29 protein-coding genes and 3 pseudogenes are annotated in these 40,953 nt (G+C 58.7%); 17 read left to right on the forward strand and 15 right to left on the reverse strand.

Going from position 1 to position 40,953, the window contains the following annotated elements:
* Positions 1-35: 35 nt before the first annotated feature.
* Both HMPREF2581_RS32025 and HMPREF2581_RS12590 read left to right on the forward strand, forming a co-directional pair.
* Positions 36-209, forward strand: a pseudogene (locus HMPREF2581_RS32025) (DUF2790 domain-containing protein); the annotation flags it as partial.
* Positions 210-366: 157 nt separating this feature from the next.
* Positions 367-1,110, forward strand: a pseudogene (locus HMPREF2581_RS12590) (OprD family outer membrane porin); the annotation flags it as partial.
* Between the two features lie 5 nt (positions 1,111-1,115).
* Here HMPREF2581_RS12590 and HMPREF2581_RS33545 read toward each other — a convergent pair.
* From HMPREF2581_RS33545 to HMPREF2581_RS12605, 4 genes and pseudogenes are all read right to left on the reverse strand, one after another.
* A pseudogene (locus tag HMPREF2581_RS33545) lies at positions 1,116-1,253 on the reverse strand (co-regulatory protein PtrA N-terminal domain-containing protein); the annotation flags it as partial.
* A gap of 145 nt (positions 1,254-1,398) precedes the next feature.
* The gene (locus HMPREF2581_RS12595) at positions 1,399-4,548 is read right to left on the reverse strand and encodes an efflux RND transporter permease subunit (RefSeq protein WP_003117283.1); all 3,150 of its coding nucleotides are present in this window, start codon (positions 4,546-4,548) and stop codon (positions 1,399-1,401) included.
* On the reverse strand, positions 4,545-6,005 hold the full coding sequence (locus HMPREF2581_RS12600; RefSeq protein ID WP_003117282.1) for an efflux RND transporter periplasmic adaptor subunit: 1,461 nt from the start codon (positions 6,003-6,005) through the stop codon (positions 4,545-4,547). Before HMPREF2581_RS12600 ends, HMPREF2581_RS12595 begins: the two co-directional genes overlap by 4 nt.
* Entirely contained in the window at positions 6,002-7,264 is a 1,263-nt protein-coding gene (locus tag HMPREF2581_RS12605) for a TolC family protein (RefSeq protein ID WP_003139513.1), read from the reverse strand. The genes HMPREF2581_RS12600 and HMPREF2581_RS12605 overlap by 4 nt, the downstream gene beginning before the upstream one ends.
* 706 nt (positions 7,265-7,970) lie before the next feature.
* On the opposite strand from HMPREF2581_RS12605, the gene HMPREF2581_RS12615 reads away from it, so the two are divergent.
* Both HMPREF2581_RS12615 and HMPREF2581_RS12620 read left to right on the forward strand, forming a co-directional pair.
* Complete coding sequence (locus HMPREF2581_RS12615; protein WP_003117280.1) at positions 7,971-8,705, forward strand: helix-turn-helix domain-containing protein; 735 nt, start codon at positions 7,971-7,973, stop codon at positions 8,703-8,705.
* A 73-nt stretch (positions 8,706-8,778) separates the two neighbouring features.
* Positions 8,779-9,633 (forward strand): sterol desaturase family protein, encoded by an 855-nt coding sequence (locus HMPREF2581_RS12620; protein ID WP_023095634.1) that lies wholly within the window; start codon positions 8,779-8,781, stop codon positions 9,631-9,633.
* A gap of 29 nt (positions 9,634-9,662) precedes the next feature.
* Here the strand turns inward: HMPREF2581_RS12620 and tnpC are convergent, their stop codons facing one another.
* The 6 genes from tnpC to HMPREF2581_RS12650 form a co-directional block, all read right to left on the reverse strand.
* Entirely contained in the window at positions 9,663-10,025 is a 363-nt protein-coding gene (gene tnpC / locus HMPREF2581_RS12625) for a Tn3 family transposase post-transcriptional regulator TnpC (RefSeq protein ID WP_003117279.1), read from the reverse strand.
* Positions 10,025-13,042 (reverse strand): Tn3-like element ISPa42 family transposase, encoded by a 3,018-nt coding sequence (locus HMPREF2581_RS12630; RefSeq protein ID WP_003117278.1) that lies wholly within the window; start codon positions 13,040-13,042, stop codon positions 10,025-10,027. The genes tnpC and HMPREF2581_RS12630 overlap by 1 nt, the downstream gene beginning before the upstream one ends.
* A gap of 127 nt (positions 13,043-13,169) precedes the next feature.
* Entirely contained in the window at positions 13,170-14,330 is a 1,161-nt protein-coding gene (locus HMPREF2581_RS12635) for an iron-containing alcohol dehydrogenase (protein ID WP_023111227.1), read from the reverse strand.
* A 234-nt stretch (positions 14,331-14,564) separates the two neighbouring features.
* The gene (locus tag HMPREF2581_RS12640) at positions 14,565-15,440 is read right to left on the reverse strand and encodes an alpha/beta fold hydrolase (RefSeq protein WP_003089172.1); all 876 of its coding nucleotides are present in this window, start codon (positions 15,438-15,440) and stop codon (positions 14,565-14,567) included.
* Complete coding sequence (locus HMPREF2581_RS12645; protein ID WP_016253449.1) at positions 15,437-16,963, reverse strand: flavin-containing monooxygenase; 1,527 nt, start codon at positions 16,961-16,963, stop codon at positions 15,437-15,439. Before HMPREF2581_RS12645 ends, HMPREF2581_RS12640 begins: the two co-directional genes overlap by 4 nt.
* A 367-nt stretch (positions 16,964-17,330) precedes the next feature.
* On the reverse strand, positions 17,331-17,912 hold the full coding sequence (locus tag HMPREF2581_RS12650) for a TetR/AcrR family transcriptional regulator (protein WP_003089176.1): 582 nt from the start codon (positions 17,910-17,912) through the stop codon (positions 17,331-17,333).
* A gap of 448 nt (positions 17,913-18,360) precedes the next feature.
* On the opposite strand from HMPREF2581_RS12650, the gene HMPREF2581_RS12655 reads away from it, so the two are divergent.
* The 7 genes from HMPREF2581_RS12655 to HMPREF2581_RS12685 all read left to right on the forward strand — a co-directional run bounded on the left by HMPREF2581_RS12655 (position 18,361) and on the right by HMPREF2581_RS12685 (position 28,468).
* Entirely contained in the window at positions 18,361-19,248 is an 888-nt protein-coding gene (locus tag HMPREF2581_RS12655; RefSeq protein WP_023089827.1) for a phytanoyl-CoA dioxygenase family protein, read from the forward strand.
* A gap of 61 nt (positions 19,249-19,309) precedes the next feature.
* Entirely contained in the window at positions 19,310-20,677 is a 1,368-nt protein-coding gene (locus HMPREF2581_RS12660) for an NAD(P)/FAD-dependent oxidoreductase (protein WP_023111226.1), read from the forward strand.
* 110 nt (positions 20,678-20,787) lie between these two features.
* Complete coding sequence (locus HMPREF2581_RS12665) at positions 20,788-21,435, forward strand: hypothetical protein (protein WP_015648784.1); 648 nt, start codon at positions 20,788-20,790, stop codon at positions 21,433-21,435.
* A 554-nt stretch (positions 21,436-21,989) separates the two neighbouring features.
* Positions 21,990-23,414, forward strand: coding sequence for a DUF1329 domain-containing protein (locus HMPREF2581_RS12670; RefSeq protein ID WP_003089182.1), 1,425 nt, complete (start codon positions 21,990-21,992; stop codon positions 23,412-23,414).
* 23 nt (positions 23,415-23,437) lie between these two features.
* Positions 23,438-25,084: a DUF1302 domain-containing protein gene (locus HMPREF2581_RS12675; protein ID WP_023111225.1), complete on the forward strand. Its 1,647-nt coding sequence runs from the start codon at positions 23,438-23,440 to the stop codon at positions 25,082-25,084.
* An 8-nt stretch (positions 25,085-25,092) separates the two neighbouring features.
* Entirely contained in the window at positions 25,093-27,495 is a 2,403-nt protein-coding gene (locus HMPREF2581_RS12680; protein WP_023111224.1) for an efflux RND transporter permease subunit, read from the forward strand.
* A gap of 10 nt (positions 27,496-27,505) precedes the next feature.
* Positions 27,506-28,468: a WD40/YVTN/BNR-like repeat-containing protein gene (locus HMPREF2581_RS12685; protein ID WP_003139502.1), complete on the forward strand. Its 963-nt coding sequence runs from the start codon at positions 27,506-27,508 to the stop codon at positions 28,466-28,468.
* A gap of 84 nt (positions 28,469-28,552) precedes the next feature.
* Here the strand turns inward: HMPREF2581_RS12685 and HMPREF2581_RS12690 are convergent, their stop codons facing one another.
* Positions 28,553-29,419 (reverse strand): phytanoyl-CoA dioxygenase family protein, encoded by an 867-nt coding sequence (locus HMPREF2581_RS12690; RefSeq protein WP_003089190.1) that lies wholly within the window; start codon positions 29,417-29,419, stop codon positions 28,553-28,555.
* Positions 29,420-29,712: 293 nt separating this feature from the next.
* Between HMPREF2581_RS12690 and HMPREF2581_RS12695 the strand changes: the two genes are divergently transcribed.
* Positions 29,713-30,912 carry a PucR family transcriptional regulator gene (locus tag HMPREF2581_RS12695; protein WP_003139500.1) on the forward strand — a complete coding sequence of 400 codons (1,200 nt, stop codon included), beginning with the start codon at positions 29,713-29,715 and terminating at the stop codon, positions 30,910-30,912.
* A gap of 22 nt (positions 30,913-30,934) precedes the next feature.
* On the opposite strand, the gene HMPREF2581_RS12700 is transcribed toward HMPREF2581_RS12695, so the two are convergent.
* The 4 genes from HMPREF2581_RS12700 to HMPREF2581_RS12715 form a co-directional block, all read right to left on the reverse strand.
* On the reverse strand, positions 30,935-31,477 hold the full coding sequence (locus HMPREF2581_RS12700; protein WP_003122765.1) for a hypothetical protein: 543 nt from the start codon (positions 31,475-31,477) through the stop codon (positions 30,935-30,937).
* Between the two features lie 1,077 nt (positions 31,478-32,554).
* Complete coding sequence (locus HMPREF2581_RS33325; RefSeq protein WP_170868728.1) at positions 32,555-33,478, reverse strand: hypothetical protein; 924 nt, start codon at positions 33,476-33,478, stop codon at positions 32,555-32,557.
* 249 nt (positions 33,479-33,727) lie between these two features.
* Positions 33,728-35,254 (reverse strand): phosphorylase family protein, encoded by a 1,527-nt coding sequence (locus tag HMPREF2581_RS12710; protein WP_003139496.1) that lies wholly within the window; start codon positions 35,252-35,254, stop codon positions 33,728-33,730.
* Positions 35,255-35,300: 46 nt separating this feature from the next.
* Entirely contained in the window at positions 35,301-36,119 is an 819-nt protein-coding gene (locus tag HMPREF2581_RS12715) for a BrxR family helix-turn-helix transcriptional regulator (RefSeq protein WP_003139494.1), read from the reverse strand.
* 354 nt (positions 36,120-36,473) lie between these two features.
* On the opposite strand from HMPREF2581_RS12715, the gene HMPREF2581_RS12720 reads away from it, so the two are divergent.
* The 5 genes from HMPREF2581_RS12720 (at position 36,474) to HMPREF2581_RS32035 (ending at position 40,531) form a co-directional block, all read left to right on the forward strand.
* On the forward strand, positions 36,474-37,418 hold the full coding sequence (locus HMPREF2581_RS12720) for a CBASS oligonucleotide cyclase (protein WP_003139492.1): 945 nt from the start codon (positions 36,474-36,476) through the stop codon (positions 37,416-37,418).
* Entirely contained in the window at positions 37,415-37,906 is a 492-nt protein-coding gene (locus tag HMPREF2581_RS12725) for an HORMA-1 domain-containing protein (RefSeq protein ID WP_023098968.1), read from the forward strand. Before HMPREF2581_RS12720 ends, HMPREF2581_RS12725 begins: the two co-directional genes overlap by 4 nt.
* Positions 37,903-38,799: an AAA family ATPase gene (locus tag HMPREF2581_RS12730; protein WP_003139489.1), complete on the forward strand. Its 897-nt coding sequence runs from the start codon at positions 37,903-37,905 to the stop codon at positions 38,797-38,799. Before HMPREF2581_RS12725 ends, HMPREF2581_RS12730 begins: the two co-directional genes overlap by 4 nt.
* Before the next feature lie 141 nt (positions 38,800-38,940).
* On the forward strand, positions 38,941-39,498 hold the full coding sequence (locus tag HMPREF2581_RS12735; protein WP_023098967.1) for a 3'-5' exonuclease: 558 nt from the start codon (positions 38,941-38,943) through the stop codon (positions 39,496-39,498).
* Between the two features lie 28 nt (positions 39,499-39,526).
* Complete coding sequence (locus HMPREF2581_RS32035; RefSeq protein WP_023098966.1) at positions 39,527-40,531, forward strand: hypothetical protein; 1,005 nt, start codon at positions 39,527-39,529, stop codon at positions 40,529-40,531.
* Positions 40,532-40,953 lie beyond the last annotated feature (422 nt).

Raw genomic sequence — 40,953 nt, forward strand, 5'->3', positions numbered from 1 at the left:
TGGTGCCCGCGTAATATTGATTCCAGGCATCCTTAGTTATTCATTACCGCTACGGCATGAAACTCGATATCGCCAGGGTCGTGGCCACTACCCCGACGGACTCTAGCTGCGGTGTGATGCCGGCCCAGATGACCTACGAGGACTCCAATGGCGATCTGAATATTCTTGAATACCGGGCAGCCGGGACAGGTTGCCGTAATCAAAACTAGATAAATGACATCGCGCTGACTGAAATGTAATTTCCAAGTCACCCTGACGTTATTTGGCATGTGGAAATATGACCAAGGCGTGCCTGGCTATGCCCGGCGCGCTTGGCACATATATGCGACCACACAATGACAACTGCCAATAACATCAGGAGCATTTATGAATAACAGAACCCTGTTAGGACTTTCTCTGCTCACTCTGAGCGTCAGTACCGGGCAAGCTGCAATGGCCGCCGACGAGAAAGGCGAGGGATTTATCGAAGGCAGCAGCCTGACCATCCTCAATCGAAATCTCTACTTCAACCGTGACTTCCGCAAAGGCCAGTCCAGCAGCTCGGGTAATGGCTATTCGGAAGAGTGGGCGCATGGCGTGATAGGCCGATTCGAGTCTGGCTTCACCGAGGGCACCATAGGCTTCGGTGTCGATGCCTTTGCCATGCTAGGACTTAAACTTGACACTGGCGACGGCCGTTCAGGAGCCGGTGGCTCAGTCGATGTGCTGCCTTACAACAGCCTCGGGCAGGCTGAGGATAACTACTCCAAACTGGGTGGCGCGGTGAAAGCTCGGTTCATGGATACCGAGATCAAGGCAGGCGACGTCTTTCCCGTCAGCCCGGTCGTCCAATACGGTGATGCACGGCTTTTACCGGAGAGTTTTCGAGGTGTCACCGTGGTCAACAGCAGCGTGGAAGGACTGTCGCTTCAGGGCGGTCGCCTCCACTCGATGAGCCAACCCAATACCAGCAGCATGCGCGACGGCTTCGCTACCTTCTACGCGGGCGAAGTGGACTCGCCATGGATCGCCTATTTCGGTGGTGATTACACGCTTAATGACAACGTCGGCTTTAGTCTCTACACCAGCCGCCTCAAGGATGCCTGGAATCAATATTACGCGGGCACCACGCTGATAGCGGCAGCATACTCTTGCATGGCCTGCTCATTGGCCTGAATCATCCGACCATAAACACGATCAGCGCCGCCTTCTGCCAGAGTGGCAGAGGAAACAACCATAGCGGCAAGGGCTGCAATAACTTTGAGGCTTTTCATGTTTAATCACTCCTTCAAGGTGGTGATTAAAATATATCCGCTCAACCTGTCATAAAAATGAAGTCAAAGTTACATCGCCGTAATGCTTCCTGCCGCGTTACCCGGGCGAGTCAGCTTGGCGCGTGGCTTGCCCGGGTTTGTAAAGCTATAGCTCCTGCGGTGCGCGAACCTTCTGTGTACGCTGCCTTCGCATCAGCCAGTACGCGGCCGGCAAAACCAACATGGACATCAGCGGCGCGGTAATCATGCCGCCGACCATGGGCGCGGCGATGCGCTTCATCACCTCAGATCCGGCACCTCCGCCCCAGAGGATTGGCAACAGGCCGGCGATGATCACGGCCACCGTCATCACCTTGGGCCGCACACGCAGCACCGCGCCTTCACGAATTGCCTCCAGTAGGGCCGGATCACCGCTGCGCCCGGTATCCACACGCGCATGCCAGGCGTTCTTCAGGTACAGCAGCATGATCACCCCGAACTCGGCCGAGACGCCGGCCAGGGCGATGAAGCCCACGCCGGTGGCCACCGACAGGTTGAAGCCGAACCAGTAGAGCAGCCAGATGCCGCCCGACAGGGCAAAGGGCAGGGTGGCCATGATCAGCAGGGCCTCGCCGAAGCGGCTGAAAGTCAGGTAGAGCAGCACGAAGATAATCAACAGAGTCGCCGGCACCACCCAGGCCAGCCGCGCATTGGCGCGCTCGAGGAATTCGAACTGACCGGAGTAGGAGACGGTCATGCCGGCGTCGAGTTGTACCCGCTCGGCGACGCGTTGCTGCAACTCGCGCACGGTCGATGCCAGGTCGCGCCCACGTACATCGACATACACCCAACCGGACAGACGCCCGTTCTCGCTGCGCAGCATTGGTGGCCCTTCGGTCAGACTAACCTGGGCGACGGTGCCCAAGGTGATCTGCTGGCCGGCTTGCGTGAGGATCGGCATACGCCGTAGTGCCTGCGGACTATCTCGCCACTCCTTGGGATAGCGCAGGTTGATCGGGAAGCGGGCCAGTCCTTCAACCGTCTCACCAATATTGCTGCCGCCGATGGCGCCCGATACCACCGCCTGCACATCGGCGATGCTCAGGCCATAGCGCGCCGCGGCCAGTCGATCGATCTGGATGTCCACGTAACGGCCGCCAGTAAGGCGTTCTGCCAAGGCCGAACTCACCCCAGGCACCTCTTTGGCCACGGCCTCGATATCGCGCGTTATGCGCTCGATGTCGACCAAGGAGGTTCCGGACACTTTCACCCCAATGGGGCTCTTGATCCCCGTCGCCAGCATGTCGATGCGGTTGCGGATGGGCGGCACCCAGATATTGGACAGCCCCGGAACTTTTACCGCGCGATCCAGTTCCTCGATCAGCTTTTCGGGTGTCATCCCCGCGCGCCATTGATCGCGTGGTTTGAACTGCACCGTGGTCTCGAACATTTCCAGCGGTGCTGGATCGGTGGCGGTCTCTGCTCGCCCGGCCTTGCCGAATACCCGTGCCACTTCGGGCACCGTGAGGATCATCCGGTTGGTTTGCTGCAGCAGCTGGGTGGCCTTGCTGGCCGGCAAGCCGGGCAGGGCTGATGGCATGTACAACAAGTCGCCCTCGTCCATCGGCGGCAGAAACTCTCCTCCGAGTCTGCTGAGGGGCCAGAGACTGGACAAAAACACTAGCAAGGCCAGCGCTAGGGTCACCTTAGGCCAAGCCAGCACCCACTCCAGCACCGGCCGGTATGCACCGATCAGCCAACGATTCAAGGGGTTCTGTTGTTCGCTGGGGATATGCCCACGAATCCAGTAGCCCATCAGCACCGGTACCAAGGTGATCGAGAGGCCAGCAGCGGCAGCCATGGCATAGGTCTTGGTGAATGCCAGCGGGCCAAACAGGCGACCCTCCTGGGCCTCCAGGGTGAAGACCGGGAGGAAAGACAGGGTGATGATCAAAAGGCTGAAGAACAGCGCCGGCCCGACCTCGGCCGCAGCTTCGCCGATCACCCGCCAGTGCGCCTCGCCCTGAAGCGGTTCACCGGGGTGTCGAGCCTTCCAGGCCTCGATGTGCTTGTGCGCGTTCTCGATCATCACCACGGCGGCATCGACCATGGCGCCGATGGCGATTGCGATCCCGCCCAGCGACATGATGTTGGCATTGACGCCCTGGTAGCGCATGACGATGAAGGCCATCAGGATGCCCAGGGGCAGGGTGATGATCGCGACCAGCGACGAGCGCAGGTGCCAGAGGAAGATCAGGCAAACCAGGGCAACCACCGCGAACTCTTCCAGCAGCTTGTAGCTGAGGTTATCGATGGCGCGGTCGATCAATTGCGAACGGTCATAGGTGGTGACCACCTCGACGCCGGCCGGCAAGCTGCCCTTCAGGCTGTCCAGCTTGGTCTTCACCGCGGCGATGGCATCGCGGGCATTCTTTCCGGAGCGCAAGATGACCACGCCGCCTACCACTTCACCCTGGCCATCCAGCTCGGCAATGCCACGACGCATCTCTGGCCCCAGCTGAATGGTGGCCACCTGACCCAGCAGCACCGGAACTCCGCTGGCCGAAGCCCGCAGCGGCACATTGCGGAAATCCGCCAGGCTCTCTAGATAGCCTGAAGCCCGCACCATGTACTCGCGCTCTGCCAGCTCCAGGATGGCGCCGCCGGTTTCCTGATTGGCGCTCTTCAGCGCCGCTTCGACCTCCTGCTGAGTTACCCCATAAGCCACCAGCTTCTGCGGATCGAGCAGCACTTGGTATTGCTTGACCATGCCGCCGAGGGTGGCCACTTCGGCTACGTTGGGCAGGCTCTTGAGTTCGTACTTGAGGAACCAGTCCTGCAGTGCCCGCAGCTGGGCAAGATCATGCTGGCCGCTGCGGTCGACCAAGGCGTACTGGTAGATCCAGCCCACGCCGGTGGCATCCGGCCCAAGGGTGGTGGTAACACCCTCGGGCAGGCGTTCCTGCGCCTGGTTGAGGTACTCCAGCACCCGCGAGCGCGCCCAGTAGAGGTCGGTGTCGTCCTCGAACAGCACGTAGACGAAGGAGTCGCCGAAGAACGAGTAGCCGCGCACCGTCTTCGCCCCCGGTACCGAGAGCATGGTTGTGGCCAGTGGGTAGGTCACCTGGTTCTCGACGATCTGCGGTGCCTGTCCGGGAAAGCTGGTTCTGATGATGACCTGGGTGTCAGATAGGTCCGGCAGTGCATCCAACGGCGTGTTGCGCAGCGACCAGATGCCCAGGGCGGTGATGAACAGGGTCGCCAGCAGCACCAGAAAGCGATTGCCGATAGACCAGTGGATCAGGCGTGCGATCATGGCTGGTCTCCTTCCTTGCTGAGCTGCTCGATCATCAGGCCGGAGTTTTTCTGGCGGGCGCCGATACGTACGTGATCTCCTGGCTTAAGTCCCACAGCTACTTCTGAGCTGACCAATGGAAAAGCCATGGTCATACCTGGCATATTCAGGCTCTCGAAGGGCCCGTGCTCCAGGGTGACTGACTCCGCGTCCAGAGCACGAATCACACCGTGAGACACATGCAGCCCCTCCGTGCTGTCCTGTTCTGCATTGCCGGCCAGGATGCCCTGCAGGCTGGCTTCCGAATCGATGAGGAACTGGCCGGAGGTAACGACCGCCTGACCTTCCTCGAGACCGGACAACACCTCCAGACGCCCATCGGCCTCGCGGCCCAAGGTGATTTCCTGGGGGCGGTAGCGTCCGTCGCCTTCGGCCAGCATCACCAATGCACGCTTGCCGGTGCGAATCACGGCTTCACTCGGCACAAGAAGCGTGGATTGTTCGACGGCACTGTTCAGGCGTACGGCGGCGAACATGCCGGGGCGCAACTTACCGGCAGGGTTGGGTAGCTCGCTGCGTACCGTGAGCGTGCGCGTTTGCGGATCGGCACTCGGCAGCAAGGCTATGACGCGGCCCAGCAGCGGTCGATCAGGAAAGGCCGTCAGGTTGGCGCGGATCTCGTCCCCGACCTGGATACTTCCGGCCATGGCCTCGGGTATCGCCGCATCGAGCCAGACACTGGACAGCCCGTTGATCAACGCCAGATCCTGCCCGGCTTCAACGGTCATCCCGGCGCGTACCTGCAAGGCTTGGAGCTCGCCGCTGATAGGTGTGGTGAGGGTTTGCACTGCCCGCGGTTTGCCGCTGCGGCGAACCTGCTCTATCAACGCTTGTGGCATGCCGAGCAGGCGGAGGCGCTCTTGGGCCGCAGTGATCAAGCGGGCGTCACCGGTACGCAGTACCGCGAGGAACTCCAACTGCGCGGCGGACCACTCGGGAATCAGCAGGTCGACCAGGGGTGTTCCAGCTGGCAGTACATCGCCAGGGGCACGCCCGTAAACCCGCTCGACGAATCCGCCAGCGCGGGCCTGGAGGTTCGCTACCTCTCGCTGGTTATAGGCCAGGGAGCCGACCACCTCGATATCCGAGGGCAGTACACCGCGGATCACCGTCGAGGTTCGCATTCCGAGGTTCTGCACGGCTTGAGCGGGGACGCTCAGGACAGACGGATCTTGCTCGGATCCTGCGTATTTAGGGACAAGCTCCATATCCATGAAAGGTGACTTGCCCGGTTTATCGAAGCGCTGCTCAGGCTGCATCGGGTCGTACCAATAGAGCACCTTGCGCTCGTCCGTCGGTGCGGAGCTAGGCAGTAGCTCGTGTTTGGCTTGCCGCTGGGCCAGCCAGTAGCCACCGCCCGCCGCGCCAATGCCCACGGTCAGCACGGCGACCGCAAAACCAAATGTCGATATCTTCATTTCAGGCCCTCCACATAGGCGTAGTACAGGCTTGCGGAGAGCTGGCTCAACTTGCGCTGCTGTTCAATCTGCCGCAGTTGCGCATCAATCAGGTCGCGCTGGGCAGTAATAACGGATGTGAGCTGGCTGTTACCGGCTTGGTAGGCGGCCAGTTCGAGATCGGCACGTTTGCTTGCAAGCGGGATCAAGGTTTTTTCGGTGCGTGACAAGGTCCTGCGCAGTTGCTCAAGCTCGGCAATACCGCCTTCCAGCTCAGCCTGATGGGCGCGCAGTAATGCTTCCTGCTCGGCTTCCATCTGCGACACGCTTTGTTGTCTGGCGTTGATCTTGGGCCCCTGACGTGTGCCTACGAACAACGGCAGGTCGAAGGTAAATTGCACCATCACCATATCGCCGAACTGGTTGTCGCGATTGTTGTAGGCAAACTCAACACCCCAGTCGGGGGTCTTCTCGGCGATGGCCTCGTTCAGCTCGGCGCTAGCCTCGCCGACTCGGGCGGAGGCAGCGCGCAACTCAGGGTGTGAGGCAATGCGTTGCTGCAGGTGCGGTGCCACCAGGTTCAGACTGGGAACACCTCCTTGCAAAGGCTGGTCAGCCTCGTTGCCTATCCAGCGGCGCAGCTTGGCACGAGCTACTGCCACATCGCGATTCAGTTCATCTCGCCGATCTTGTAACGCCAAAGCTTCCTGGTCGGCCTGCAACAGCTCGCCAGGCTGAGCACTACCGCCGGCAATCAGCGATTGCACGGTCGAGCGGAGCATCTCGATCTGACGGTCCAGTTGATCGAAGAGGCCAACACTGCGTTCGGCGTAGTACACATCCAGCCAGCTCACTGCCGTCTGGCGCTTGATCTCCAACTGCATGGCACGCTGCTCGGCCTCGGCTCGGCCTACTGAAGCCTCGGCCAACTGGCGCCGAGCCTGACGCTTGTCACTGTTGGGGACTTCCTGCATGAACCCAATGCGGCGCATGGTCATGGAGTCACGATTAAGCGTGTAACGGTCAGGGCCTTCGATCGGCAGGTTGTCGATGCCTAGAATCAGCTTGGGATCGGGCAGGGCGTCTGCGGGCTCGACAGCCTGCTGTGCCGATGCCACCTGCGCCTGGCGCGCGAGGTTCTCAGGGGCACTCTGCTCGGCCAGAGCTTGGGCTCGTTCGAAAGTTAGGGGCTGCGCCTGCGCGGCAAGCCAGGGAGCTGCCCAGAATGCGGCAGCCAACACACCGAGAAAGCCACGGCGTGGAAAAAGGAAAGCGGACATGCTTTCGCCTCCAATGCGATTGATCGAAGTCGCGACTACGAAACGTGACCGCGACGATGCGCCTGACTGTAAGGCGCGGGATGATCACTGCATTAGACGAAACGAGGAGGGCGCCAGAGTCCTGCGGGCTCTCGCTTAATCACCGACTGGGTCAGCAATATCTCGGGGCGTGAGGGGAGAGGGGATATGCTCTTGATCACGGTGGTCTGGAGAAGTCCTCCGGTCTTGCATTCCTGGCCGGGTTTGCAAGGGGACTTCTTGGCCACCCCATCAGACTTGTCCATTTGCTCGCAGCACGGAGCATCGGCCATTGCATGGCCCTGATGATCGGCGCTCTGCATCGGGCAAGGTTGTGCCGGCATGCTGAAAGCCACACCGCCGAAGGTCGGCAGCACGAGGCTAGCAATCATTAGCAGGATCAATCCAATCCGACGCACAGCAATTCACCAGTCGGGGCAATAGGCCGACGATAGCAGATTGCCCCCGAGCCATGAATGCTCCTTTTGACGATAACAGCACTTCGTTGATTTGGATCAAATAGAGTGTCTAGTCTCACAGGGCGAGCTGATTTTGTAGCGGGTGAGATTTCAATCGAGCAAGCGATAGAGTTCAGGCCAAAGAGGATTCTATAATCACTCCACAATTAGCTATAAAGCTCATTAGTGCACAAAATGCAGCGGGATGTGGAACCCTGAGGTGCCGCTGAATGAACGCAACGCAGGGTATCGGCTGGCATGGCAGAGCCTGGATTTCACCCGGGCTGGGCATTTTTCTGGGGCAGGCGGGTAGCCAAGATTGGCATAGCCACATGGCGCATCAAATTACCGTCAGCTTGAACGGCAGCTTGACTGTGAAGTGTACATCCTCGTCGGTGACGGCAAGGGCCATCTGCATCAGGGCAGGGGTGGCCCATCAGATCGAAGCTGACGAAGTGTTGTCGATCTACCTCGACGCGCTGTCCGATGAGGCGCGAGCACTTCCCGATAACATCGGGGAGGGCATCACTCCGATTCAGATGGGCGATACAGCATCGCTGCGAAAATTGCTGAGCAGCTCCGATCCGTCAGCCCAGCAAATTCGGGAAATGGTGCGCCTTGTTCTCAACCTTACGACTCCGCCGGCCTCCGATCCGCGACTGCAGTCGGTCCTCGCTGCGTTAAAAGAGCCGATTAATGGCAGGCAGGCGTTGGCCAAGCGCGTTCATCTGTCGCCTACCCGATTCTCACATTGGTTCGTCGAACAGACCGGTCTGCCGCTGCGCAGCTACCGGAAATGGAATCGCCTGGTCATAGCGCTCCAGCATATCGCCAGCGGCGCCAACCTGACTGCGGCCGCCCACGCTGCCGGCTTCGCTGACGCTGCCCACTTTTCCCGCACCTTCCGCGACCTGTTTGGCCTCGACCCCTCATCTGCCTTGGGTCATGTCAGTCTGAAAGGCTGAATTCAGCTTTTCTGTTCAAGCGCCATCACAGGTGATTGGCACAAAGTGGAGTCATCTCAGGGAGGGCTTCACGATGGGCAATTCACTCAGGTTCATGATCCGCTGGCTCAGCTACCCAACAATCTTTGGCGGGGCCGCAGCTTGGATGATCTGGTTGCTCTACACGGGTATTCCGTATTGGCCCAGCACGCCGATCATTGCCGCCCTAGGGATTCTGCTGGTGGCGCTGCTGGAACGCGTGCAGCCGTTCCGTGACGACTGGTTGGAGGACCACCAGGATACCCTTACTGATATCATCCATATGGTCGTGAACCTGTCCGTGATCCAGATTACGGCGACCGTGCTGGCCCGGCTGGGCGATTGGGTGCCCGCAGAGTTCCGTGTCTTCCCAACAGAGTTACCGCTGTGGGCTCAGCTAGTCATTGTCGCCGCCGTGCTGGACCTTAGCTTGTACGCCATGCACCGCTTCAGCCATCAGGTTCCATGGCTGTGGCGCTTGCATGAGCCACATCATAGCGCTGAGCGGCTCTACTGGATGAACGGCGAGCGCCGGCACCCGTTGCATGCCGCCATCATGGCAGGGCCTGGGCTGCTCGTGCTCTTTGCGATGGGCACTCCTTCTGCACTCGTGGCCACCTGGTTCGGCATCCTGACGGTACATTTGGCCTTCCAGCACTCAAATCTGGACTACTCGTTGGGCTGGCTACGGCGCGTCATCGGCGTTGCAGAAACACACCGCTGGCATCACAAACGCGACTTCGAGGATGCGCAGGTCAATTTTGGTGAGTTCTTGCTGGTGTGGGATCAACTGCTTGGAACCTTCTATGACAGCGCAAGCAAGCCCAGCAGCGCCGAAGTAGGACTGCGTGACCGGGACTATCCAACAGGCTATGTGGGTCAGATTGTCGAGCCGTTCAGAAGTCAGTAGCTTGCTCGGTGTCGCTGGCGACTAGCTGGTTAATGAGGATCGACCGGCATGAGTTCGATCAAGGGTTTCAGTTGAACTCTGACACTGGCCAGCCAATTGCCCAGTTCCACCAGATCCTCATCAAGCGACTCGGCTTCCTCCCAGATACTGCCGCCTTCCGTCACAGACACCGATAGTGCCGCACCATCGAGCACCGTTTTCGCCATGGCATGTACCCGCAGGAGGCCATCCCTGAGGCCGCCGATGTTGTTCATTTCCTTCAGCAGCAGATCCAGCCCATCGACTAGACGCAGCAACTGGATGGTGTCGTAGTCGTCATGCAAACGCTCCAGCGCCTCGGCATCTACCTCGCCGTAGGGCGTGACGCGAAATGACGCAGGAGGAATGTTCATCAGGTCATCTCCTCGGTTTCCGCAGTACCGAGCTTGCCAGTGCGGATGGACCCGGCTGCCTGCTGGAACACCGAGTCTTTGATCCAGGGCTCCGGCGGCCGGTTGAGCTTGAGGTTGAACTCGCCGAAACGCTTGACGTTGCTGGTCAAGTAGGGGCTGAGGAAGGACACATCTTCATCGGTGAACTGCCAGCCCTCGCGGGCCAATTTCTGCAGGATCCGCATCATGTCCACAGTGTTCTGCAGGATCACCGACGAGGCCACCATGTCGTTGTAGCGCAGTCGCTTCTGTTGCTCGTCCGGATCGTTCTCGGCGATCACGTCGCCACCGAAGGACAACCACTTGGAGAATCCGTTGTAGGACTCGATCTTGTTGGTGTTCGCGGTAACCTCCTGGCGCAACTCGCGACTGCCGATCCAGGTGAGCAGGAAGATCGTACGGATCACGCTGCCCAGTGCCTGTGCCGCGTGGTAGAGCTTGTTACGCCGGCTGTAGGAACCGAGTTTTCGCAGCAACATAGGCGAGGAGATTTTGCCCGCCTGGATCGATAGCGCGACCTGCATCAAATCCTGCCAATGGGTTTCAATCAGGTGCCAGTCGGCGGTGTCGGTGAACAGGCGGTTGATATGCTTATACGCAGCGCCGCGATCCGGCCGGCACATCACCAGGTCGCGCCAATTGCGGATGCGTGGCATCAGGTTGATACCAAGCAGATGAGTGAAGGCGAACACCGTGGCCGACTGGCCCTGGGTATCGGAATACACCGTATCAGCTTCGACGCTGAGATCGGCCTTGAGCAGCCCCTCGATTACATAAATTGCCTCCCAGATGCCCGGGGGGATGAAGTGCTGGAATACAGCGATGTAGTTGTTGGCCACATGCCGATAGGCAACGGCTCCCATCTTGCGGTAGCGGAAGTGGTAGCCGGCCAGCAGGTTGTCGTCATAGAAGTCGAACTGGGTGCCGTCCGCAGCCACCGCCTTGCCATCGCCCCAGAGTTTGGGCAGATCGAGCTGCAGGTAGAGCTCCACCAGCTCGCGGTTAGCCTTGTCCAGTTTCTCCAGCGAGAGGTGACGGCGATTGGTATAGGAAAGCATGTGGGGGGTGACATTACCGGCCAGATGCCGCGCGGCCTGGCTGGGGCCGAGGTTGCAACCCATGGCGAAGATCGTCATCAGGTAGCGCTCGGCAGGTTCTTTGAGCTTTGGCTCGTTGCCGGACATCGGCCCGAAATGTCGAGTGAACTGAATCCAGTGCTCGATGTTGGCCATGATGTCGAGTACGTGCCTGGCCGGCATGCGTTGCATGAGGGCCGTCTGTAGCGAGATGGCCGATGGCGGGATGTCGCGCGCCGTCACTCGGCGCAATACCGGTTCGCCGGCTTCGTTGATCGATACGTCCCCTCGGCAAGAGGGGAATTTGTCATCCAGTTGCTGCGCGGTTTCCTCCAACTGGGTCTTGAGGGAGGTAACAAATTCCTTCGCCGTGCCAGGCAGTTCCATCTTTTCGCAGTAGGCTGGTAGTCGCTGGAGACATTCGTCCCAGGGTAGCAACTGCTTGCGATAGTCGGCGAAGGATTCCGACCCTTGTACGCACATGTCACCGGATCGCAGTTCGTTGGCCAGGTAGGAGAATACGCAAACTTCCAGATAGCGCCGGTTGGTCGGTGGCCCCTCACTGGCAGGACGACGAACGACCTTGACCCAGCGCTCCGACGCAAACGACAAGTCGACGTGCTCGTCGATCCACACGCGGTGCAAATTCTCGCTGTCCTGTATCAGTTGAAGTGCCTGAACCAGCGACCGATCCTGAGTCGTGGGCTCCAGTTGGAGAAGGTGGCTGAGACGGAACAACAGCGAGCGATGGGACCTGAAATGCTTCCAGATCAACGGCAGGTAGTTATTACCGCCGGTAGCCTGGACTTCGGCACAGGTTTCGCGTAACCGTTCCAGGTTGCCGTCGGGGGAGAGGTATTCCCGAATCAGGCTACCTGCCTCTTGGTCATCCGGTTCCTGAACCAAAATCTGCACCACACCGTCCAGGGTGGCCGCCAGCTGCTCCAGCTTCTGACGTTGCCGTGCTTGGATTTGCTCTAGTTCTTCCTTGGCACGTTTGTGAATCGTAGAGATTCGCCGGATGAACATCTCGGCTAGGTGATCCCGAGTCCGCACGCGCATCCGATAGATCAAGGCAAGCATCAGCGTGTAACGCTTCGGCAGCGAACAGTCCTTAAGCTCGGCGACGTCCGACGCCGCAGCTTGGGCAGCGAAGTGGCGGATTTTGGTATCGACGATTCCATCAAAAATGGCATCTAGATTCCCAAAGCTCTCGAGCCAAGCCATGTGATCTATCAGCACTTCCAAGTGTTTGCGGGATGGCTTCTTGGGTGCCTGCTTGAGGGCGTTGAAGTCACTTTGGCGTCGCCCGAAATCCGTTTCGAGCAGTTCTTTCAGTTTGTAGACCACCTCAATTGGCGCCCTGGTCACAACGAGATTGAATAGCCGCTCCTGCATTGCAACTAAGGCATCCTCAGCAGCGTCATTGAGGGTGGAATAGGCTGGGAGTTCGTAGCTGCGCTGCAGCAACTCGCCGATCAGCACATTGATGATATCCGCCCGCTGGTCGAGTACCTCGGCAGATTCGTGCGCAAGGTGGAGAGCTATGGTGAGCGCTTCACTACCATAGAAAGCCTTGATCTGGAGGTACTCACGAATGGCCGCCTGATGCCTATAAAAAGTACGCGAGTTGGTATAGCGGGAAGTGATACGAGGGCCAAAACCGAGTGTATTCCTGATGTGGTCAGTGATTTCTGGAGGTATCTCGTCTAGGGGAGGAAAGTAATGGAGCTCTTGGAATACCTTGAGCTGGACTGCCAGCCCAAGGGAAAGGGCTGGGCTACGAGCTGTCCTGGAAATCCAGTCAAGCTCTCCTGAGGAAAGCGAATAGTTGCGGTGTAAGTCCTTCGCACTGAGGGTAGTTGCTAGTCGTGGATATGCCGTTCTCTCCAAAGCCGCCATCGCTCAGCCCCTATGCATGCAAATAGATCAGCATAGACGCTTCCGGGCATGAGGCAGGCGGGACAAACAGGCCAAGTGAAATTCTATTTATATCAATAGGATAGAACCACTATGTCCTAATTTTCCTTTATCTCGGCATGACCCCGTAAGCGGCGGCGACGATTTCACGGTAGGTTTCCACCGTCATTTGCTTGGCATTGCTGCCGTCGGAGAAATTCTTCTTCGACTTTTCGGCGATGCTCAGGAAGTCTTCCTCGCGCACGCCTTTCACCTCGGCGAAGCGGGGGATGCCCAGGTCCTTGCTCATCTGGAACAGGTAGCCAACGGCGGCCTCGGCGGCCTCGGCCGGCGAGAGGTTGGGGTCGATACCCAGTGCATAGGCGACCTGCGCGTGGCGGGTGATGTCGGCGTCGCGGTTATGGCCGAACACGAAGGGCAGGAAGATCGCGTTGCCCACGCCGTGTGGCGTGTCGTACATGCCACCGATGGCTTCGGAAATGCAGTGCACGCTGCCGACGTCCGCGTTACCGAAGGCCATGCCGGCGATCAGGCTGGCCACCAGCATTTGCTCGCGTGCATGCAGGTTGTCCGGCTCCAGTACGGCGGGCCTGAGGTATTGGCTGATCAGGCGGATGGCATGCAGCGCCAGCCCGTCGCTGATCGGGTTCGACACGCGGCAGGTGTAGGCTTCGATGGCGTGGGTGAGGGCATCCATGCCGGTTGCGGCGGCAATCGATGCAGGCAGCGTGTCGAGAATGCGGGAGTCGAGCAATGCCAGAACGGGGCCCACCCGGTAATCCTGGACGCTCATCTTGAAATGCCGGGCGGTATCGGTGATCACCGAGAAACAGGTCACTTCGCTGCCGGTTCCGGCGGTGGTCGGGATGGCGACGATAGGCGGGATGGCGTGCCTGAGGGTGAAAGAGCCCTCGTAGTCTTCGATCCGACCCTCGTGGGTTAGCAGCAGGCTGATCGCCTTGGCCGCGTCCATCGCGCTGCCGCCGCCGATGGCCAGCAGGCCTTGGATACCTTTGCCGCGATACAGCTGCGCCGCCTGGTTGATGTCTTCGCTGCGAGGGTTTGCCTTGACGTCCGATATCTCGTCGAACGCGATCTCCCACTCATTCAGGCTGGCATACACGCCATTCAACAGGCCTGCGGCCTTTACCCCGGCGTCCGTCACGATCAGCACATGCGCCATGCCGAGTTCCCGCAGGTATTCGCCGGTGCGCTCACGCAGGTCGGGTCCCATCACGACTTTGGCGGGGAGTAAGAACTTGAATTCCATACGTACCTCTTGCTCGATTTTTGTCGTTGTTGAACGGCAGTGGAGGAATTCACGCGCAGGGCGAACCAACGGCTCCGGCGTGTGATGCATGGCTCTGCGGTCGAGAATCAACCGGGAACCTTTTTGTCTTATGTGGGCCTGGATAAGCACGAACTTCGAAAAGCCCCATGCAAGTCCCGAGGTGTAAAAAGAGGGGCGGCACCCACCCACCCGCCCCTGAAGGGATGTTCCGTACTAATGCATTTGGCCTGCGAGCAGGGAAAGCAGCGTTCCTGTCAGGCAGGCGGGGAAGTCATGCCCCATTCCCGGCAACAGCACCAAGCGTGCCCTGGGAATGGCCGCCGCCGTGGCGAAGCCTCCGCTGGTGGCGACCATGAGGTCTTTCTCAGCATGGATGACCAGCGTGTTGCAACGAATTCGCTGGAGTTCCTGCGTTCGGTCGCCCGAGTTGATGATGGCGCCGATCTGCCTCGCCATCCCGAGGTTGCTCGCTTCCCCGCCGCCTCGTTCCCAGGCTTGCATGGCGTAGTCGCGATGGGCCTGCTCGTCCCATTCCAGCGTCGTACCGACGGAACGCATGATCTCCACATAGTCGCGAACGCTCTCCTGCTGGTTCCGAGGAGGGCGCCGGAGAAGCTGCAAGATGGTCTTGAACGCTGGCTGGCCTACTCGCAGCGATCCTGTCGTCGAGAAGATGGACGCCAGGCTCATGACTCGCTGCGGATAACGAGCGGCAAGTGTCTGGGCGATCATGCCGCCCATCGACATCCCTACGACGTGCGCCGCACCCAGGCGCAGGCCATCCATGAGGCCGATCACATCGTCGGCCATGTCGCCCAGGTCATACCCCGCAGTCGGTTTACGGAAGAACTGTTGCAGGGTCGTGGGCGGGGTAACCTCGGTGAAGAAAGACCTGCCCGAGTCACGGTTGTCCAGCGTGATCACGCGCAGGCCCCGCTCGACCAGACCGGCGATGAGCGCTTCAGGCCAATAGATCAATTGCAGCCCCAGGCCGACGATGAGGATGACCGCAGGCGCGGTTTCCGGACCGTGGCTGCGATAGCAGAGGCTACGCTTGCCCGGTAGCTCGCAGAACCGATCCGCAGTCATCGCCCGCCGCCCTGAGTCTGAAGCGCCACGCTTCTGTGCAGGTAGGCGTCAGGCACCGTGCTGAACCGGAGGCATTCGTCGGCGACCTTCCCTCGGCGCAAAAGCTTGATGTCACGGAAGTAATCCATCGACATCACCCAGGGCTCGCGAGGCCCCTGGCGCGGCATGCTATCCAATGCCCGCTGGACATATCCGGCCCCGAAATCCAGCAGGGGACGGGTTTCGACACCATCCGGCGCCTTCGGCTCGCAGACGTTATGGCCCTGGCTGTCCATGAAGCCCAGCAAGCGACAGAAGTGGTCGCACAGCAGGCACACTTTCAGCGTCCAGGATGAGTTGGTATAGCCCACCGCAAAGGCAAAGTTGGGTACGCCGGAAAGCATCGTGCCCTTGTACGCCAGCGTCTGGCTCAACACTACCGGCTCGCCATCCTTGTGCAGGGCGATACCGCCGAACAACTGCACGTTCAGACCGGTGGCCGTGATGATGATATCGGCCTTCAGTTCCGTGCCGGACTTGAGCAAGACACCGGACTCGGTAAAGCGCTCGATATGGTCGGTAACGACCGAGGCTTTACCTGCACTGATGGCCTTGAAAAGATCGCCTTCGGGAACCGAGCACAAGCGTTGGTCCCAGGGCTTGTAGGGCGGGTTGAAATGAACGTCGACCGGATAGCCCTTCGGTAATTCTCTACGGGTCAGCCATATGAGCAGCTTGCGGGCGAGCCCGGGGAAGCGCTGGCAGAATCGCCAGAAGACCAGGGTGATCTTGGCATTCTTGTAGCGCGTCAGTGAGTAGGCGGTTTGCGCCGGCAGAATCTTGCGAAGAAAAGCGGCAACGGAATCGTTGGCGGGCTGGTTGACGATATAGGAGGGCGTCCGCTGCAACATGGTGATGCTGGCGACCTCGTCGGCCATGGCGGGAATCAGCGTCACCGCCGTTGCGCCGCTGCCGATGACCACCACATGCTTGCCCCGATAGTCCAAGCGCTCGGGCCAGTGTTGCGGGTGGATGATTTGCCCCTTGAACTGCTCCGCGCCCTCGAAGCGTGGGCTGAAGCCTTGGTCATAACGGTAGTAACCGCCTGCGCTGAACAGCCAGCGGCATTCGATGGTGCGGGTTTCTGCCGTGTGGCCGTCCTCGACGCATACTGCCCACAGCCCTTTGTCGCTCTGCCAATTCGCCGAGACCACTTTCTGCCGGTACTGGATGAAAGGGTCCAACTGGTATTCAGCGACGGCTTCTCGCAGGTATTCGAGAATGTCGGCGGCATCCGCCAGAGATTTCGCCTTGGTCCAAGGCTTGAAGTCGAAGCCGAAGGTGTACAGGTCCGAGTCGGAGCGTATGCCGGGATAGCGGAACAGGTCCCAGGTGCCGCCCATCCGCTCCCGGGACTCGAGAATCGCAAACACCTTGTTCGGCTGGTGACGTCGAAGGTAAGCCGCAGCGCCGATGCCAGACACACCGGCTCCTATGATCAGAACATCGAGCGGCTCAATTGGAAGAGCAGTGTGAGAGGACATGTCGCCTCCTATTGTTGTGTTATAGAGACTTGATCTTTTGACTTGATCGTTTGACCAGAATAGACGCGAGCGAGTTGCTGGTACAAGGTGCGAAATGCACCAGGTTTCCATCGGTTTGGGTTTATTTGCACCTAGGTGCCGCACCCTGTTCCCCGCCAGGCCATGGCGGAAGGCCTGATCCATGGACGAGAAGCGCACAGTCCGCTTGCAGGACTACGAGGAGGAGACCGGGCGAGGTAGCCCCGCTGGAGGCGGGGAGAGGAGAGCTAGAAGAGGCGTCGCACCTGCACTGGCAAGAGGCCCGAAGAGCAGGGGCACGGCGAACCGTGTCACCATGCCCCTCTCTAGAGATGCGCCTTCGAAAAGATCAGAAGCTGGCCACCAACAGCTTCACAGCCTGGCAGGCGGCTTCGGTCTCGGCATTCAGCCGCTCCTGGTCACCATGGGCGGACCAGGCGAGAAGCAAGCCATCGAACAGGTTGATGAGCAAGCGACTGACAGTGCCCAGCGCTTCTTGGTCCAGCACCGAGCCAGCGACCTGTTCGATGGCCTGCTTCGTCGCTTCGATGGAGTCGGTGTAGATCTTGCTCGCCATCGCGGGGTTGTTACGCAGATTCCAGAAAAACAGCTCGAACTGGGTAGTCGCCAGTTGCGGATGCGTGGTGAACCACCCGACCAACTGGCGCAATATCTCTGCTACCGAGTCTGCCGCCGTGGCTCCCGCCGTAACGTGCAGCAAGGACTGCTGTGGCGTGTCTATCAGGGATTCATAGACCGCGTCGAACAATTCGTCCTTGGTGTGGAAGACATAGTGCAGGGAGGCCAATGGAGAATTCGCCGCGGCCGCGATGCGACGGGTAGTGGCGTTCGCCACACCATATTCCGCGATCACCTTCACGGCGGCCTCAATAAAGTCTTGCCTGCGCACTTCGGCGCCCACTCGAGCCATTCAGCTTCTCCTTCTTCGGTGTTGCCGCCAGGCGACTGGTCCGCTGTCGACCGGAACGAATGCTAACGCATGGCCGTTCTCCAATCCATGAGTCGACACGCCTGAAGACCAAGGCAGCGACCCTTTGTCTCTCCAGATGTTTCGCTCCGACCGCAGGCGATGCGTAGCCGAAGCGGAACAGGATCGAGCCTGGGCAATCCGCTATCGCCAGCGCGAACCCGCGTAGAGCCGCATCTTGATTCGGCAGGCCTTTCCTGAGCGCCGAGATGCCACGCAGAATTATTAATCGTTTGACTTGATCACGTGATCATGTCGTATGATCAAACCTCCTTTCCGCGCCAGGCGCAAGGAGAGGGCGGTCTGACCGCATGAGAGTGAACGCTCATGGGCTGAGGCTGATTGCGGAGGCCCTGCAGAACAATGACAACACCACACAGGTAGGCATCAGATGAGTACGCGAAGATTGACGACAGTCAGCTGCGACACCCCGATCGAGCAGGTAGTGGAAATCATCAGGCGTGATGGCGCTGTCGCTATTTGCAACTTCGTCTCGGAAGAAACCTTGAAGTCTCTTACCGAGGACCTGGACAGCTATCTGGGCGTTACCCCCTGCGGCATGGACCCTTACTTCGCCGGCACCCAGACTCGACGTACCGCGCGGATCCTGGCGAAAAGCGACTCCGCCGTGGAAGTGGCACTGAACCCCCTGTTCCTCGAGACGGCAAAGCAGGTATTGCAGACTCCCACCCATGTCTGGGTAGGGAACGATCGGGTCGAGATCACGCCCGATATCCAACTGAGCATGACCCAGGCCATACAGATCGGGCCTGGACAAGGTCTTCAACCCCTGCATCGCGACGATGCCACTTCGCTCTGGCGGCATCCGCAGTATGGTCGCGAGGCTCGCTTGCAGCTCATGCTGGCGATTACCGACTTCACCGAAGAGAACGGCGCGACGCGGGTCATTCCTGGCAGTCATCAATGGGATGACGAACGTATGCCCACCCAGGAAGAAACCATCGGCGCGGAAATGAAGGCAGGCACTGCGCTTCTCTGGTTGGGATCGGTATATCACGGCGGTGGCGCCAACAGATCCGACGCTCCTCGCACAGGCCTGACCATGGCCTACGACCTGGCCTTCCTGCGCCTGGAAGAAAACCACTTCCTTTCCATACCCGTCGAGCGCGTTCGGCAACTCCCCGCGCAAATGCAGCGTCTGCTGGGGTGGAGTGCCAGTTCCACGCTACTGGGATGGGTGGAGATCGATGGTCAGATGCGTGACCCGCAAGAGCTGCTGGGCATGCCCTCCTTTTCCGAGGCAGGGAAGGGGTTCTAGCGGCACTGCCATGGATCGGCCCATGAGAGGAACAACGTCCGGCAACCCGGGAGTGATGTGAATGAATGCCTTCAACGGAGCGGCACGCAACAATGCCGAACCCATGACATTCCGCAGCCTTGGCGGATGGGTGGAGCAGCCAGACGACCTGCAGCCGGCGCTGACAGGCCACGAGCACGCAGACGTAGTCGTGGTCGGCGCCGGGTTCGCCGGCCTGTCAACGGCGCTGGAACTAAGGGCGCGTGGAGCGAACGTCATCGTTCTGGAACAGCAGTTCGCAGGCTTCGGGGCCAGCGGGCGCAATGCCGGCTATCTGCTCGGCAGCATGGGCATAGAATGCGAGGTTTTCGTCAAGCGAGTGGGGCTTGAGCAGGCACGTAAGTTCGTCGGTTTCTATGACGAGGCCGTCACTTATGTGGAAGAGCGTTTGGCTGCGCTGGACATCGATTGCGATTACACGCCCTCGGGAATCATCCGGGCCGCCGTCCATCCCAGCCAGGAAAAGCGACTGCGAGCGAACATGGAGCTTGGCCACGCGCTGGGCTCTGTCACTCGCTTCGTGGATAGCGCCGAGATGCGCGCGCGAGGCATACCGCCCGCATTCCTGTTTGGCAGCGAGCAGCGTGGCGGCACCTTGAATCCGGGAAAGTACGTCAACGGCCTGCGTCGTGCGGCAATCAAGGCTGGCGTGAAATTGTACGAACGCACGCCGGTGCTTTCCTACTGTGAAGGACAGGTGATTACCTGCAATACGGCCCAGGGTATCGCCACCGCCCCTGTAATGGTTCTGGCGACCAACGCCTACACGCCTCAGCTGGGAGTGCTACGCAACAAGGTTGCACCGATCCGGGTTTCGGCAATCGAAACCCAGCCACTATCGGCGGAGCAACTGGCGTCCCTGGGTTGGCAAGAGCGTGAAGGCCTCATTACGCCGCACTACACCATGGAAAGTCATCGCCTGACGGCCCATGACACCCTGCTGCTGACCGTGAAGCAATTGGGTTATGCCTACGGCTCGAAGACACCCAATATTCCGGACCACGCCGCCTACGCCGCGTTGTCGCGAGTATTGCGCGAGCGTTTTCCTTCCTTGCAGGGCCTTGCCATTCGGCATTGCTGGAGCGGGTATATCAGCGGGGCCTACGACTTCCTCCCCGTGGTCGGAGTGACAGGGGCCAGGCAGAACATCTTCTATACGGCGGGATGTTCAGGGCATGGCCTTGCCACTCAATCGCTCATGGGCGCGCTTTTCGCCGAGCGAATCGGCGGTGGAGAGCCTCCGCTGCTAGCGGCGCTGGAACACAAGACGCCATCCATGCTACCCGAGCCACTTCAATGGTGCGCCATAAAGACGGCCTTTGCGGCCGCCAGGCTACTGGATGCATGGACCGACAAGAAAGTGCGCAAAGACAAAGCCTTGAACGGCTGATAACGATGCGGGGAGTTAATGGGGATATGCCCGTACTCCCTTGCACCGATTAGACACAAGGCATCGATACAACTCTATCTGAAGGAGCAGTTAACGTGGAACCGAGAGACTTGTTCGCTCTGCTCTCATGTATTCTCCTGGTGATTTCCGGATTGTTTTATGGCGCTGCATTCATCAGGCGGAAAAACTATTTGCTTGGTCTGGAGTTCTTGATCGTAGGTATCTCGGCATCGAACTTCACTACATTCATAGCCACCGGCTGGCAAGCCAACTACAACATCGCGATCTTTCTCGACGCCTTTTCGCGAGGGGTGGGAGTGCCAGTTATCGCTACGCTCGGGCTAATGGCAGTTACCCACGATTACAAACCGTCGCCCGCCAAGGACATCCTCATTTTTGTAGCTGGCTTTGCCGCTACCGGCGTCTATTTCCTGTCTGGAATCATCGAGGGATTCCTCCCTTATTTCTATGTATTCATGTGGTCAGCCTATACCTTGTATCTTTGCTACTTCACCTTGCAACTGGCCCGTGCAGGCGAAGCCCTCCATACTCTGGCCACCATCGTTGGCGGGCTGGCGGGCCTGGTAGTAGCGCTCAGGTATGACTTCTTCCCGATTCCGGGAGACGACACGAAGATGGTCTTCATGACCATGGCCTTCCTGGCTTGGTCCTATTCCATGGTGCAGTTGTACTATGCCTATGGTGCGCTGGAGCGTTCGAACAAGGTATACGGCCAAGCGTTTCCTCGTCCACGCTAAACAATACGGCGCGACAAGTTTTTCTTTCTGATCCGACAACCTGGCAGAACTGTTCTGCTGTAACTCCATGGCAGGCCCTGGCCCTGCCTTTTACCGCCCTTCGGGGCGGTTTTTTTTGCAGGCATTACATCCGTTATAGTCCCGCTCCGCCGCGGAGCGGGCATTGTCGGATAAAGTTGCTCGATTCATGACCGGTCATATCCGATCGCTCCCTCTGACTCGAGGCGAAACGACAATTGAAAATGCTCGAGCCGATATCTACGAAAGTTCCCCTCAAGCTCTCTTGTGCCCTGTTACCAAGCATCTCCAGGTAACACATGTTTCTTTACTTCCCAAGGTGGTGCACAGGGCACTGGGCCTGGAACAGAACTTTTTCCATAACCGCCTGATTTATAACAATTAAAAAAACATGAAAGAGAACTGGCATATGGTTTGCCTCATGATCGTCCGACATGGTCAATTGATCAGGTCAAATGATCATTATCGACAGGAGCCGACTTCTTCCCCTTGGGAGGTCGAGCAACCGGTCCATGCCCTGTGTGAGGAGCCATCCAATGAAAGATGTAACTGAACGGCTGGAAGGTGAAGCGCCCACCCGTCGTGTTTTCCAGCAGCAGTTGTTCATGACCCTCGCGGTATCGACCGTGCTCTGTTCGGTCCAGGCTGCGCCCCAGGGCCCCGAGGCGCTGGGGTCGAAACTGACCCCCTTGGGCGGGGAGATCGCAGCGAGTGCAAGCGGGGATATTCCTGCCTGGACGCAGCCTGGACAGCAGGACGAGGGATGGAGCTACGGCCAGGTGCGAGGAGAGCACTGGAAGTTCAAGGGCGACAAGCCGCTCTACAGCATCGACGCGAACAATCTCGCGCAACACTCGAGCAAGCTGTCCCCCGGACAGGTCGAGTTGTTCAAGAGGATTCCCGGCTATCGCATGGATGTGTATCCGACCCGTCGGACCTGTAGCGCTCCGGACTTCGTGGTCGAGAACACCCGGCAGAACGTTGGTTTCGCCAAGCTCGATGCTGCCGGCCTCGCTCTGGACGAGGCTCACGTTCCGGGCATCCCGTTCCCCATGCCGAGTACCGGTGCCGAGGTGATGTGGAACATGAAGATGCGCTACCGCGGCGTTGGCGTCGAAATTCCCCGGACCATTTCCGGAATTTCTCCACGCAAAGGGGGGGAATGGTTACGTCAGTCGACAGATACCTTCTTCTTCACGCCCTGGGGGAAAAAGGGGAGTGCGCTCTTCTCGTCAGTTGGCCGCCTGGAGAATGCGACCTTCTTCAACTACCTCGAGCCGGCTGCTCTGGCCGGCCAGTCCGCGGTACAGACTGCCGTGGCCGGCGAACAGGCCACGACCTTCTACTACTTCCCCGGCCAGCGCCGCGTGCGGCGAATGCCGTCGTACTCCTACGATGCGCCACAGATCGGCCTGGATAACCAGTACACCGTCGACGAGGCGAACGTCTTCTTCGGCACCATGGACCGTTTCGACTGGAAGCTGATCGGCAAGCAGGAGTTGCTGGTGCCTTACAACGATTTCGGTGCCTACGACACTGGCGCCAAGGTGGAGACGTTTGCCGGCAACGACTCGATCGCGCCGCAGTCGCGTCGCTATGAGCTGCATCGGGTCTGGGTCGTCGAGGCCAATGTCCGTCAAGGCATGCGCCATCAGGCGCCGAAGCGCATGTTCTACATCGACGAGGACAGTTGGAACCCGTTGCTGGCGGTGGACTACGACAAGCAAGGGCAGATCTGGAAAGTGCGCGAAGGGTTCTCGATTCCCGTGTACGAGACAGGCGCCTGCGACGTCCAGGCCCAGGTCCAGTACAACCTGGCGGATGGCCGCTACCTCTTCGACATGACCTCGATCGGTGCGGGCAAGAACGATATTCGCTGGCTCACCGAAGACAACGGCTCCCCCCGCCTGAAGCGTGACTTCTTCACCTCCGACAATCTGCGAGCCATCAGCGAGCGCTAACCGACGTCAGATCGAGAGCCAGCATGAAAAAAATAATTACGAAAGCCTCAGGCCTTGTCATCGCGTGCACAACCCCATTGGCAATGGGATTCACGTTCGAAACCGAAACCCTCAATGGCTCCTTCGACTCCACGATCACCGCAGGCATGGGTCTGCGTACCGAGTCACGGGGCTGCAACCTGATCAACCAGGGACCGACCGGGCACAACGCGCCCTCCGGCTGCCTGGCGCAGAGCTCCGGCGTGGCCGACCAGGGCGACCTGAACTACGACCGCGGCGACATGTTCACCAACTACCTCAAGGGCACCCATGAGCTGTTGCTGAAGATGCCCGAGGACATCACCTTCATGGCGCGCGGCACCTGGATCCGCGACTTCGCTGCCACCGATACCACCGGCACGCTGTCGTTCAACACCCCGGAGAGCGTCGGCAGCAACGGGCTGAGCGACGACGCCCGCGACGACCTCGCGTTCAAGGCCCGCCTGCTGGACCTGTGGGTGAGCAAAGGCTTCGACGTGGGCGGGCAGCGGGTCCGCGCACGCCTGGGCAACCAGGTGATCAACTGGGGCGAAAGCCTGTTCGTGGCCGGTGGCATCAACAATACCAACGCCTACGATTACCAGGCCTTGGCGCGCCCCGGCGTGCAGCTCAAGGAGGCCGTGCTGCCGGCGCCGATGCTCAGTGTCGCGTCGGGCCTGGGTTCGGGTGTCAACGTCGAGGCCTACTATCAATTCCGCTGGAACAAGAGCGAATTGCCGCCGGTGGGCAGCTACTGGTCCACCACCAACGCGCTGGGTGAGGGCAGGGGGGACTATGGATTCTCCGAAAAGGACGCCCGTGACAGCGGCCAGTGGGGCCTTTCGCTGCGCTGGCAGCCGGAGGACAGCGACGTCGCCTATGGCTTCTACGTGATGCGTTATCACGACAAGTTGCCATCGTTGCGTGTCGCCATTCTCGACCCGAACACCTTCGCGGCGGCACCGACCTGGGAGTACCAGGAAGACCGGATGATGTACGGCATCAGTGCCAACATGCCGATCGGTGACTGGGCCGTCGGTACGGAGCTGTCGTACCGGCCGAAGGACTCGGTCATGCTCAACCCGGTCATCGACCTGTGTACCGGCAACGGCGGCAAATGCTGGAAGGACGAGAAGAAATTCCAGTGGCACCTGACCGGCCTGTACAGCTTCACGCCGTCCAATTCCCCGACGCTTCTGGATTTCAGCGGGGCCAGCACGGGCAGCTTGCTGACCGAACTGGTGGTCATCAAGTACCCGGGGCTGCATGACGAGGTCAATGGCGAACCGCTCGCCGCGGGGCTCAATGCCTGGCAGCTGGATCCTGCCAGAGCGCCGAAGTCCCGTGGCGACAAGACCTCTTCAGGGATCAACCTGGACTTCAGCCTGACCTATGACGGCACCTTGTTGCCGGGCTGGCAGGTCACGCCGGGCGTCTTCTATGCACGGTCGCAGGGAGGACGGACACCGAACCTCAGCGCAACCTTCACCAAGGACGCGAGCAGCATGAACCTGTACCTGAACTTCGTGCGGAACCCGGCCAGTTGGCAGATTTCCCTCAACTACGCGAAGTTCATGGGCGGTGAGACGCCCTACGACCAGCTTTATCGTGACCGCGATTATGTCGGCATCGCGATCTCCCGCACCTTGTGAGGCTTGCCGTGAACGGTTCTGTAAAGCTACCTGAGGCCCCGACACGTGGCCTGTTGTCATATGTCGAAGGTGTGTTGTTCAGGCATCGCCGGCTGGTGCTGGCGAGCCTGGCGCTATTCACGCTGATCATGGGCTGGTTTGCCGTACAGCTGCGCATGGATGCCGGCTTCGAAAAGCAATTGCCGGTAGGCCACGAATACATCGAGACATTCGAGGCCTACCGCAATGACCTGCTCGGGGCGAACCGACTGACCATCGTGGTCAAGGCCCGAGAGGGCGATATCTGGAGCGCCCCGGGCCTGAAGCGGCTGTATGACGTCACCCAGGCGGTGACCTTCCTCCCCGGAGTATCGCGCAGCAGCGTGCGCTCCCTGTGGACGCCCAACGCCTTCGTCAACGAAATCACCGAGGAAGGTTTTCGTGCTGATCCGCTGGTACCCGGAACGGTTTCTCCCGAGCACCTGGATGACCGGATCATCGCGAAGATCGCCAATTCCACTGCCCAGGGCGGCTTCATCGGTACGCTGGTTTCCCGGGACCAGAGCAGCGCGATGATCACGGTGGAACTCAACGAGTACGATAGCCAGGGCGCCCATCTGGACTACGTAACCTTCAACCATCGGCTGGAGAAAGAGATCCGCCAGCGCTTCGAAGACGGCGATTTCGAAATCCAGATCATCGGTTTCGCCAAGCAGATCGGCGACATCGCCGACGGAGCTTCAGCCGTGCTGGAGTTCTGTTTGCTGGCGTTGCTGCTGACGGCGGGGGCGGTGTACTGGTATTGCCACTCGCTGCGTTTCACCTTGCTGGCGTTGGTCTGTTCGCTGGCCTCGCTGGTCTGGCAGTTCGGCAGCCTGCGCCTGTTGGGCTACGGGCTCGATCCGCTGGCAGTGCTGGTGCCCTTCCTGGTGTTCGCCATCGGGGTTTCCCATGGCGTGCAGCAAATCAACTTCATCGTGCGCGAGATCGCCATCGGCAAGAGCGCCGAAGAGGCGGCACGCTCGAGCTTCACCGGGTTGCTGGTTCCCGGGACGCTGGCGCTGGTGACCGCGCTGGTTTCCTTCGTGACGCTGCTGTTGATCCCGATCCCGATGGTGCGGGAACTGGCGATCACGGCTTCGCTTGGCGTGGCCTACAAGATCGTCACCAACCTGGTGATGCTGCCGTTGATGGCGTCGTTGCTGCGCGTCGACGACAAGTACGCAGCCGCCCAGGAGGTTTCCCGGCAGCGTCGCAGCCGTTGGCTGCGGGGCCTGGCCCGGCTCGCCGAGCCACGCAAGGCGCAGTGGGTGCTCGGCGCGGCCTTGGCGGTGTTCCTGGCGGCGATCTGGCAAAGCCATGACCGCGTCGTCGGCACGCTGCAGGCGGGTGCGCCGGAGTTGCGCGAGGACTCGCGCTTCAATCGCGACGCGGTCTCCATCGCCAGCAACTACGACATTGGCCTGGACTGGCTCAGCGTGGTGTTCGAAGTCGACAAGGCTCCTTCCGAGGTGGCCTGCGAGGATGTCGCCCTGGGCCAGTACCAGGATCGTTTCGTGTGGGCCATGCAGGGGGTGCCCGGCGTCCTCTCGGTCGCGTCCTTCTCCACCACCATGCGTCAGTTCAACGAGGGCTACAACGAAGGCAACCCGAAGATGGCGGCGGTGCCCATCGACCCGATGAACTACGCCGCGCTGGCCACCGAGGTTGCGCGAACCCCCGGGCTGATGCGCATCGATTGCAGCATGTCGGCCGTGCACCTGTACCTGGCCGATCACAAGGCCACGACCATCAACCGAGTGGTGGACGCCGCCAAGGCCTTCCGCAGCGAGTATCCGATGTCAGGCATTTCGATCCGCCTCGCCTCCGGCAACGCCGGCGTCCTGGCAGCGATCAACGAAGAGGTGGAGAAGAGCGAGACCCCCATGCTGCTTTACGTCTATGCCGCCATCGCCTTGCTGGTGTTCGTGGTCTATCGCGACTTGCGGGCGGTCCTGGTGTGTTGCCTGCCGCTGACCATCGGCACCTTCATTGGCTACTGGTTCATGAAGGAGCTGCAGATCGGCCTGACCATCGCCACCTTGCCGGTGATGGTGCTGGCAGTGGGCATTGGCGTCGATTACGCCTTCTACATCTACAACCGCCTGCAACTGCACCTGGCCCATGGCCAGACGATCACCAAGGCGGTGGAGTACGCGCTGCTCGAGGTGGGCGTCGCCACCATTTTCACCGCCATCACCCTGGCCGTTGGCGTGGCCACCTGGGCCTTCTCGGAGCTCAAGTTCCAGGCCGACATGGGCAAGCTGCTGGCCTTCATGTTCATCGTCAACATGGTCATGGCCATGACCGTGCTGCCGGCCTTCGCCGTGTGGCTGGAGCGGGCGTTCCCGCGCAAACGTCCCGTGCGCATGATCGGCGCGCTGGTGCACTGAGGAGAGAAACATGAAGTTCAGGGTTTCACTCACCGCGGCCTTGCTCGCAGCAGGATTGCCGCTGATGTCTCTCCAGGCCGCGCCGTTGCAGGCCGTGCCGGCCGTGCAGGCGGGCAATGCCACGCAGGCCACCATGCTGGCCGCCGGCTGGGCCGGAGAGCGGGTGGTTGCCGTGGGCAACCACGGTGTCGTGTTGTTGTCCGACGACCAGGGCAGGCAGTGGCGCCAGGCACGCTCGGTCCCACTATCCACGCCATTGACGGGTGTGTCCTTCGTGGATGCCAGGCACGGCTGGGCGGTGGGTCACTGGGGCGCGATCCTGTCCACCGCCGACGGCGGGGAATCCTGGCAGGTCCAGCGCCTGTCGAGCGAAGAAGACCGGCCGCTGTTCGCCGTGCACTTTTTCGATGCCCGGCAGGGCGTTGCGGTAGGCCTCTGGTCGTTGGTGCTGACCACCGAGGATGGCGGCAAGACATGGACGGAGCAGCCGTTGCAAGCGCCTCCAGGAGCCAAGCGGGCCGACCTCAACCTGATGGGGCTGTTTGCCGACAACCACGGCAGCCTGTACGCCACGGCCGAGCATGGGCAGGTGCTGCGCTCCGACGACCAGGGGAAGAACTGGCGTTACCTGGATACCGGCTATGAAGGCACCCTGTGGTCTGGCGCGGTGCTGGCCGATGGGCGTCTGCTGCTGGGTGGTCAGCGTGGCACCCTGTTGCAGGGCTCTGCCGATGGCAAGGCTTTTCGCAGAGTGCCAACGCAAGGCAAGGGCTCTGTCACATCCATAGCAGTGGCTGGCGCGCGGGTATTGGCGGTCGGGCTTGACGGACTGAAGGTACGGAGCAGGGATGGTGGAAACAGTTTCCAGGAAGCACCGTCGGCTGACGGCCTCTCGCTGACGGCGGCGCTGTTCAACGCCGACGGCACGCCGCTGCTGTTTTCACGTCGCGGAGTAATGCCCCGCCAGGAATGAAAGTGTTCACCGGCCTCTTTGCTTGTCCGGGGACTCGGTTGGGCCTGGCGCCTTCGGGGCCAGGCCGGCCAGCGTGGAAGGCTTCTAGAGCTGGAGATAGTCGGCCAGGTCTGCGTAGTTATGTTGCCACAGGCCTGGGCTGCCATTGGGGTACTGGGAGCGGAAGCCGAGGATCTTCTGAACGCGCGGAGCAAGCGTTCTGACCAGTTCGAGCGGCACGATCAACGGGTAGGCCTCTTCAGGCGTGATGATCGAAGCCTGCATCGGGATGGTCAGCCCGCGACGGTAGAAGTCAGCGGTCACGTTGGCCCCGCCGCCATGAACGACTTTCCCGCCGAACAGCACGGCATCTCCTGCTTTCAACAGGGCAGGGATCGTCATTTCTGGGGTTCCTACATCGTCGAAGTCATCCCAGTCCTGGCTCCCGGGGATCAAGCGCGTGGCACCGTTTTCCTCGGTGAAATCGGTTAGCGCCAGCATCAGGTTGGTGATGGTGCGCGGCGCATGTTTATTCATGGCCACGAACGGTTGGTACTGCGCCATGTCGCGGTGCAGCATTTGCGCTTTGTTGCCTGGGCCGATCTCGATCAACTGGGCCGTGGTCAGCCACCAGTCACCGCACTCCGCGGCGTAGAGCACGTTCCCCAGGTCGTGAAAGAGGTCGTCATCGAGGATCTCCTCGCGAAAGGTCTTGCTGTGGGTGACGAGGTTGGTGAGCCGTTTGGTCTGGCGGCCATGGAACTCGGCGATCAGCTCGTGCTGGTGCTTGGAGCCGGCCTCGAGCGCGGCCAGGGGAGCGTCCAGTTCGTTGTTGATCCGTGCGACTTGTTCGGGGGTCATGAAGTTGCGGATGATCACCGCACCTGCCTGGTCGCTCAGCAGTGCAATCTCTTGCGCTGGAGTCGAGCGGGTTACGACGGGCAGGCTGAAGGTATCGCGAGAGGCTGACATTGAAAGAACTCCGGATTGAAGGAACGGTTGGCGCAGGCGGGTCGCTGCCCGGGCAACGGGCACCGGCGAACAAGCCCGCTTGCCACTGCGCTAAACCCCAAAAAGAGAACATGGAGCGTCACGGCGCCTCCTTGTATTTTTTGTTCAGGCAGTGAGTTCATGCTAGGTTTCCCCCAACCTTGCGCCAAGGTACGAACTGCACCATTTCCTCTGTGATTTCTGAGTGATTTGCACCGCCCATGACCAGTACGCCATCCTCCTGGCCACGCCCATCGGAAGCCGTTCGTGAACTCATGCGCAAAGGCGCCGAGCTCGCTCAGGCGCTGCCGCCGGAGTGGGTCGAGCGCCTCAATCAGGCGCTGTTCTCTTCACCGGAAGATGCCAAGCTGCTGGAGGACCCGGTCATCCTCGCGGCGTGCCGGCGCGCCAACCGCGCAGAGTTGCTGCATTGGGCGAACGCCAATCTGCAGCGCCCCGGAGAACCGGTGCAACCCTACGTCTCGGCCGACATGGTGGACACGGCCAGGGAGCTCGTCCGCAGAGGGCTGTCCGAGCTGCTGATGAATGTCGCGAGGTCGACACAGAACACCGCCTGGGAGCTATGGATGAAGATGGCCTTCAACCTGACGCAGGATCCCAGGGTGCTTGAGGAATTCCTGGAGGTCTCGTCGCGGTCCATCTCGGAGTTCATCGACAGCAACATGCGTGTGGTGACCCAGATCATCCTCGAAGAAAAGAGCGCCCAGGCCCATGACGACCCGATCGACAAACGAAGCCTGGTCAGTCGGCTGCTCGAGGGCAGGGATGTGGATACGGAGCAATTCGGCAGGCGGCTGGGCTACAGCCTTTTCCAGAAGCACTACGCCGGCCTGGTCTGGTGCGAAAGCCCGGACGCCGAGATCCGCCTTCTGGAGGATGTGGCGCGTACCCTGGCGCAACTCACGGGCACGGCGGCGCCGTTGATCGTATTCGCCGGCCCCGCGACCCTGTGGGTCTGGAGCCATGCGGCGAAACCGCTGGACCTGAACCTGCTGCAAGGCATCGCACTGCGGTTTTCAGGGATTCGCGCGGCAATCGGCTCGCCGGGCACGGGAGTCAATGGCTTCCGTCGCTCGCATCTGGAGGCCCTGACGACGCAAAGGCTGATGGGCCGCCTGGCGGGCGCACCCGCCGTTGCCACCATCGACCAGGTGAGGATGGTGTCGCTGATGACCCAGGACGACCGCGCGGCCAGGCAGTTCGTCTTGAGCACCCTGGGGCGGCTGGCGACGGAGCCTTCGGTGCTTCAGCGCTCGCTGCACGCTTTCCTGGCCAATGGCTGCAATGTCACCCAGACCGCAGAAGCGCTGGGCACGCATCGCAACACATTGCTGCGCCGGCTGGAGCGTGCCCAGGACCTGTTGCCCGTCCGGCTTGCCGATCATCGCATTCAGATCGCCGCGGCCCTTGAACTGGTGATCTGGAGTACTCCCCTGATCGATGATGATAAATAACCATAAAGACCGAACGCGCTCTTCACAGTAAAAAGGATGCCCCGGTCAGGAAAAGACCGCCAATAAGGAAGAGGGTGATCAGACGAGTGCTGAGCCTGAGAGGAGGCTGATGCTCGACAGTCTTGTCCAGGGCGAAATAAAGCTTTCTGAGTATTTGCCGCTCATCGATATCGTCTGCATCGAATATTGAATCGATCACCGAGTCTGCGCTTGGAAATGGGTTATGCAAGAGCGGAGCGACATCGAATGCACTTTTCTGGAGCGCCCGCGCGGAAAGCAGAGCCGAAGTGACCAGGGCCGCAAGCGCTGCGATAGCAAGAACCACCTCCAGGGGAGTGATCATGCTGATACTGGCCGAAGTGCCAAAGCGAAGCATGGTCCCATATAGAGTTATCACGCCGGCGAGGGCACCGAGTGACAACGTGAACATGAGGCGAAGGTAGACCGTCACCAGGTTCCTTGAGGAAGAAACCTGCTCAAGATAGATTTTCACCAGTGCTTCAATGGTCAGTCGGCGCGCTTCGAATACAAGCCGACGCTCGTCGGGGGAGGGGCTAGGTGACATCCGTCGTCCTTCTGCTATGGTTGCCTGCTCGTTTCATCTTCGAATAGAAAGATGAGTCCCGCCAGAGCACTTTTTGAATATTCAATGCAGGACGGCGCTTGCCGCAGCAGCGCCGTCATCGTCAATGGAACATACCTACAATTTCATCTTCATGTCATGTTCCGGTTTCGACTCAAGACAGCGGACGTCGTCCCAATGCATTCAACGTCGATCTATCCATTCGACTGTTGATTGCCAATCCATTGTCCAGACGGAGTGCCAGAGCAGCCGGCAGGCTGCGAGTACGTGGCACAGGGTGAAAATGGGGCCAATGAGCCGCGGTACAGATGCAGCTTCATGGCTGCGCGATATTCAGCGTGCAGACGGGCATTTGCTCATGTCGGGTCCGTGTCGGGCGATACCGCATTGTTGCAATCGGCTCCGTGCGAAGGAGGTAGCAGAGGTCTTGTGCGGGTGCTGCCAAATCTGTCCGGGATTTAACCTGGGCAGCAAGCCGTCGAGGTGTGGGACTCGACTGAAGGCTTCAAACCAAGCATGGAAGCGGGAACGGAGCGCAAAAGAGCAAGGGTCTAATAAACGATTTACATAATTTAACAAGTGGGCGATGTCATATGTTCATAAGCAGCTCACGGACCTGATGTTGCTGACTCAATGCTCTCGAAATGAATGCAGCTGTTCATCGATTGATGTTCATAGACCTAGTTTTTCCCGGCCCGTCTTAGCCTCGCCGCCCAAACCGCTGATGGTCCCAATCCAGAGGATGAGGGATGCTGGTTTTCAAAAAGCATGCGTTGGGTTCTGGATTGGAAAACGATGTTGCAGGGCATACGGCGTGGCTTTGTGCGGACGACGGTGATCGGCAAGTCTGTATGTCCGCTAGATCGTGTCCAGCGCCAGTTTAGGGGCGGGCAATCAGTCCGGCCTGTTGTCTGGGGAAGCCAAGCCGCAGTTTTGCTCAAGTAAACCCATCATGTCGGGGCCCAAGAGCGACCGCGAAATGTAATGGGCAGATAGCTGGGATGGCTGTGGGAATAAAGGGGAGGGATGGCGAGAGCTGCACGGAAGCTTGATCGGAATTTACGGTTCGAGCCCGAGCGCTTGCCTCAGTCGGATTATCGCCATATCCGCCTCGCCATTGGGCAGCGTCTCCGCCCTGTAGGGGACGTCTACGCGGGAGCCTGGCGGTAGTTGACTCAGGGTGATGTCGATTCCCGCTGTCTGCGGCGCGTTCACAATTACATCAACGATTGAATCAAGACTGGCAAGGCCATCCCACGATTCTCGAGTTTCCCACGCATCTCTGAGTGCACCCAGTAGTTCATGGAAGTGCGGGGTCAATTCGCCGGCAAAGTGGCAGCGCGAGTCGATATCGACTTCTTCATCGAGACCATCCAGATGACCAAGCAGGTAGGCAGACATTTTCAGAGGCATGGCAATTTCACGTGCTGTCTCGACCAGAAGCCGAGCGACGTCGCTGTGCGTTCGATAGTCTTTAATCGCGGAACGGGCTCGGTCTACAGCACCTAGAACCGAAATTTCTAAGCCTTGTGTGTAGCTGACTGTCATCAACGATCCCTGGCTTATAAGCGCGCTAAGTCGGCACGCTGCATATTCTTCCCAGAGGATATGAGCTGTCTCCCGTAGCGTGCTTGTGGCCCAGTCCCCCTCATGTTGGGCCAGCATGACTCCAGGAGAGTGTGCTTCGAACCATCCTGCGGTCTGCACATGGCCGAGCTCATGGGCAAGAATGTTGGCTGCCCCCCAGAACTCGTCACTCGTCGGTTCATGTTCAACCAGATCGAGCAGGACATGTCCGTTCAGCACGACGTGCATTTTGATCTCGCCGTTTCGACGAACCCTCAGCGCTTTACCTACGCCGAGGAGGTTTTCCTGCTTGGTGTATTGTTTCGCAATCGTTGACTCGTAACCCAAGTCGACAGAGGCAAGCGCATCATCGTAGTCGAAGCCGATGGTGATGCCGTCCAGGTTGGATAGGTTCATGTACCGACCAGTGGTCTCCACTAGCTTTTGGGTAACGGCGATAAAATTTGTCCTTCCATTCAGCATTCTCGGGGATGCTTCGAAATGATATCTGGCAGGTCGAAGGTATCGAGCAGGGAGGAAGTTGCTGTGTCTCAGGAGCAGTGTCATTTGTCACGATTAGAGTTCCCTTAATTGTCCAAGGCGCAGGCCGATACTGGTGCCCCAAGGGGCAAAACGCCCCAGAGTTGGGGCGCTCGACACAGCAATTTACTGAGCCGGTCTTCGGCTCCATCCATAAGTGGCGTAATCAAGGGTCACAATGGCTGCCGCTTCAGAAGCCACCTTGTGGAAAGTGTTGTCCTTGGTCGTGTCCCCGTAATCGCTGATACCGCGAACGACCAAGACAGGCACGTTCTGCTTGTCACAAGCGTCGAATACTCCGTAAGCCTCCATCTCTGCGACAACAGCTTTGTCGTGAAGGCCTTGGAATCCTTCGAAAAGCTTCCGATCTCGAATCAGTAGTTCGCCGGAAGCAATGGTCGCTGGTGACACCATCAACCTGGCAGCAACTTCGCCTGCTTTGGACTCAGTCGGCATCGCAAAGCCGAGTTTGTTCGCATGCTCTTGCAAGCGATCGGGCAGGGAGGCGGTCGCGAAGTAAGCATTGAGGTTTTGCTGGGTGGAAAGCCCAGGTCGCGGCATCTCCGGTCGCGCTGCAACCTTGCCACCGGCGAGTGCTGCCGCCCCTTCGTAGTACACGACGCGTTCGGACAAAATGACTTCACCGAGGCTCAGTTTTTTACGGCGGCCCGCTGCAATCCCCATCATCAAAACTTTTTTCGGTTTTAGCTCAGACAGGAGAAGCGTTGTGATGGCGGTTGCATTGACGTTGCCAGCATTGCCGAGAGAAGCGATGACGCAAGAAAGTGGGCCGTCAGCTCGTTGAATCGTCACTGGCCAATAGTGGACGCCGTGGGCGGTGAAGCGTGCTGGTACATCTTCGCCAACACCGAAAACTTTTTTTGCAGCTGCCAACTCAATGGCGATGGCCGTGATCACCAGAAGATCCGGAGATCGTGCTGCTTCCCGGGCCTCAATTTCAGCCTGGAACAATCCAACAGAGAGATCTGCGATCTTGTCCAAGCCGTAGATAGGCTCCTGTAGGGACATGCTATCCAGGCGTCCTTTCACTTGCTCGCCGGTGAGAGGGAACATCGTCAGGGGCTCTTTGAAGAAGTTTGCGTGCAGGCCGAGCGCTCCTTGGCCGTCCTCGCTGAATCCACCCAGCTGGAGGTCGAATGGCAGCACGGGACGCTTATCTCTACGCATTTTGCGGGCGCGGTCTGAGACACCCTTGCCGCCACCCAAGGCGATCATCGCTGTTGCGACCTCAACTTGTTCGTCTCCAATGTTCCCTCCGGTGATCACGTCGTCCTCGAGGTAGATGATCTCCGCAAAGTCTTCAGCCGAGAGGCGGCGGATGAGCAGCCGCTGCTCAGGAGTCATCTTTTCCTGCATGGCCGACTTAGACGTCACAATTTTCAATTGGCGGGCAGGGGAGCAACCAGCCAACAGCTTTTCCGCCTCGTACACCACCGTCCAATCGAAAGTCAGCGGGTCACCAGCCTCATTGGTAGGGAGCCCTGCGAGGTAGACAACGAGTCCACCCTGTGCCGCCAAGACGCTTTTGGTCATCGCACGGGTGAAGTCGTGCGCGAGATCGATCGAGGCCTTCTCTGTCTTTTTGGAGATGCTGCCCGCAATCAGAATGAATTCATTTTCAAGCTTTTCCATCGTGACAATTCCGGTAGCTGAGGTGTTAAGTGTTGGCTTCTAGGTGTTAGTACTGGATGAGGTCTTTGATCTCATCCCTATTCTTCAGGGCCAACTGGATGACCTCGGGCCTCTGATCGGCTTGGTCTTCATTCAGGTTGAGCTGGAATAGGAGGTACAAGAGAAGTGCTCGGCGACACTCGACATGCATCTCGCCGCCCTCCATCAGGAAGTCGTTCTCAATCAGCTTGCGCTGTGCGGGGGTGAGGCCCGGGTGAGGGGTGAGAACCACATTGACCATTGTGTTCCAGGCATAGTCTTCATCAGCCCGATCCCGATCCTGCCCCACATATTTGCAGCATTTGATACGGGTAAGAGAGAAATCCCGGAAGGCCTTACGCTTGTGGCAGTACGCCCGGACGTGCCAGCGGTTACCGTCGTGCACCAAGGCATGAGGAGAGAGCATCCGCTCACCGCCTTCAGGGTCTGTCAGGGATTGGTAGAAGACCTCGATAAATCCGGTCTCGCGAATCGCGCGGAGAATTACCCCAACGATGTCCGCATTTAGGCGACGGCCCAGTTTGGGCACAGCTGCGACAGGGGATTGCCAGCCCAAGAAGCTGCCGTAGGGGATCTCTGGCTGAACGGCGACGCGCAGCAGGTCATCCAGGTAGCGCTCAACTGCACTGGAAGGGAAGACTGCTTTGAATGACTCGGTAGCCCTATAGACCCTGGCCCGGGTGTCGTACTCGAGGTTGCTCTCGGCGAGTTTCGCATACTCGGTGATGTCCAGTGACGCCTGAGGCACCGAGATTCCGAAGAAGTCAGTAAGACTGCTGCGGTTGATCTGCCCATCCCACCGTAGTCGATAGTCGATGAATTCCAACCGACGCTCCTGGCCCCAACGTGCTCCTTGCCGTCCCTTGCTGGTGGGTTGGTCGTCCGTGGGTTTGGACTCGTCTGTCATGCTCGAACCTCGATAGCGTATAAAAACTAGACTGCATCTAAAAACTATGCGTATAGTAATAATACGCTAGCGAGCTGCGGTTCGCAATTTTCCTTGCCTGATCTTCTAGAGGGTTACGGGTGGTCTGGGGGAGGGGTTGACCTGCAGCGCGCCGTAAGGGGTGACTCGGGCCAGATTCTCGAGTTGCCGCGCCATCTCATCCGTCGGCATGTGGTGTAGCTGCTGGTAGGGATGCTTTGCGACCAACACAACATTTCTAGGAGGGGATGGCACATGCCACTCACCAACACTCAGATCAAGTATTACGACAGTAACGTGCTGCGCTTGCCGAAGGACAAGCGGGAGACCTACAACGCCCAGGTCGACCGCCTGATAGCAGCGCTGAAGGACAGCCTGAAGAAGCAGGACAAAATCACTATCAAGAAGGTGGTAAAGGCAGGCTCTTTTGCCAAGCACACCATTCTGCGGCCCAACGCTCAGAACCCCGCCGACGTGGACGTGGTTTTCTACATTAGCGGCGAGAAGGTAGATGAGGAGACCTTCGCAACCCTCAGCCAGAAAATCTACGACGCCCTGATCAAGCTGTATCCGAACAAGTCTGTTGAAGACTTCGAAATCCAGCGTAAGGCAGCGAAGGTCACCTTCGTGGGTACCGGGCTCGAGGTCGATATCGTTCCGGTCATTGAGAACCCGAGCAAGGAAAACTACGGCTGGCAGTTCGATCGTATCGATGGCTCGAAGACTGAGACCTGCGCCCCGTGCCAAGTGAAGTTCGTGAAGGATCGCAAGGATGTAGATCCGGACTTCCGCACCCTCGTACGCCTGGCCAAGCGCTGGCGTACCTGGAAAGAGGTGCCGCTGAAGTCCTTCCACATCGAGCTCATCATGGCTCATGTGCTCGAACTGAAGGGGAAGACCGGCTCGCTGGAGAAGCGTTTCCGTGACTTCCTCCTTTACATCGCTGAGTCGGGTCTCAAGGAAGTCATCAAGTTTCCTGAGAACGGTAATGTCCCCGAGTTCTCCGATACGGTTGTAATCATCGATCCGGTCTGTGACACCAATAATGTCGCGAGCCGCATTACTGAAGATGAGCGCAAAGAGATCGTCCAGCTCGCCGACGAGTCCTGGGAAACCGCCCACTTCGCTTCGGTGGAAGACGACTTCGAGATCTGGAAAGAGCTGTTCGGCAAGGGCTTCAAAGTCGAGGATGCAGCATGACCTACAGCGCTACCCAAACCACGACCTATACCACTACTGACATTGAAGCAGTCGTACGCCGGATCACCGCCGACCTCTTAATGATCGCCTCGAGCAGCGAAGCAGTGACTGAAGCCAAGGCCAAGGAATGGGCCTATGACATCGAGCTGCTGGCCAAGAACGGGTATCTGAAATTCGCGGATCTCACGCTGTTGAGCAATGGCGTTGAGCAGAAGGCAACCCGGTACTACGTCAACGAGTCCGGCTCCCTAGCCAACCAGCGCCCGGGTGATGCTCGCTGGCCCAAGGTATCCAACCCGCACCTGCGGATCGTTCTGTCCTACAACGACAGTTACACCCAGCAAGCGCGGGAGAACATGTCTGGAAAGCTGAAGATCAACTGGACAACCTCTTACGACGACATCAGCCACTCCCAGCTCACTCAGAGCGGTGGTCGCGAATATTCGAGCAACGGCTACGGCATGGAACGGAAGGACTACACCCGATGAGCAACAACAGCGTATTTGACTCTGCCATTGAATTGCCGGACGCCCAGCTAAATGATCGCGAAAAAGTCTTGCTCGGGTTTACGGGCCGCTACGAGCGCGTACAGAACCAGCTCCAGTTGCTTCTGAACCAAGGGCAACTGTCCGAGTGGAGCAAGGAGCACCATAAAAGCGTGCTCCCAATATGTAATTTGGTTGCCGATCAGTACCCTCTGGTGATCTTCCACGGAGACGTCGGTACCGGGAAGACGGCTACAGCGGAATGCATCGCTAACCGGATTGTGAGCGATTCTCGCGCTGAAGATTCGTTGCTGTACAAGCTGAGTAACCGAGTCCGCGGCTCCGGTAAGGTCGGCGAAATGGGGACGCTCTTGACCCAAGCCTTCGCAGAGGTGATTGAAGCCGCCGGCAAAAAACGCCGGGCGATTCTCATTATCGACGAAGGTGACTCAATTGCAGCTTCTCGCTCGCAAAGCCAGAGCCACCACGAAGATAAGGTTGCAGTGAACACCTTGATCCAAGGCGTGGACGAGCTGCGCAAGTACGGTGGCCGCATTGTTGTAATTCTGTGCACCAACCGCCTTTCGGTGCTGGACGCAGCTCTCCGTCGTCGTGCGGCCATCGTTGAAGAGTTCACGCGCCCTGATGTTGCTGAGCGCAAAGAGCTGTTTAGCATGGATCTGGCAGGCATGGGGCTTACGGAGAAGCAACTGAATGACTTGGCAACCGTCACAGGCGAGCGTAACGGGCAGCCAGCCTGGACTTACTCCGATATTCGGACGCGCCTGTACCCTACAGCGATGGCCAAAGCCTTCCCGAATCGTCCGCTGAGCTTCAAGGATCTGACCGACTCGATTCTTACGATGAAGCCATCACCGGTTATGGAAGACAAGTAAGCGGTATACCGGCCCATGAGGTTGGAGGAGGGGGCTTTGCCCACACTCACTACCGACTAGGTCAGTGATCTTTCCAGGGTCTTGGTGTCTGGTAGTGGTACCAGCGATTGCCATTCAGACACCAGCTCAAACGGAGTAGTTATGAAAGCCGAAAAAGAAATCTTCGTCTCGGTCGACATCGAGGCATCGGGCCCGATTCCGGGCAAGTACAGTATGCTGTCGATCGGCGCGTGCCTGACGTCGAATCCGGCTGAGCAGTTCTCGTGCTTGCTGAAGCCCATCTCCGAGGAATTTGTTCCAGCGGCCCTAGAGGTCACGGGGCTTTCATTGGAGAAACTTCGAGAAGAGGGGCTGGATCCTGCAGAAGCGATGACACAGTTCAAAGCGTGGGTTGAGTCACTTGCTGGCGTTGGTCAGACGGTGGTGTTCGTAGGATTTAATGCTTCCTTCGACTGGAGCTTCGTGAACTATTATTTCCACGAGTACCTTGGTGAAAATCCCTTCGGGATAGCCGCGCTCGACATCAAGTCGATGTACTTCGGAGCATCAGATTGCACTTGGAGGTCAACCCGCTCGAGTGAGATTGATAAAGTGGTGAGGCCCGACAACTCTGGCGATCACGACGCTCTGCACGACGCTGTCTATCAAGCAGAATTGTTCAGCCTAATCCGAGAAAAACTGATACGCAGTGAAGGCTAACGCTCCAAATTACTACTTAAGGATTTCTATGAGCTCTCGTGGCTATCTGAACTTTTTGAAAGACCATCCCGCATACAAAAATCTAAACAAAGATTGGCATGTTGAATTAACCAATTATAACGTTTTTTGGTTTGATCTGCTAATCAACGCTCCGGGAGGCTCTGACTATGAAAGCATCGTATCAAAGTTTTTGAACGCGTACCGTGAAGAGGTAAAGCAGAACAACGACAAACGTTTTGTATATTTTATCGCTGCACGGGATCGGGTGCGATTTCACACCGCTATAGCCCCTCGTTTGAGTCGATTGAAGAATGAAATCGTGATCCATTTGGAGGTGGGAGTAGAAAAGAAAATAAAGGAAATTCGGATGCTCGCGCGCCCTGAAATTTTCGGAATGAATATTCCGAAACTTCTTGATGACGGGCGGTTCATCCTGCTTCAATTTCCTGGAATGGAACATCCAGTGGGAATTAATATCCACGAGTTTTTGATGATGCACTGCATCAACATTGGCGTAGACACAGAAGTTCTCTATGTGGGCTCAACTGACGACCCTGCCCGGCGGCCACTTAAACGAAATCATCGTGGCTATAGCGATTCAATCTATGGAGTCAATACCACCGAGAAAGATGTGTTTGTTTACTATAATTTATTCAAGGCAATTTCTATTTCTCAGCGTAGCCCTCACAACCTTCAATTCATGCTTGGCAATTCAATGATTGATGAGGTGCAAAAGAAAGATGAAGGGATGCTGCTTGAACATGGTCTAATCCATTATTTTGGAGCAAAGAGCCAGGAAAAAAGCAAAGGGCTGGAGTATGGCAGGCTTCGGAGTGGGCTAAGGAAACTAAAGCAAAAATACAACATTTCCTCAGTAAACTATCACATAGAAGCTGAAACTTCGACTGAATACTGGAATCTGTACTCAAGAGAAGTTTCTCGTTCCGGTCGCCATGAATTTTCGTTGGTACTGCAAGAGAATCGGGTGTTGATCGGCAAGGCAAAGGGTACCATGACTGATCCACTTGGTTAGTTTTTGATTCGGGCTCTCCTGGCTTTGGTGCGAGTAACTGCTTCAGCAACCGCAGGTACTGGTCACGCGTGCGCGAATCGATAATCGCGCGTAGATGAGCCGCAGCAGTGCTATATGCGCGGTGTCTGAGCTTGAGTTGGACGTAAATGAACGGAATGAGTTTGGGCAACGGCGCTGCGTTACCAGCTTGCACGAGCAGCGGTACACGCTGACCTGAAGAGAAACGGCACTGAATCAGCTTCATTGTCAGTCACCTCATTCAAGGACTTGTCATGAACACGAAGGACATGGCCCGTTGAGAGAGTGGACGCCAGAAGCGGGTTTGTCGAATCAGTGTCTTACAAGGCTCATGAACATTTCTGACATAGCATCTGGTTTAACATAATATACATTATGCGAAGCCATGGGTCAGAGCGTGCGAG

The organism is Pseudomonas sp. HMSC057H01 (assembly GCF_001836405.1).
In the GTDB taxonomy this organism is placed as follows: Bacteria; Pseudomonadota; Gammaproteobacteria; order Pseudomonadales; family Pseudomonadaceae; genus Pseudomonas; species Pseudomonas aeruginosa.

Excerpts from the sequence above, each read along its gene's own strand:
- HMPREF2581_RS12595 (WP_003117283.1), bottom strand. The coding sequence starts at position 4,548 with ATGATCGCACGCCTGATCCACTGGTCTATCGGCAATCGCTTTCTGGTG.
- HMPREF2581_RS12735 (WP_023098967.1), top strand. The coding sequence starts at position 38,941 with ATGAAAGCCGAAAAAGAAATCTTCGTCTCGGTCGACATCGAGGCATCG.
- HMPREF2581_RS12710 (WP_003139496.1), bottom strand. The coding sequence starts at position 35,254 with ATGGAAAAGCTTGAAAATGAATTCATTCTGATTGCGGGCAGCATCTCC.
- HMPREF2581_RS12725 (WP_023098968.1), top strand. The coding sequence starts at position 37,415 with ATGACCTACAGCGCTACCCAAACCACGACCTATACCACTACTGACATT.
- HMPREF2581_RS12650 (WP_003089176.1), bottom strand. The coding sequence starts at position 17,912 with ATGGCTCGAGTGGGCGCCGAAGTGCGCAGGCAAGACTTTATTGAGGCC.
- HMPREF2581_RS12620 (WP_023095634.1), top strand. The coding sequence starts at position 8,779 with ATGGGCAATTCACTCAGGTTCATGATCCGCTGGCTCAGCTACCCAACA.
- HMPREF2581_RS12675 (WP_023111225.1), top strand. The coding sequence starts at position 23,438 with ATGAAAAAAATAATTACGAAAGCCTCAGGCCTTGTCATCGCGTGCACA.
- HMPREF2581_RS12630 (WP_003117278.1), bottom strand. The coding sequence starts at position 13,042 with ATGGCGGCTTTGGAGAGAACGGCATATCCACGACTAGCAACTACCCTC.
- HMPREF2581_RS12730 (WP_003139489.1), top strand. The coding sequence starts at position 37,903 with ATGAGCAACAACAGCGTATTTGACTCTGCCATTGAATTGCCGGACGCC.
- HMPREF2581_RS12660 (WP_023111226.1), top strand. The coding sequence starts at position 19,310 with ATGAATGCCTTCAACGGAGCGGCACGCAACAATGCCGAACCCATGACA.
- HMPREF2581_RS12690 (WP_003089190.1), bottom strand. The coding sequence starts at position 29,419 with ATGTCAGCCTCTCGCGATACCTTCAGCCTGCCCGTCGTAACCCGCTCG.
- HMPREF2581_RS12685 (WP_003139502.1), top strand. The coding sequence starts at position 27,506 with ATGAAGTTCAGGGTTTCACTCACCGCGGCCTTGCTCGCAGCAGGATTG.
- HMPREF2581_RS12720 (WP_003139492.1), top strand. The coding sequence starts at position 36,474 with ATGCCACTCACCAACACTCAGATCAAGTATTACGACAGTAACGTGCTG.
- HMPREF2581_RS12600 (WP_003117282.1), bottom strand. The coding sequence starts at position 6,005 with ATGAAGATATCGACATTTGGTTTTGCGGTCGCCGTGCTGACCGTGGGC.
- HMPREF2581_RS12670 (WP_003089182.1), top strand. The coding sequence starts at position 21,990 with ATGAAAGATGTAACTGAACGGCTGGAAGGTGAAGCGCCCACCCGTCGT.
- HMPREF2581_RS12615 (WP_003117280.1), top strand. The coding sequence starts at position 7,971 with ATGAACGCAACGCAGGGTATCGGCTGGCATGGCAGAGCCTGGATTTCA.
- HMPREF2581_RS12635 (WP_023111227.1), bottom strand. The coding sequence starts at position 14,330 with ATGGAATTCAAGTTCTTACTCCCCGCCAAAGTCGTGATGGGACCCGAC.
- HMPREF2581_RS12640 (WP_003089172.1), bottom strand. The coding sequence starts at position 15,440 with ATGACTGCGGATCGGTTCTGCGAGCTACCGGGCAAGCGTAGCCTCTGC.
- HMPREF2581_RS33325 (WP_170868728.1), bottom strand. The coding sequence starts at position 33,478 with ATGAACCTATCCAACCTGGACGGCATCACCATCGGCTTCGACTACGAT.
- HMPREF2581_RS32035 (WP_023098966.1), top strand. The coding sequence starts at position 39,527 with ATGAGCTCTCGTGGCTATCTGAACTTTTTGAAAGACCATCCCGCATAC.
- HMPREF2581_RS12655 (WP_023089827.1), top strand. The coding sequence starts at position 18,361 with ATGAGTACGCGAAGATTGACGACAGTCAGCTGCGACACCCCGATCGAG.
- tnpC (WP_003117279.1), bottom strand. The coding sequence starts at position 10,025 with ATGAACATTCCTCCTGCGTCATTTCGCGTCACGCCCTACGGCGAGGTA.
- HMPREF2581_RS12695 (WP_003139500.1), top strand. The coding sequence starts at position 29,713 with ATGCGCAAAGGCGCCGAGCTCGCTCAGGCGCTGCCGCCGGAGTGGGTC.
- HMPREF2581_RS12645 (WP_016253449.1), bottom strand. The coding sequence starts at position 16,963 with ATGTCCTCTCACACTGCTCTTCCAATTGAGCCGCTCGATGTTCTGATC.
- HMPREF2581_RS12700 (WP_003122765.1), bottom strand. The coding sequence starts at position 31,477 with ATGTCACCTAGCCCCTCCCCCGACGAGCGTCGGCTTGTATTCGAAGCG.
- HMPREF2581_RS12605 (WP_003139513.1), bottom strand. The coding sequence starts at position 7,264 with ATGTCCGCTTTCCTTTTTCCACGCCGTGGCTTTCTCGGTGTGTTGGCT.